The 45868-nt window shown below is 70.9% G+C and carries 44 protein-coding genes, 1 rRNA gene and 1 pseudogene; 15 read left to right on the forward strand and 31 right to left on the reverse strand.

Annotated elements, in window-relative coordinates; genetic code table 11:
- The first annotated feature begins 159 nt into the window (after window positions 1-159).
- Window positions 160-276, forward strand: a 5S ribosomal RNA gene (rrf, locus tag ABT288_RS31710).
- A gap of 47 nt (window positions 277-323) precedes the next feature.
- On the opposite strand, the gene ABT288_RS31715 is transcribed toward rrf, so the two are convergent.
- The gene (locus tag ABT288_RS31715; protein ID WP_351615014.1) at window positions 324-875 is read right to left on the reverse strand and encodes a cysteine hydrolase family protein; all 552 of its coding nucleotides are present in this window, start codon (window positions 873-875) and stop codon (window positions 324-326) included.
- Between the two features lie 54 nt (window positions 876-929).
- Between ABT288_RS31715 and ABT288_RS31720 the strand changes: the two genes are divergently transcribed.
- Entirely contained in the window at window positions 930-1496 is a 567-nt protein-coding gene (locus tag ABT288_RS31720; protein ID WP_351615017.1) for a GNAT family N-acetyltransferase, read from the forward strand.
- A gap of 33 nt (window positions 1497-1529) precedes the next feature.
- On the opposite strand, the gene ABT288_RS31725 is transcribed toward ABT288_RS31720, so the two are convergent.
- From ABT288_RS31725 to ABT288_RS31760, 8 genes are all read right to left on the reverse strand, one after another.
- Complete coding sequence (locus ABT288_RS31725) at window positions 1530-3038, reverse strand: type IV secretory system conjugative DNA transfer family protein (protein ID WP_351615020.1); 1509 nt, start codon at window positions 3036-3038, stop codon at window positions 1530-1532.
- Window positions 3039-3079: 41 nt separating this feature from the next.
- Complete coding sequence (locus tag ABT288_RS31730; protein WP_228626652.1) at window positions 3080-4492, reverse strand: ATP-binding protein; 1413 nt, start codon at window positions 4490-4492, stop codon at window positions 3080-3082.
- A 14-nt stretch (window positions 4493-4506) separates the two neighbouring features.
- Entirely contained in the window at window positions 4507-6066 is a 1560-nt protein-coding gene (locus ABT288_RS31735) for an SCO6880 family protein (protein WP_351615022.1), read from the reverse strand.
- Window positions 6063-7397: a hypothetical protein gene (locus ABT288_RS31740; protein WP_351615025.1), complete on the reverse strand. Its 1335-nt coding sequence runs from the start codon at window positions 7395-7397 to the stop codon at window positions 6063-6065. Before ABT288_RS31740 ends, ABT288_RS31735 begins: the two co-directional genes overlap by 4 nt.
- Window positions 7387-8214 carry a DUF8175 domain-containg protein gene (locus ABT288_RS31745; RefSeq protein WP_351615028.1) on the reverse strand — a complete coding sequence of 276 codons (828 nt, stop codon included), beginning with the start codon at window positions 8212-8214 and terminating at the stop codon, window positions 7387-7389. Before ABT288_RS31745 ends, ABT288_RS31740 begins: the two co-directional genes overlap by 11 nt.
- Before the next feature lie 108 nt (window positions 8215-8322).
- Complete coding sequence (locus ABT288_RS31750) at window positions 8323-8631, reverse strand: DUF8827 family protein (protein WP_351213614.1); 309 nt, start codon at window positions 8629-8631, stop codon at window positions 8323-8325.
- Window positions 8632-9367: 736 nt separating this feature from the next.
- Window positions 9368-10729, reverse strand: coding sequence for a S53 family peptidase (locus ABT288_RS31755; RefSeq protein ID WP_351615031.1), 1362 nt, complete (start codon window positions 10727-10729; stop codon window positions 9368-9370).
- 261 nt (window positions 10730-10990) lie between these two features.
- Complete coding sequence (locus ABT288_RS31760; RefSeq protein WP_351615034.1) at window positions 10991-11605, reverse strand: TetR/AcrR family transcriptional regulator; 615 nt, start codon at window positions 11603-11605, stop codon at window positions 10991-10993.
- A gap of 62 nt (window positions 11606-11667) precedes the next feature.
- On the opposite strand from ABT288_RS31760, the gene ABT288_RS31765 reads away from it, so the two are divergent.
- The 4 genes from ABT288_RS31765 to ABT288_RS31780 all read left to right on the forward strand — a co-directional run bounded on the left by ABT288_RS31765 (window position 11668) and on the right by ABT288_RS31780 (window position 16207).
- Window positions 11668-12570, forward strand: a complete 903-nt coding sequence (locus ABT288_RS31765) for an oxidoreductase (protein WP_351615037.1) — start codon at window positions 11668-11670, stop codon at window positions 12568-12570.
- Between the two features lie 247 nt (window positions 12571-12817).
- A complete protein-coding gene (locus ABT288_RS31770) occupies window positions 12818-13588 on the forward strand; it encodes a trypsin-like serine peptidase (protein WP_351615040.1) in 771 nt (256 codons plus the stop codon).
- Window positions 13589-14299: 711 nt separating this feature from the next.
- Window positions 14300-15256 (forward strand): bifunctional lytic transglycosylase/C40 family peptidase, encoded by a 957-nt coding sequence (locus tag ABT288_RS31775; RefSeq protein WP_351615114.1) that lies wholly within the window; start codon window positions 14300-14302, stop codon window positions 15254-15256.
- A 246-nt stretch (window positions 15257-15502) separates the two neighbouring features.
- Window positions 15503-16207 (forward strand): phosphatase PAP2 family protein, encoded by a 705-nt coding sequence (locus ABT288_RS31780; RefSeq protein ID WP_351615042.1) that lies wholly within the window; start codon window positions 15503-15505, stop codon window positions 16205-16207.
- 30 nt (window positions 16208-16237) lie between these two features.
- Here ABT288_RS31780 and ABT288_RS31785 read toward each other — a convergent pair whose 3' ends face one another.
- The gene (locus ABT288_RS31785; RefSeq protein WP_351615045.1) at window positions 16238-17794 is read right to left on the reverse strand and encodes an FAD-binding oxidoreductase; all 1557 of its coding nucleotides are present in this window, start codon (window positions 17792-17794) and stop codon (window positions 16238-16240) included.
- Between the two features lie 352 nt (window positions 17795-18146).
- Between ABT288_RS31785 and pstS the strand changes: the two genes are divergently transcribed.
- The 4 genes from pstS (at window position 18147) to pstB (ending at window position 22319) form a co-directional block, all read left to right on the forward strand.
- On the forward strand, window positions 18147-19280 hold the full coding sequence (gene pstS, locus ABT288_RS31790) for a phosphate ABC transporter substrate-binding protein PstS (RefSeq protein ID WP_351615117.1): 1134 nt from the start codon (window positions 18147-18149) through the stop codon (window positions 19278-19280).
- Between the two features lie 116 nt (window positions 19281-19396).
- A complete protein-coding gene (pstC, locus tag ABT288_RS31795) occupies window positions 19397-20407 on the forward strand; it encodes a phosphate ABC transporter permease subunit PstC (protein ID WP_351615047.1) in 1011 nt (336 codons plus the stop codon).
- Window positions 20404-21465 carry a phosphate ABC transporter permease PstA gene (pstA, locus tag ABT288_RS31800; RefSeq protein ID WP_351615050.1) on the forward strand — a complete coding sequence of 354 codons (1062 nt, stop codon included), beginning with the start codon at window positions 20404-20406 and terminating at the stop codon, window positions 21463-21465. The genes pstC and pstA overlap by 4 nt, the downstream gene beginning before the upstream one ends.
- A gap of 77 nt (window positions 21466-21542) precedes the next feature.
- A complete protein-coding gene (pstB, locus tag ABT288_RS31805; RefSeq protein ID WP_351615054.1) occupies window positions 21543-22319 on the forward strand; it encodes a phosphate ABC transporter ATP-binding protein PstB in 777 nt (258 codons plus the stop codon).
- A gap of 133 nt (window positions 22320-22452) precedes the next feature.
- Here pstB and ABT288_RS31810 read toward each other — a convergent pair.
- The 4 genes and pseudogenes from ABT288_RS31810 to ABT288_RS31825 all read right to left on the reverse strand — a co-directional run.
- A pseudogene (locus ABT288_RS31810) lies at window positions 22453-22755 on the reverse strand (PIN domain-containing protein); the annotation flags it as partial.
- On the reverse strand, window positions 22752-23015 hold the full coding sequence (locus ABT288_RS31815) for a hypothetical protein (RefSeq protein ID WP_351615057.1): 264 nt from the start codon (window positions 23013-23015) through the stop codon (window positions 22752-22754). The gene ABT288_RS31815 and the pseudogene ABT288_RS31810, both read right to left, overlap by 4 nt.
- Before the next feature lie 55 nt (window positions 23016-23070).
- A complete protein-coding gene (locus tag ABT288_RS31820) occupies window positions 23071-24069 on the reverse strand; it encodes an inorganic phosphate transporter (RefSeq protein ID WP_351615059.1) in 999 nt (332 codons plus the stop codon).
- A 7-nt stretch (window positions 24070-24076) separates the two neighbouring features.
- The gene (locus tag ABT288_RS31825; protein ID WP_351615062.1) at window positions 24077-24697 is read right to left on the reverse strand and encodes a DUF47 domain-containing protein; all 621 of its coding nucleotides are present in this window, start codon (window positions 24695-24697) and stop codon (window positions 24077-24079) included.
- A 229-nt stretch (window positions 24698-24926) separates the two neighbouring features.
- Here ABT288_RS31825 and ABT288_RS31830 point away from each other — a divergent pair, with 229 nt between their 5' ends.
- Window positions 24927-25232, forward strand: a complete 306-nt coding sequence (locus ABT288_RS31830; protein WP_020940900.1) for a metal-sensitive transcriptional regulator — start codon at window positions 24927-24929, stop codon at window positions 25230-25232.
- 77 nt (window positions 25233-25309) lie between these two features.
- Here ABT288_RS31830 and ABT288_RS31835 read toward each other — a convergent pair whose 3' ends face one another.
- The 11 genes from ABT288_RS31835 to ABT288_RS31890 all read right to left on the reverse strand — a co-directional run bounded on the left by ABT288_RS31835 (window position 25310) and on the right by ABT288_RS31890 (window position 36563).
- Window positions 25310-25471 carry a hypothetical protein gene (locus tag ABT288_RS31835; RefSeq protein ID WP_351615119.1) on the reverse strand — a complete coding sequence of 54 codons (162 nt, stop codon included), beginning with the start codon at window positions 25469-25471 and terminating at the stop codon, window positions 25310-25312.
- Between the two features lie 101 nt (window positions 25472-25572).
- Window positions 25573-26421, reverse strand: coding sequence for an SCO4651 family lipoprotein (locus ABT288_RS31840; RefSeq protein ID WP_351615064.1), 849 nt, complete (start codon window positions 26419-26421; stop codon window positions 25573-25575).
- Window positions 26422-26721: 300 nt separating this feature from the next.
- The gene (locus ABT288_RS31845) at window positions 26722-27129 is read right to left on the reverse strand and encodes an NUDIX hydrolase (RefSeq protein ID WP_351615067.1); all 408 of its coding nucleotides are present in this window, start codon (window positions 27127-27129) and stop codon (window positions 26722-26724) included.
- 19 nt (window positions 27130-27148) lie between these two features.
- A complete protein-coding gene (locus ABT288_RS31850) occupies window positions 27149-28375 on the reverse strand; it encodes a CHAD domain-containing protein (RefSeq protein ID WP_351615070.1) in 1227 nt (408 codons plus the stop codon).
- Window positions 28356-30710, reverse strand: coding sequence for an RNA degradosome polyphosphate kinase (locus ABT288_RS31855; protein ID WP_450856722.1), 2355 nt, complete (start codon window positions 30708-30710; stop codon window positions 28356-28358). The genes ABT288_RS31850 and ABT288_RS31855 overlap by 20 nt, the downstream gene beginning before the upstream one ends.
- Before the next feature lie 128 nt (window positions 30711-30838).
- Complete coding sequence (locus ABT288_RS31860) at window positions 30839-31855, reverse strand: ABC-2 membrane transporter-related protein (RefSeq protein WP_351615076.1); 1017 nt, start codon at window positions 31853-31855, stop codon at window positions 30839-30841.
- Window positions 31852-32748: an ABC transporter ATP-binding protein gene (locus tag ABT288_RS31865; RefSeq protein ID WP_351615078.1), complete on the reverse strand. Its 897-nt coding sequence runs from the start codon at window positions 32746-32748 to the stop codon at window positions 31852-31854. Before ABT288_RS31865 ends, ABT288_RS31860 begins: the two co-directional genes overlap by 4 nt.
- Window positions 32745-33131 carry a GntR family transcriptional regulator gene (locus tag ABT288_RS31870; RefSeq protein WP_351615081.1) on the reverse strand — a complete coding sequence of 129 codons (387 nt, stop codon included), beginning with the start codon at window positions 33129-33131 and terminating at the stop codon, window positions 32745-32747. The genes ABT288_RS31865 and ABT288_RS31870 overlap by 4 nt, the downstream gene beginning before the upstream one ends.
- A 92-nt stretch (window positions 33132-33223) precedes the next feature.
- On the reverse strand, window positions 33224-34150 hold the full coding sequence (gene mshD / locus ABT288_RS31875; RefSeq protein ID WP_351615084.1) for a mycothiol synthase: 927 nt from the start codon (window positions 34148-34150) through the stop codon (window positions 33224-33226).
- A 651-nt stretch (window positions 34151-34801) separates the two neighbouring features.
- Entirely contained in the window at window positions 34802-35515 is a 714-nt protein-coding gene (locus tag ABT288_RS31885) for a PH domain-containing protein (RefSeq protein ID WP_351615087.1), read from the reverse strand.
- A gap of 151 nt (window positions 35516-35666) precedes the next feature.
- The gene (locus ABT288_RS31890; RefSeq protein WP_351615089.1) at window positions 35667-36563 is read right to left on the reverse strand and encodes an NmrA/HSCARG family protein; all 897 of its coding nucleotides are present in this window, start codon (window positions 36561-36563) and stop codon (window positions 35667-35669) included.
- Window positions 36564-36693: 130 nt separating this feature from the next.
- On the opposite strand from ABT288_RS31890, the gene ABT288_RS31895 reads away from it, so the two are divergent.
- On the forward strand, window positions 36694-37182 hold the full coding sequence (locus tag ABT288_RS31895) for a MarR family winged helix-turn-helix transcriptional regulator (RefSeq protein WP_351615092.1): 489 nt from the start codon (window positions 36694-36696) through the stop codon (window positions 37180-37182).
- Between the two features lie 37 nt (window positions 37183-37219).
- On the opposite strand, the gene ABT288_RS31900 is transcribed toward ABT288_RS31895, so the two are convergent.
- The 6 genes from ABT288_RS31900 to ABT288_RS31925 form a co-directional block, all read right to left on the reverse strand.
- Window positions 37220-38716, reverse strand: coding sequence for a sensor histidine kinase (locus ABT288_RS31900; RefSeq protein ID WP_351615095.1), 1497 nt, complete (start codon window positions 38714-38716; stop codon window positions 37220-37222).
- Entirely contained in the window at window positions 38713-39447 is a 735-nt protein-coding gene (locus ABT288_RS31905) for a response regulator transcription factor (RefSeq protein WP_351615098.1), read from the reverse strand. Before ABT288_RS31905 ends, ABT288_RS31900 begins: the two co-directional genes overlap by 4 nt.
- Window positions 39448-39841: 394 nt before the next feature.
- A complete protein-coding gene (locus ABT288_RS31910; RefSeq protein WP_351615101.1) occupies window positions 39842-40081 on the reverse strand; it encodes a hypothetical protein in 240 nt (79 codons plus the stop codon).
- 48 nt (window positions 40082-40129) lie between these two features.
- The gene (locus ABT288_RS31915) at window positions 40130-41128 is read right to left on the reverse strand and encodes a S1C family serine protease (protein ID WP_351615104.1); all 999 of its coding nucleotides are present in this window, start codon (window positions 41126-41128) and stop codon (window positions 40130-40132) included.
- Between the two features lie 108 nt (window positions 41129-41236).
- The gene (locus tag ABT288_RS31920; RefSeq protein ID WP_351615106.1) at window positions 41237-42262 is read right to left on the reverse strand and encodes a LacI family DNA-binding transcriptional regulator; all 1026 of its coding nucleotides are present in this window, start codon (window positions 42260-42262) and stop codon (window positions 41237-41239) included.
- A gap of 128 nt (window positions 42263-42390) precedes the next feature.
- Window positions 42391-43179: a response regulator transcription factor gene (locus ABT288_RS31925; RefSeq protein ID WP_351615109.1), complete on the reverse strand. Its 789-nt coding sequence runs from the start codon at window positions 43177-43179 to the stop codon at window positions 42391-42393.
- A gap of 195 nt (window positions 43180-43374) precedes the next feature.
- Here ABT288_RS31925 and ABT288_RS31930 point away from each other — a divergent pair, with 195 nt between their 5' ends.
- Genes ABT288_RS31930 through ABT288_RS31940 form a run of 3 tightly spaced genes read left to right on the forward strand, consistent with a single transcriptional unit; the run spans window position 43375 to window position 45702 of the window.
- Window positions 43375-44235, forward strand: a complete 861-nt coding sequence (locus ABT288_RS31930) for an alpha/beta hydrolase family protein (protein ID WP_351615110.1) — start codon at window positions 43375-43377, stop codon at window positions 44233-44235.
- 47 nt (window positions 44236-44282) lie between these two features.
- The gene (locus ABT288_RS31935) at window positions 44283-44537 is read left to right on the forward strand and encodes a MoaD/ThiS family protein (protein WP_351615112.1); all 255 of its coding nucleotides are present in this window, start codon (window positions 44283-44285) and stop codon (window positions 44535-44537) included.
- A gap of 1 nt (window position 44538) precedes the next feature.
- Entirely contained in the window at window positions 44539-45702 is a 1164-nt protein-coding gene (locus ABT288_RS31940) for a hypothetical protein (protein ID WP_351615113.1), read from the forward strand.
- The last annotated feature ends 166 nt before the right edge of the window (window positions 45703-45868 follow it).

A 45868-nucleotide genomic window follows, 5' to 3' on the forward strand; every position in this document is an offset into this window, starting at 1 on the left:
GTTGATAGGCCGGATCTGGAAGCCAGGTAACTGGTGGAGGTGACCGGTACTAATAGGCCGAGGGCTTGTCCTCAGTTGCTCGCGTCCACTGTGTTGGTTCTGAAACCACGAACAGCCCCGCCCGGTGAGGGTGGTGCGGCGTTCACAGTTTCATAGTGTTTCGGTGGTCATAGCGTGAGGGAAACGCCCGGTTACATTCCGAACCCGGAAGCTAAGCCTCACAGCGCCGATGGTACTGCAGGGGGGACCCTGTGGGAGAGTAGGACACCGCCGAACAATTCTTGGGAAAGGCCCACGCCGGAAGGCGTGGGCCTTTCTGCGTTTCAGAAGGTGACTTCGGCTGTTTTGACGATTCCGCCCCGGCGGCCGGGTGCATTCTGGCCGCTCCAGTAGAGGTTGGTGTGGGCGATGACCTGTTCCGGGGCCGGCGCCCCGTACTCGGTGAGGTCCTCCGTGGTGTGCGCGTCGGCGACCAGCGTGGCGTCGTAGCCCCGCACGAGGGCGCCGTGCAGGGTGGAGCGGATACAGAAGTCGCTCTGGGCCCCCGTGACGACAAGGCGGCCCACTCCGCGCTGTGCGAGGACGGACTCCAAGTCGGTGTCCTCGAAGGAGTCCCTGTAGCTCTTGGCGACGAGGGGCTCGGAATCGAGGCGCTTCAGTTGCGGGACGTACTCCCAGCTCTCGGTACCCGGCGCCAGGTCCTCGTCCTGGTGCTGCACCCAGATCACCGGGACGCCCGCCGCGCGGGCCCTGTCGACGAGGGTGCTGATGTTGGCGATGACGCCGTCGCGGTGCGGCGAGCTCGGCACCATCACGCCGTTCTGGACGTCGATGACGAGCAGGGCGGTGTGCGGGCGTTGGGACAGTGTTGTCATGACTGGCACAATATGGGATGCCGCTGACAACGGGCTGGCACTACGGTGGCCCCCATGAGCACCTCGACCATCGGTGACTACGTCATCCGAGCCATACGACCCGACGACTGGCCCCGGGTGAAGCAGCTGCGGCTGGAAGCCCTGCGGGACCCGGTCGCGCACCTCGCCTTCCTGGAGACCTACGAGGAGGGCGCCGCCAAGGCGGACTCCTTCTGGCAGGACCGGGCCGTCGGTTCCGGTGAGGGGTCCACGGCGGCGCGGCAGTTCATCGCCGAGGCCTCCGACGGGACCTGGGCCGGCTCGGTCACCGTACTCATCGAGGAGGCCGGGACGAAGGACTGGGCCGGGCTTGCCGTCGAGCGCCGGCAGGGGCATGTGGTCGGGGTGTACGTCCGGCCCGAGCACCGGGGGAACGGGCTGATCAAGGCCCTGCTCGACGCCGGTGTGGAGTGGGCGCGGGAGCGGGGCTCGGAGCGCGTACGGCTGCTGGTGCACGAGGACAACGACCGGGCCCAGAGCGCCTACCGCAAGGCGGGGTTCGTGCCGAGCGGGGTGATCGTGCCGTTCGTGCGGGACCAGGTGCAGCACGAGGTGGAGTTCGTGCTGGAGTGGCGGTCCTAAGACCTGTCCTGGGAAACCCGTCCTGGACCTGTCCTAGACCGGTAGTTCCTGGTGCGGCCAGCGGGAGCGGGCCTGTTCGCGGGAGCGGAGCAGGGCGAGGGCGGGCAGGCCCTGGTCGGTGCCGGTGGCCAGCAGCTCGGGGAGCTGCGGGATGGGGGCCACGGCCGCGATGTCGTCCAGCACGAGGGTGAGTGGTGGGTCGAGCCGACCGGAGGATGACCGTTCGGCCATGCGCCGGCCGCGCTCGACCACGCTGGAGACGAGGGCCGTCAGGAGCGGCATCGCGCCGGGGTTGCTCCGGGGGTCCTCGATGGATTCACCGACCACATAAAGCGTGCCCCCTTCGTGGACGAAGGAATCCAAGGCGAGCGCATCAGTTCGGCTGGGGGTGCAGGCCTCGCGGATGTTGACGGTGAACAGGGCCGAGAGGGCTCGGCTGGTCAGCTCCTGGGCGATGTCGCGGCGTTCGGGGTGTGCGGTGAGCGCGGCCTCGAGTTCGCCGGCGGCGCCGGGGGCGGCCTTGGGGTGGGTACGGAGGGTCCGTACGGCGTCCTGGACCTGGTTGCCCTGGGACCAGCGGTGGACGTGGCGGATGGTGCGGTTCTCCAGGGCGGCGGCGTGGAGGTAGCTCCGCAGGAGCGTCACTGCGGTGTCGGCCACGGCCTGGTCGATCCTGGCCGTCGGCTGTACGGGTCCGAGGAGGGCGGTGGCTCTGCTCAGCGCGGTCTGTTTGTCCTCGCAGCCGGTGGTGGGGGACCAGTGGAGGCGGGCCGGGGTGTCGCAGAGGTGGGTGGGGTCGTAGAGGAGGGTGGGGCCGAGTTTGGCTCTGGCGTCCTTTGTCTCGGACCAGAGGGCGGGGTTGGAGGTGACGACCAGGGCGGGGCCTTCCGCGTCGCGTACGGCTTGCGCGGCGGCCGTGCGGCGGGCCGCGGGTGGGGCGTAGAGCACCGGGCCTTCGGGGCGAGTGGTTTCCCAGCCGTCCACCCTTTCACCGTCGGCTTCACCGTCGGCCGAGAGGGGGGCCAGGGGCTTCTGCGGTGCCGGGTCCGGCGGGGTCGCCCTGGGCTGCGGGGCCGGGAGGGCCTGCGTCGGCTCCGGCTCCGAACGCGGTACCGGCACCTCGTACCGCCGTTCCGGAGCCGTCGGCATCGCCTTCTGGGCCCGCGCCCGCGCTCTGCCCGCCCGCCATCTCGCCACCGCTCCCATCACGAACACGGTGAGGACGAACAGGACCATCAGCTGGCCGATGAACAGGCCCCAGAACAGGCCCCAGCCGGAGAGCCGGGCGGCGGGGGTGTCGGGCCAGGCGCCGGTGATGTCGTGAGGTGCGCCGATGAGGTGGCGCATGGCGAGGGGGGTGCGGGTGAAGGTGACGCCGTGCGGCCAGGCGCCCTTGGCGAAGAGGGCGGCGAGGCCCGTGGCCGTCCACACCAGCACGGTCATGCCGAGGAGGAAGGCGAGTACGCCGACCAGCAGGCCGTCGGGGATGCCGCCCTGGCCCTCCCGGCGATCCTCGCGGCGGTCGCGAGCGTCCGGTCTCACCCGTTCCTCCCCTGCCTCTGCCCCGGCTCCGGCCCCTGCGCCTACGCCACCGTCGACTCGGAGTCGCCCAGGTGCTGTTCCACGAAGGCCGCCGCCCGCTGCTCGGCCTCCAGTTCGGCGGCGCGCAGCGCGTCGTCGGCCGTGAGGTCGCTGGAGGACTCGGTCATCGCGCGGTCGGTGAAGACCAGCGGGCGTTCCGTCTCCGTGACCAGGTGTTTGACCACCTGGACATTGCCGTTGACGTCCCATACGGCGATGCCGGGCGTCAGTGTCGGGATGATTTCCACGGCCCACCTCGGCAAACCCAGCACCCGGCCGGTGGCCCGGGCCTCGTCGGCCTTCTGGGCGTAGATGGTCCTGGTGGAGGCCATCTTCAGGATCGCCGCCGCCTCCTTGGCCGCGGCGCCGTCCACGACGTCGGACAGGTGGTGCACCACCGCCACGAAGGAGAGACCCAGCCGGCGGCCGAACTTCAGCAGGCGCTGGAACAGCTGGGCCACGAACGGGCTGTTGATGATGTGCCAGGCCTCCTCGACCAGGAAGATGCGCTTCTTGCGGTCGGGGCGGATCCAGGTGTGCTCCAGCCACACGCCGACGATCGCCATGAGGATGGGCATGGCGATGGAGTTGCGGTCGATGTGGGAGAGGTCGAAGACGATCAGCGGGGCGTCCAGGTCGATCCCCACGGTCGTCGGGCCGTCGAACATGCCGCGCAGGTCACCGTCGACCAGGCGGTCCAGGACCAGGGCGACGTCCAGGCCCCAGGCCCGTACGTCGTCTATGGCGACGTTCATCGCCTCGGCCGACTCCGGCTCGGGGTGCCGTAGCTGCTCGACGATGTCGGAGAGGACCGGCTGGCGGTCGAGGATCGACTCGTTGACGTAGGAGTGGGCGACCTTGAGGGCGAAGCCGGCACGTTCGTCCAGGCCGTGGCCCATCGCGACCTCGATGATGGTCCGCAGCAGCGCGAGCTGGCCGGTGGTCGTGATCGCCGGGTCCAGGGGGTTGAGCCGGATTCCGTGGTTCAGGGCGGCCGTGGGGTCGAGCCGGATGGGAGTTATCCCCAGCTCCTCCGCGATCAGGTTCCATTCGCCGACCCCGTCCTCGCCCTGGGCGTCCAGGACGACGACCTGGCGGTCCCTGAAGCGCAGCTGGCGCAGGACGTAGGTCTTCTCCAGGGCCGACTTGCCGTTGCCGGACTCGCCGAGGACCAGCCAGTGCGGGGCGGGGAGCTGCTGGCCGTAGAGCTGGAAGGGGTCGTAGATGTAGCCCTTGCCGGAGTACACCTCGCGGCCGATGATGACGCCGGAGTCGCCGAGGCCGGGCGCGGCCGTGGGCAGATAGACGGCCTGGGCCTGGCCCGTGGAGGTGCGCACCGGCGGCCGGGTCGTCTCGACCTTCCCGAAGAGGAAGGAGGTGAAGGCGTCGGTGAGGACGGACAGCGGATCCCGCATCGGTGAATCAGCCCCTACCTTCGGATGCCGGTGGCGAAGGGAAGTGTGTTCACGAAGGCGCGGTGGTGCTCTCGGTCGCACCACTCCAGCTTGAGGTACGACTTGCCGGCGGAAGCTCTTATCGTGCGCTTGTCGCGGTTGAGGGCCTCCGGGGTACGGGCGGAGACGGTGATGTAGCCGACGAGGTTGACGCCGGCGGCGCCGCTGGCGAGGTCCTCGCCGCGCTGGTCGATGCGGTTGTGCGCGGCGACGTCGCGCGGGTCGACGGTGCGGTTCATCTTGGCGGCGCGGGAGGCTTCGGCCTCGTCGTTGGTCTTCTCGGTCAGCATGCGTTCGATGGCTACCTCGGTGGGTTCGAGATCCATCGTCACCGCGACCGTCCGGATGACGTCCGGGGTGTGGACGAGGAGGGGTGCGAGGAAGTTGACGCCCACCGGGGTCATCGGCCACTCCTTCACCCAGGCCGTGGCGTGGCACCAGGGCGCGCGGGTGGCGGACTCCCTCGTCTTCGCCTGGAGATAGGTGGGCTCCATGGCGTCGAGCTCGGCCGGCCAGGCGTTGCGCTTGGTCATCGCCTGGATGTGGTCGATGGGGTGGTCCGGGTCGTACATGGAGTGGATGAGGGAGGCGAGCCGGCCCTGGCCCAGCGGCTGGCGGACCCGGATGTCGGCCTCCTGGAGGCGGGAGCAGATGTCGGTCAGCTCACGGGCCATGACCACCGCGAGCCCCGCGTCGCGGTCGACCTTGCCGCCGCGGGCGCGGACGGCACGGGCCATGGCGTGTGCCTCGGCGGCCAGTTCCCGGTTGTAGGTCATACAGGCGACGAGGTAGGCGCGGTGCTGCTCGCTGCTGGTGGACACCATGGACTGCAGCTGGTCGTACGACTGCTGGAGCCAGCCGGGGGAGCGGGTGTCACCGCGCTGGGCGACGTCCTTGGCGTGGGCGTCGGGGTCGGCGGGCAGGGTGCGGGCGAGCATCTGCAGCCGGGTCACGAACCCGTCGCCGTTGGCGACGTGCTTGAGGAGCGTGCCGAAGCGGTCGACCAGGGCCTCCTGGTCCTCGGAGTCGCGCAGGCCGACGCCGGGACCTTCGATCTCGATGGCGGCGGTGACGGTCTTGCGGTCGGCGTGCAGCAGTACGGCGATCTCGTCGGGCCCGAAGGGGGCGGCGAGCCAGGTGATGCGGCCGATGCCCGGGGGCGGGCCGACCTCCACCTCCCGCCCGTCGAGCCGCGTGCCCGCCTCCATGACGCCGGAGCGGTAGACGGCTTGGCCGCCCTTGACGGCGCGCTTGTAGCTGCGGTTGATCTCGAACCACTTGTAGAAGGTGCGGCGCTTGTACGGCACGTAGACCGCGGCGAGCGCGAGCAGCGGGAAGCCCGTCAGCAGCACGATGCGCAGGGACAGGACCGGGACGAGCAGGCCGCACATCATGCCGAGGAACGCGCCCGCGACGATCAGCGCGATCTCGCCGGACTCGCGGTTCCGGCCGATGATCGCGTTCGGCCGGGCGCGGCCGATGAGATACGTACGGCGGGGCGTGACCGGATGGGACAGGTGGGACTCGGTCGTCAACGCCCTTCACCTCCCGTGCGGTTGATATTGCGGGTGTTGCCGGCGTGCGGGGTGTTGGCGGGGCTGGGCGCGCGGGGCGCGGGCGCGGCGGAGGGGACGGCTCCGCCGCCGGTGGGGGTACGGCTGCTGTGGGCGGCGACGCCGCCGGTGGCGGGGTTGGCGGGGCGCGGGGTGCTGCCGCCGGTCTGTCCTCCGCCGGCTGCGTTGTTGTCGGCGCGGGAGCTGTGGGTCTTGATGCCCTGGGCGACGAGGGTGGCGGGGGAGCTGATGACGGCGGCGGCCTTGCTCTCGGCGCCCTGCATGATGCGGTTGTTGCGGCCGTTGGCGATCTCGTCGCCGAAGCCGGGGACGAAGCGGTAGATCATCGCGCTGGCGAAGATGGCGAGCAGGATGATGGCGAGGCCGGAGACGACGGCGGAGAAGGAGTCGGGGCCGTTGCCGCTGGACAGGGCCCCGGCGAGGCCGAGCACGATCACGATGACGGGCTTGACGAGGATCACGGCGATCATGATCCCGGCCCAGCGGCGGACGTGCCCCCACAGGTTCTTGTCGACGAGGCCGGCGTAGACGACGGTGCCGAGGAGGGCGCCGACGTAGAGGAGCGCGGCCCTGATGACGAGCTCCAGCCAGAGGACGCCGGCGGCGAGGATGCTGACCAGGGAGACCACGATCAGCATGATCGGTCCGCCGCCGATGTCGGTGCCCTTGCCGAGGGCGCCGGAGAAGGTGCCGAAGAACGTGTCGGCCTGGTCGCCGGTGGCCTTGGCGAGGACGTCCGTGACGCCGTCAGTGGCCGACACGACCGTGTACAGGATCAGCGGGGTGAAGGCGGAGGCGAGCACCGTCAGCCACAGGAACCCGACGGCTTCCGAGATGGCGGTGGTCAGCGGCACGCCGCGCACGGCCCGCTTGGCCACGGCCAGGAGCCACAGCAGGAGCGTGAGGATCGTGGACGCGGCGAAGACGATCGCGTACTGCTGCAGGAACTTGGGGTTGGTGAAGTCGACGTTGGCGGTCTCCTTCACGGCCTTGCTGAGCTTGTCGATGGTCCAGGTGGCGGCGTCCGCGCAGCCCTTCGCCAGGGAGGAGAGGGGGTCGAGGGTGTCGGTGAGGGGGTTGTTGGTGGGCCCGGTCACGCCGGACTTGGAGCCGCCGCCGTCGTTTTGGCAGTACTTCTTGGCAGGCCCGGCGATTAGCGAACAGGGGTCGTTGCTCTTGGAGGGTGTCGGGTTGGGGGCTGCGGCGGCGCGTGAGGCCAGGAGTACGACCGTGGTCTGTACGGCGGCCACTAGGCCGGTGAGCTTGAGCGTGCGGTGCTGGCTACCGGGCATAGGTGAAGCCTCCGAACTCCTGGACCGCCTTGCTGATCTCGTCGGCCCCGGACACAGGGTTGTCACCGGCGACGGGGGTGGGACCGGTTTTCTGGGTGGATTCCAGGACCTTCCAGTCACTGTTGATCCAGCGCAACTTCATGGCCACGGTGAACCAACTGCTGGTCACCGGGTTGGTTGAACCTTCGCCGGCGATGCCGAAGAGGCCGTTGCACCAGACCTCGACCGTGACGGCGCCGCTGTTGTACGACGTCACCTTTGTGCCGACCGGCATCGTGCGATCCACGAACGTGCTGCCCACGGGTGCACTGCCGTCGTTGTTGAGCCCGATCTTCCTCAGGAACGCAGCCGAGTAGTCGGCATCGAATCCCGACTGGAGACTGTTCACGGTGCTGGGATCGGCGATGGTCTGCACGATCTGGTGCCGCCGGACGTTGTTGAACATACCGTCAGAGCCGAGGAGCGTCGCATAGTTCGCCGCCGCACTCTCCGCCCCTTGCTCCGTATGCGCGAAGCCCGACGGGATACCGCCGGTCTTGGCGTCCACCGGTCGCGTGCCCGTGGCGGCGGTGGACGACGTGTGTGGCTGGGAGCCCTTGGCCGTCGACCCGCCCCCGGACGATTGGTCCCCCCGGTTGGCGAAAGCGATCGCTGCGATGAGGAGGACGACTACGCCGACGACCGTGATCAGGGAGCGGGAGGAGGAGCGGGTGGGGCGGCGGGGGGCGCCGCCGTAGGGGTCGGTTTCGGGGAGGCGGGTGCGGGTGTGGCCCGTGTCGCCGTAGTCGGTGTAGGCCTGGTCGTCTCCGGAGGTCATGGCGTGCGCGCTCCCTCACCCTCGTAGGCGTACGACGGTAGCCGTGCTGGTTGCCGCGCGGGCGCGGTGTGGTGACTCGACATCAGGGAGACGCAACCTTCAGGGGACTCAGACCGCCATGCCGTACACGATCGTGAACAGGGTGCCGAGGGAGCCGATGATGAAGACCCCGGTCAGACCGGCGATGATGAGGCCCTTGCCCTGCTCGGCGCTGAAGGTGTCCCGGAGGGCCGTGGCGCCGATGCGCTGCTTGGCGGCGCCCCATACCGCGATGCCGAGGCAGAGGAGGATGGCGACCGCCATCACCACCTCGATCATGACCTTCGCCTCGTTGCCCAGGCTGCCGAAGGGGCCCCAGTCCGGAGCGATTCCGCCGATGATGGTGTTGATGTTTCCCTTGTCGGCCGCAAAGAGCATGTAAGTCACCGCCCCTGGTGGGTAGTTCCGTTGGTCCCCTGCGGTGTGCAGAGGTCAGGCCTCATTGTCGCCGACAACCTCGCCAACGCATGTCGACTTGACGTCATTGACTGGCGGGTTTCGTACGAATGGCACGTACGGTCACTCTGTGTATCACGGCAGGTCACGCCGGGCAACGAGGTCCGACCGGAACCTGTCGTGTGGTTCGGTCGTTGTCGTCCTTTACGACCTGGCACGATTTCTGACGGCTGGTCGGGTGAGGCGTCGAGATGATGTTCTCATGGGCGGGGGCGGGAAACCGGACACAGCCCCGGCCGCCGGGTCGGCCACCGCCGAGGCGTCGGCGATCGTGCGCTTGCCGCGGCCCGTGTCCGTCGGCAGGCCGGCTCGGCGTCGTACGCCGAGCGGCCGGAGTCTTCGGTGCTGCTCGTCCTTCACGCGTCGTACGACGTGTCCGACGACGCCTCGGAGCCGCCGTAGCCGCCGTAGCCGCCGCAGCCGGTGGAGGCGTTTGGAGACGTTGGAGACGTACTTCGCGCCCAGGCCGACTGGAGGCCGGTGGGGTTCGACTCGCAGGTCACGCTCAACTCTCGGGTCACGCGCCGGGAGTTGGACAGGGAAGACGGGCCGCGGCCGGCTGCCGTGGCCCGTCTTCCTCTCCGTGCCGCCGAGGGGACCCCACGTCCCCCTCATTCGGCGGCTCCCCGTGACCCGACGGGGTGGTCGTGCGGGTGGATCAGCTCGCGGAGAAGGCGCTGGTGCCCTCCGGGGTGCCCCAGCCGGTCGGGCCGTCGTAGCCGGACCCGGCGGTGCAGAAGTAGTCCGTGTCGCAGGTGCCGTTGCTGCCGCTGGTCACGTCGTTCAGGGCGGAGGTGCCGGCCGCGTTGTACGGGTACTGGGCCGGGTAGTCAGTGCTGCCGGGCGTGCCGGCGAGGGCGTAGACCGAGGCGATGATCGGCGCGCTGGCGCTGGTGCCGCCGTAGGTGTTCCAGCCGGTGCCGTCGGAGCCGTAGGTGTCGTAGACGGAGACGCCGGTGGCGGGGTCGGCCACGGCGGACACGTCGGCGATCATGCGCTTGGCGCAGCCGCTGTCGGTCTGCCAGCTGGGCTTGGCGTCGTAGGCGGAGCAGCCGGAGCCGGTGCCCTCGGTGCTGGAGGTGTTCCAGACGGACTCGGTCCAGCCGCGGCTGTCGGAGGAGGTGGACAGGCTGGTGCCGCCGACGGCGGTCACGTACCGGGAGGCGGCCGGGTACTCGGCGCCGTAGCCCCCGTCGCCCGCGCTGGCGGTGATGGCGACGCCCGGGTGCTTGTAGTACGAGGTGTCGTACGACGTGTCCGACGACGACTCCGAGCCGCCGTAGCTGTTGGAGACGAACTTGGCGCCCAGCTTGACGGCCTCGTTCACGGCCGTGCCCAGGTTGGCGTCGGACGCCGACTTCGCCTCGACCAGCAGGATGTTGCAGTTCGGGCAGGTCGCGCTGACCATGTCGAGGTCGAGCGACTCCTCACCGGCCCAGCCGCTGTCGGCGGAGGGGAGCGAGGTGGTGGAGCCGGTCTGGCCGACCTTCTTGAAGCAGCCGTTGCCGGTGGTGCAGTCCGGCAGGCCGTAGTACGACCGGTAGGCCGCGAGGTCGGACTCGGCGTTCGGGTCGTCGTAGGCGTCGACGATGGCGACGGTCTCGCCGGAGCCGTTCGAGGACGCGGCGGAGGTGAGGCCGTACGCCGACTGGATGTCGCTCGGGCCGTAGCCGGTGGGGGAGTCGGAGGCGGCCTTCGGGGAGACGGTCTTCGGCGTCATGCCCTTCAGGGCCGCCTGCTTCTCCATGAAGGCGGTGGTGCCGCCGGTGACGCGCAGGGCGTCGCAGGCGGCGAAGCCCTTCTTCGGAGTGGCGCCGCACGCCTTCTCGTAGCGCACATGGGCCTTGGCGACCTGGGCGGCGACGGCCTTGGCGCTCACCTTGTGGGGTGCGGTGGCGGCTTCGGCGTGGGCCGCGGTGGTCACACCGGCGGCGAGGAGCGCGGCGGTGGCCGCGGCGGCCGACCCGACGCGGCGCCATCTGCCGCGTATGTGGGGGGAGGTGGGGGTGGTCGTACGCAAGGTACAGCCTCCTGGAAGTGGTGGACAGAGGCCTGCGGGTGTGGGGGTCCACCGGTGGGTGACCGGTGGGGGCGGCGGCCCGCGACGACCATCGCCTTGTTGAGTACGCGACAACAAGTGGCTTTCGGAATTCTGACTCCCGCGTTACTCAAGGCGGTTGGGGGATTGCTGATCAATGGCTGTGTGCTGGCGCTGTGCTGGGGGCCGCTTGACCCGGGGCACAGGTCCCGTACAGAGGGGGAACGGCCGGCCCGGGCGGGCTCACCGGGGCTTGAGGCCGTGGAGCAGCAGGTGGACGTGTTCGTCCAGGCCGCTCATGGCCTCCTCGGCGTCGAGCGCGCAGGCGGCGATGAGGGCGGCCAGGCCGTGCAGGCTCGCGGCGGCGATCATGGTGATCCGCTCGGGGTCGCCGGCGACGATCTCACCCTGCTCCTGTGCCTCCGCGATCATCCGGGCGAAGGAGCCGAGGGACTCGTCGACGGCGGCGGCGAGCTGGGCGGAGCTGTCGGGCGCGTGCTTGCGCGCGAACATCAGCTCCAGCAGCTCCGGGTTCTCGACGGAGAAGCCGAGGTAGGCCCGCGCGAGCGCCGCCATGCGTCCCTCGAAGGTGAGGCCGGGCCGTGCCGCGGCGGTGCCCAGGGCCTGGTTCAGGCGCTCGTACCCGTCGAGTGCGAGGGCGTCTATGAGCGCCTGCTTGTCCTTGAAGTGCCGGCCGGGGGCCGCGTGGCTCACCCCGACGTCCCGGGCCAGCTCGCGCAGCGAGAGCGCGCCGACGCCCTTCTCGCGCAGGGTGCGCTCGGCGCTCTTGAGCAGGGCGGCGCGCAGGTCTCCGTGGTGATAGGGGCGGTTCGTCGGTGACGGGGACAGGCGCGGCATGCGGACCATCGTACCCCGATGTTGTCATTGACATCATTGTTGTCGATGCCTACTTTGGAGCCATGAGCGATAAATGGAACGCGACCCAGCTCCCCGACCTGACCGGCCGTACGGCCGTCGTCACCGGCGCCAACAGCGGCATCGGCTTCGTCGCCGCCGAGGCGCTGGCCCGCGCCGGAGCGCATGTGGTCTTCGCCGTACGGGACCTCACGCGGGGCGGCGCCGCCGCGGCGAAGGTGAGCGGCAGCACCGAGGTGCGCCGCCTGGACCTGGCCGATCTGGACTCGGTGCGGGAGTTCGCGGCCGGCTGGGACCGCCCGCTGGACCTGCTGATCAACAACGCGGGCGTGATGATGCTGCCGGAGCAGCGCACCAAGCAGGGCTTCGAGATGCAGTTCGGCACGAACCACCTGGGCCACTTCGCGCTGACGAACCTGTTGCTGCCGCATGTGACGGACCGCGTGGTGACGGTCTCCTCCAGCCTCCACCGGGGCGGCGACGGAGTGATCCACTTCGAGGACGTGAACCTGCGGGGCCGCTACACCCCCACCCGCGCCTACGCCCAGTCCAAGCTGGCGAACCTCCTGTTCACCCTGGAACTCCAGCGCCGCCTCACCGAGGCCGCCTCCCCGGTGCGGGCCCTGGCCGCCCACCCCGGCTGGGCCGCCACGAACCTCCAGAGCCACCACGCGAACCCCCTGATGAGGGGTGTCATGGAGATCGGCAACAGGCTGTTCGCCCAGAGCGACAAGGCCGGCGCCCTGCCGACCCTGTACGCCGCGAGCCAGGACCTGCCCGGGGCGGCGTACGTCGGCCCCGGCGGCCTCGGCGAGATGCGCGGCGCCCCCACGCTCGTCGGCCGCAGCCGGGCGGCCGGTGACGCACAGACGGCCCGGCGGCTGTGGACCCTGTCGGAGGAGCTGACCGGAGTGGAATGGAGCCTGAAGCCGGCCGGCCGACCGTGACGTGCTTGTCCATGCCGAGCTGCCGCCATGACGGCTTTCTGATCGGCAGTCACGGGTGTCCCACCCTCCTTGTCACCCACATGGCGCAGTAACCCCCCGCACCATCCCTGTTGGAGGCGACGGAACGTAATCGCGGCTGGTCGGAGCACGATTGCCGGCACGCCGGGCGCCCAACGGGAGGTTTCACAGGAAAATCTCAGTTAAGTCGCAGCGGGATTCTCACGTTCGTGGGGGACAGTGAGCACTGATGAAGCGCATCTCACGCATCACGGTCACCTCGCGTCCCGCGCTGCTCGGGGCCGTGGTGATGCTCGCCCTGACCTCGGCGTCCGTAGCGGCCGCCGATGACGGGCCGGGGCCCCTCGGGGTCACCGCCGATGCCGCCGCGACCCGGCACACGGCGCGGATCGGCGCGCTGTTCGGCGCCGACCGGGCCGACGACCTGTCCGGCGGTCACTTCTGCACGGCCTCGGTCGTGCACAGCCCGCGGGGCAACCTCCTCGTCACCGCCGCGCACTGCGTGGGCGAGGCCGACAGCGATCTGGTGTTCGTGCCGGGCTACCGGGACGGACAGGCGCCGTACGGGGTGTGGAAGGTCGAAAAGCGCTACCTGCCCGACGGCTGGTCCAAGGACCAGGACGAGGACAGCGATCTGGCCCTCGTCACCGTCGACGACCTGGACGGCAGGCGGATCGAGGACGTCGTGGGAGGGAATCGGTTCACCCCCGGTACGGCCACCGGGGCCACCGCCGTGACCGTCACCGGCTACCCCGACTCCCGCGAGGTACCCGTCAGCTGCACCAACAAGCCGACCGCGCACAGCAGCACCCAGCAGCGCATTGATTGCCCCTCCCTCACCAGCGGCACCAGCGGCAGCCCCTGGATCAACGGTGACCAGCAGGTCGTCGGCATCCTCGGCGGCCACGAGGAGGGCGGCTCGACCGACGACGTGTCGTACAGCGTGGTGCTCGGCAGCCGGGCGGCCGAGTTGTACAAGGACGCGATCGGCGATCCTTGAAGTGCGGGCGGTGGGAAAGCGGCTGCTGCCGGGGGTGCACCTGGGGTCAGCCGCAGTCCGGCCGGCCTGCCGTTCGGCCAGCGGATCGCCGCCAATGGAGTCGTCTTCCCGTCCGTCTCTTCCGTCGCCCTCACCGCCGGCCTCTCGGCCGCCGCCTTCGTCGCCGCTGCCGCCGCCGCGCGCTGGGCGACCCGGCGCCGGCACAGGCTGCTGAAGCATGCCGACCGGGACGACACCGGTCGGCGCGGAGAGGGAGAACGCGGTGGGCGGGACGACGTCCCTGAAGGGGACACCGCTGAGCGGGCCGAACGGGCGTCGATGACCGAGGGGGCGCTGTAGGCCCACCGCACCAACAGGGAAGACGGGGCAGCGGCCCTTCCGGGGCCCTGGCCCGGCCCCGGCGCGAGGCGGAGACGGCACGGGCGGTCCGGAGTGCCTGTGGGCCCAGCCTGATCGACCCTCGTCGGACAGACAGGAGCGGCAGAGTCCTCACGCGGGAACACCGGGTGAGGACCGGCTTCCGGGACAGGTACCGGACCCGCAGTGGCACCGCATCCGCACACCCGGCGACAGCGGCAGCGTCATGTGCGCCGGGTTCGCTGTGAAATGACGCCACATCACGCCGAATCCGCCTTGAACCGTCGTCGCATGGGGGAAAGTTGAACCGTGCGGAAGGTATGGGTGATCGGTGGGGCGGCCGTCGGGCTCGGCATGGGCTTCGTCATGCTGCTCGTCATCGGGGTGTACGTCGTCGCCGGGAACCTCGTCAACGGAGTCACCTCGGGAGGCCGGGGGCTCGCCAAAGGTGCCGTACCGGCCGCCTACAAGTCGCTCGTGCAGAAGTGGGGCAACCTGTGCCCGGCGCTCACCCCCGCGCTGCTCGCCGCCCAGCTGTACCAGGAGAGCGGCTGGAACCCGACGGTCGTCAGCCCGGCCGACGCGCGCGGCATCGCCCAGTTCATCCCCAGCACATGGGCCACGCACGGCATCGACGGCAACGGCGACGGCAAGCGGGACATCTGGGACCCCAACGACGCGATTCCGTCGGCCGCTTCGTACGACTGCGAGCTGGCGAAGTATGTGAAGGACGTGCCGGGCAACGTCTCCGACAACATGCTCGCCGCCTACAACGCCGGTGCCTATCGCGTGATAAAGGCCGGCGGGGTTCCCCCCATCACCGAGACGCAGGACTACGTCAAGCGGATCCGGAGCCTGTCGCAGAGCTTCGCCGCGCCCGTGAGCCGGATCGATCCCACCCAACAGGCCGCCGGTGCCATCGCGTTCGCGCAGAGCAAGCTGGGGACGCTCTATCTGTGGGGTGGTGAGGGGTCGGCCGAGCAGGGCGGGCGGTTCGACTGTTCGGGGCTGACGCAGGCCGCGTACGCGAAGGTGGGCATCGATCTGCCGCGCGTGGCCAACGACCAGTACAACGCCGGTCCGCATCCCTCGCGGGACCAGCTCCTCCCGGGTGACCTGGTGTTCTTCTCCACCGACCGCAGCGATTCGCGGGCCATCCACCACGTGGGGATCTATGTGGGCGGTGGGTACATGATCGACGCGCCGCGGACCGGGGCCGTGATCCGGTTCGATCCGATCGACCTGCCGGACTACTTCGGCGCCACGCGCGTCACCGAAGATGGCGCAAAAGCGCTCCCCACGACGGTTTGACAGGATGTGACCCAGCGTGAAACACCCACCTGAGCTGCGATGATGAGTCTCTCTTCGATAACGTCTGCGTGATCATTCAGTGGAGAGTGGAACGTATTGATGGGGACCGTGCGTTCCTGTTGACGTAGCCGAGCAGACGTCAGTACGGGCAGTGCGGCAGTGCAGCGGAAGCGGATCTACGAACCACGGGGGTAGGAGCGGCGCACACGAGGTGCGTCCGGTAGCCGACGAAGGGGCCGCAGCACCATGGCTGTACTCGCCGAATCCGGATCGAACCCCGACGTCGAGCTGCTCTACGACATCAATGGCCTGGCCAAGGACGCGCCCCACTGGTTCGACCGGGTCATGGAGTTCGTCGGCGAGTACGGACTGCTGGTCGCCATGGTGCTGCTCGTGCTGTGGTGCTGGTGGTCCGTGCGGCGCCGGGGCGCCGAGGATGCCGCGTCCTGCGTCGCCGCGCTGCTGTGGGCGCCGCTCGCGGCCGGCATCGCGGTGCTGGTCAACATCCCGATCCGCGGCTTCGTGGAACGTCCCCGCCCCTTCGTCGAACACCAGGGGCTGGACGTCCTCGTCCCCGGCAAGACCGACTTCTCCTTCGTCAGCGACCACGCGACCATCACCATGGCGCTGGGCGTCGGCCTCTTCGTCGCCAACCGCCGCTTCGGCGTCGCCGGGATCGGGCTCGCCCTGCTGGAGGGCTTCTGCCGGGTCTACATGGGCGTGCACTACCCGACGGACGTCGTCGGCGGCTTCGCGCTCGGTACGGCCGTCGCGCTGCTGCTGTCCCCGCCGGCCATGGCGCTGCTCACCCCGCTGATGCGGGCGGTGGAGCGGTCGCCCCGGGCCGGGTGGATCGTACGGCGGCGGGCGGCGACGCCGGCCGGCCGGGACGCGGTGCTGCCGAGCACCCGTTCCTCGCTGGAGTCGGAGGAACGGGACCTGGCGGCGTAGGGCTGCCGAGGAGGCACCCCTTCCCAGCGGCTACAGCCCCTGCGCGTAGGAGAAGAACCGCTGCGGGTCGTACTGCTTCTTCACCTGGGCGAGCCGGGTCGCCGCGTCCCCGTAGTAGGCCTTCTTCCAGTCCCGCAGCGTCGGGTCGGCGTAGTTCTGGTACGCCGCACCGGAGGCGTACGGGGCCATCGCCTGGTGGGCCGAGGTCAGCCAGGACTGGGCCGTGCCGCCGGAGGCTCCCGCGCCCCAGGACGCGATGTACTGGGCCAGCATCCGGGAGCGGCGGTGGACGAAGGCCGTCGCCGTGGGGGAGACACGGTTGACCGCGCCGCCGAGGGCGGTGAAGGCGATGCTGCCCGCGCCGCCCCGCACCGAGCCGATCTGCCGCAGCACGGTCTGGATGCCCGCCGCCGACAGCGAGCGGTCGAAGAAGTCCGAGCGGGCCGCGTACGTCTCCCGGCCCAGGCGGCCCTGGGGGGAACGGCCGGGGGTGGAGCCCGGCAGGTGGCACTGGGCGTCCGCGGAGAAGGAGGAGCAGCCGGCGTAGATCTCCATCGCCTCCTCGTAGCCCCGGCGGCGCAGGGTGACGGAGGAGGCGTTCGCGCCGGCCGCGTGGGCCAGGCGGTCCACGGCGTTCTGCAGTTCGCCGTAGGTGCCGAGGGAGAAGCAGGCCACGGAGATGCTGGGGGTGCGGCCCGGTGAGCACTCCAGGTGGAGGGAGGACCAGATCTCGTCCGGCTGGCCGGGGCCCCACTCCTGCCAGGCCTTCAGCACGCCCGCGGCCTTGGACCAGGGCCATGTCATGTACGCCGTCACCGCCTGCGGCGCCGGGTGGGTCTTGAACTGCAGCTCGGTGACGACGCCGAAGTTGCCGTTGCCCGCGCCGCGCAGCGCCCAGAAGAGGTCGGAGTGGGTCGAGGCGTTCGCCGTCACCTGGGTGCCGTCGGCCGTGATGACCGTCGCCTGGGTGAGGCTGTCGCAGGTCAGGCCGTAGGCGCGGGAGGCGACGCCGTGGCCGCCGCCGAGCACCAGGCCGGAGACGCCGACGGTGGGGCAGGAGCCCGCGGGGATGGTCGCGCCCTTCGCGGCCAGCGCCCGGTAGACGTCGATCAGCTTGGAGCCGGCGCCGACGACGGCCTGGCCGCCGGAGACGCGTATGCGGTTCAGCCGGGACACGTCGAGGATCAGGCGGTTGTCGCCGGAGGAGTAGCCCGCGTAGGAGTGGCCGCCGTTGCGTATGGAGACCCGCACGCCGTGGGCCTGGGCGTAGGCGAGGGCCGTACGGATGTCGTCGGCGTGGGCGGCGTAGGCCACCGCGGCGGGCTTCAGGGTGTCGAAGCGGGTGTTGTACAGCTGGTGGGCCGTCGTCCAGGTCGCCTCGCCGGGCCGGACCAGGGTGCCGTCCAGGTCATGGGCGAGAGCCGTCCAGTTCGCGGCGGCGTTCTCGCTGGTGGTCTTGAGAGACGTGAGCGAGGATGAGCCCGTGCTCGCCGAGGCGGTGGACCTGCCCGCGCCCGAGCTGCAGCCGGTCAGTGCGGTCGCGGCCAGTACGGCCGTGCCGCCCGCGATGAACGTACGCCGTTCCATGCCCATCGTCCCGTGTCGCCTTTCCGTGGACCCCCTTGGTCCTACGTGGGGTGAGACGGCCGTGCGGGTACGTTGGTTCGTAACAGTTCGCACACAGGGAATCGAACGTCGAAGACGTGTGCGCGTAACCCGGGCGTCGGAACCTCTGCGTGCCCTCCCCGTGAGCATTCCGTGACCTAACCGGGCCGACGGCAGGGGTTCACCCGCCGTTCACTTCCGGCCATCGGCGGCTTCACCTGTTCTGCCTAATTTCGGCCGTGCACGGTGCGGAGCGCGGCCCTATATGCGCTCGCGCTCCTCCATACCTCGCACGCCGCCGGACAGCGGCGGCTTCTGGAAGGAACTCCTGAAAGTGATGCTTCAGCGCAAGAACCGGCTGCGCGCCCTTTCGCTCGGTGCGATCGCCGTGACCGGCACCCTGGCCCTGACGGCGTGCGGCTCCAACGACAACGGTGGCGGTTCGAAGGCGTCGGGCAACCCGTCCGGCTCCACCAACGCCTCCTCCATCAAGTGTGACAACGCCAAGGGCCAGCTGCTCGCAGACGGCTCCTCCGCGCAGAAGAACGCGATCGACGCCTGGGTCAAGGAGTTCTCCCAGGCCTGTGGCGTGCAGATCAACTACAAGGGCGGCGGCTCCGGCGCCGGTGTCACCTCCTTCACCCAGGGCCAGCTGGCCTTCGCCGGTTCCGACTCCGCGCTGAAGCCGGCCGAGGTCACCGCCTCCAAGCAGGTCTGCTCCGGCGGCCAGGGCATCGACCTGCCGATGGTCGGCGGCCCGATCGCCCTCGGCTACAACGTCCCGGGTGTCGACAACCTGGTCCTGGACGCCCCGACCATCGCCAAGATCTTCGACAGCAAGATCACCAACTGGAACGACCCGGCGATCAAGAAGCTGAACCCGTCGGCGAAGCTTCCCGACCTGAAGATCCAGGCGTTCCACCGCTCGGACGAGTCCGGCACCACGGACAACTTCACCAAGTACCTGATCGCCACCACCCCGGACAACTGGAAGTACTCCGGCGGCAAGGCCTGGCAGGCCAAGGGCGGCCAGTCCGCTCCGCAGTCCGCGGGTGTGGCCCAGCAGGTCAAGCAGACCTCCGGCGCCATCGGCTACTTCGAGCTGTCCTACGTCAAGGACGGCCTGAAGGCGGTCTCCATCAACACCGGTGCCAGCAAGCCGGTCGCGCCCAGCACCGACTCCGCCACCGCCGACATCGCGGCCGCCAAGGTCGTCGGCACCGGCAAGGACCTGTCGCTGAAGCTGGACTACGCCACCAAGGCCGAGGGTGCCTACCCGATTACCCTGGTGACGTACGAGATTGTCTGTGACAAGGGCAACAAGGCGGACACCCTGCCCGCCACCAAGGCCTTCCTGCGCTACATCGCCAGCGAGGACGGCCAGAAGATCCTCTCCACGATCAACTACGCGCCCGTTCCCGACGCGATCATCAGCAAGGTCCGCACCACCGTCGAGGGCCTGAGCTGACCTGATCCGAAAGTGCGGCCCGTGCCCGACAGGGCCCGGGCCGCCCCGTCCGGTGCACCGCCGCCAGGAGCCGCCGCCCCGCCAGGGGCGGCCGGCTCAGCAGACCGGAGAACCCGATGGACATATCGACCAAGAAGACGGACACACCTCCTCCCCCCACGCCTCAGCCCACCCTGGCCGAGCAGAAGCGCAACGCCCGCGGCGCGACCCGCGCGGGTGACCGCCTCTTCCTCGGCCTGTCCCGTGGGTCCGGCATCCTGCTGCTGGTGATCATGGCCGCGATCGCGGTCTTCCTCACCTACCGTGCCTCCCTCGCGATCGGCAAGGACCACGGTAACTTCCTGACCACCTCCGAGTGGAACACCAACCTCATCCCGCCGACCTTCGGCATCGCGGTACTGGCCTTCGGCACGATCGTCTCCTCGGTCATCGCCATGCTGCTCGCCGTCCCGGTCGCGGTCTCCATCGCGCTGTTCATCACGCACTACGCACCGCGCCGGCTCGCCGGTCCCGTCGCGTACGTGATCGACCTGCTCGCCGCCGTGCCGTCCATCGTGTACGGCCTGTGGGGCGCGCTGATCCTCGTCCCGCACATGAACGGCCTCTACGGCTGGCTCAACGACTTCTTCGGCTGGACCGGCGTCTTCTCCTGGGACCAGGGCGCCCCGCGCTCGATGCTCACCGTCGGCATCCTGCTCGCGATCATGATCCTGCCGATCATCACCAACGTGAGCCGAGAGGTCTTCCGCCAGGTCCCGCGCATGCACGAGGAGGCCGCCCTGGCCCTCGGCGCCACGCGCTGGGAGGTCATCCGCATGTCCGTGCTGCCCTTCGGCCGCTCCGGCGTGATCTCCGCGTCGATGCTCGGCCTCGGCCGCGCGCTCGGCGAGACGATGGCCGTGGCCACCGTGCTCTCCCCCGACTTCATCATCCACGCCAGCCTGCTCAACCCGGGCGGCGGCACCTTCGCCCAGAACATCGCCAGCAAGTTCAGCGAGGCGACGGAGTTCGGCCGGGACGCGCTCATCGCCTCCGGTCTGGTCCTGTTCGTCATCACCCTGCTGGTCAACGGCGCGGCCCGGCTCATCATCGCCCGCCGTGCGGAGTACTCGGGGGCCAACGCATGAGCACCGCAGCCGTCACCGACAAGCGCCCCAGCACCCTGCGCGGCGCCAGCCTGCCCAAGTGGTCGCCCTGGGCGATCGCCGCGGGCTCCCTCGCCCTGGGCGTCGGCATCTCCCTGGCCGCCGGCCTGGACAGCAAGATCCAGTGGGGTCTGATCGCCGCGGTCCTGTTCGTCCTCGGTACGTACGTGATCGCCGCGCGCGTCGAGGGCCGCCGGCAGGCCAAGGACCGCATCGCGACCAGCCTCGTCTGGGTCGCCTTCGTGCTCGCCGTGGTGCCGCTGGTCTCCCTGATCTGGGTGACCGTCGCACGCGGTGTGAAGGTCCTGAACGTCTACTTCCTCACCCACTCCATGGGTGTCGTCGCCGACACCGAGCCCGGCGGCGGCATCTACCACGCCATCATCGGCAGCCTGGAGCAGGTCGGCCTCGCCACCCTGATCGGCGCCCCGATCGGCGTGCTGACCGCGATCTACCTGGTGGAGTACGGCCGCGGCCGGCTCGCCAAGGCCGTCACCTTCTTCGTCGACGTGATGACCGGTATCCCGTCGATCGTCGCGGGTCTGTTCATCCTGTCGCTGATGCTCATCTTCAAGATGCAGCCGTTCGGCTTCGCCGGTTCGCTGGCCCTGGCCATCCTGATGATGCCGGTCGTCGTCCGGTCCACCGAGGAGATGCTCAAGCTCGTCCCGAACGAGCTGCGTGAGGCGTCCCTGGCGCTCGGCGTGCCGAAGTGGCGCACCATCCTGAAGGTGGTCCTGCCGACCTCCCTCGGTGGCATCACCACCGGCATCATGCTGGCGATCGCCCGCATCGCCGGTGAGACCGCGCCGGTTCTGCTGCTGGTCTTCGGCAACCCGTTCATCAACAACAACCCCTTCGAGGGTGCGCAGGCGTCGCTGCCGCTGTACATCTACCAGCAGTTCGCCAACAGCGCGGGTTCCGGAGCGGCGTACGACCGTGCGTGGGCGGCCTCCCTGACGCTGATCGCCTTCGTGATGATCCTCAACCTGGTGGCCCGCAGCATCGCTCGCTGGAAGGCTCCGAAGACCGGTCGCTGACCGTATCGATTTGCGGCTACCGCCGCGTGGCGGCCAACCCCGGCGGCTGACAAGACTTATCTGGAAGTGAAGTAGACATGGCCAAGCGAATCGACGTAAGCGGACTGACCGCCTACTACGGCTCCCACAAGGCGATCGAGGACATCTCGATGACCGTCGAGCCGCGTTCGGTGACGGCGTTCATCGGCCCCTCCGGCTGCGGCAAGTCGACGTTCCTGCGCACGCTGAACCGTATGCACGAGGTCACCCCCGGTGGCCGCGTCGAGGGCAAGGTGCTGCTGGACGACGAGGACCTGTACGGCGCCGGGATCGACCCGGTGTCCGTCCGCCGCGAGGTGGGCATGGTCTTCCAGCGCCCGAACCCGTTTCCGACGATGTCGATCTTCGACAACGTGGCGGCGGGCCTGCGCCTGAACGGCAAGTACAAGAAGAGCGAGCTGAACGACGTCGTCGAGAAGTCGCTCAAGGGCGCGAACCTCTGGAACGAGGTCAAGGACCGCCTGAACAAGCCGGGCTCCGGGCTCTCGGGCGGCCAGCAGCAGCGTCTGTGCATCGCGCGCGCGATCGCGGTCGAGCCGAAGGTCCTCCTGATGGACGAGCCCTGCTCCGCCCTGGACCCGATCTCCACCCTCGCCATCGAGGACCTGATCGGCGAGCTGAAGGAGCGCTTCACGATCGTCATCGTGACGCACAACATGCAGCAGGCGGCGCGTGTCTCGGACCGTACGGCGTTCTTCAACCTCGCTGCGGTGGGCCAGCCCGGCCGCCTGATCGAGATCGACGACACCGAGCGCATCTTCTCCAACCCGTCCGTCCAGGCGACCGAGGACTACATCTCGGGCCGCTTCGGCTGACCGGCGCGCCGGCTTCGGCTGAGCCGAGGCCGGTGTCCCAGGACCCCTCGCGGTGCTGCATGGCGGTGCCACCGCGAGGACGCAGGAAGGGCCCGCCCCTGGCTTCCGGGGGCGGGCCCACTGCGTTCGGCCGCTACGGAGTGAGGTCCAGCACACGCACCGGCTCGCCGATCCACCGGTCCGGGGTGGTGGTGGCGACGATCGCCCCGTCGGGACGGTCCGGGGTGGGCTGAGCAGCGTACTGACAGTGCGCCGCGGCCCACGTGTTCTGCCGGGCGACCGCCAGGGCGGCGGGCAGGTCCAGGTCCAGGACGATGATGCCGGGAAGGGCGGCGAGATGTTCTGCCGTGCCGGGGCGGGACCGGTCGGCTTCGACCAGTGCGCACGCCGGGGCGTACAGGTACCAGCCGGTCTCCACGTGGGCGCGGTGGATCAACCCGCCGCCCGGGCCAATCGGCGGTCCAGCTCGCTGTCGAGGTCCCGTTCCTCCGCGGGACTGGGCGCGTAGCCGGTCCACTCCGTCAGGGCGGCGCGGGTCTGCTCGGCCCGCTCGGCCCGCTCGGCCCGCTCGGCGGGCGTGAGCAGGGTTTCGGCCAGCCGCACCAGGTAGGCGCGCAGCGACATCCCTTCGGCTGCCGCTATGGCGGCGAGCCGGTCCCGGGCCTCCTCAGGGATACGGATGTTGGCGTCGGACATCTCGGACTCCTCTGCACACCACGGGTACGGGTACGTACCCGTGCCCCACCAAGGGCTACAGCACCGTCAGTTTCAGCACGCCGAAAGCCAGCGCAGCGACCAGCCCTGCTGCCGGCATCGTGATGAACCAGCCCAGGACGATGTTCTTGGCCACGCCCCAGCGGACGGCGTTGACGCGCCTGGTCGCGCCGACGCCCATGATCGCGGAGGTGATGACGTGGGTCGTGGAGATCGGCGCCTTGAAGAGGAACGCGGTGCCGAACATGATCGAGGCGCCGGTGGCCTCGGCCGCGAAGCCCTGCGGCGGGTCCAGCTCGATGATCTTGCGGCCCAGGGTGCGCATGATGCGCCAGCCGCCCGCGTAGGTGCCGAGGGACAGCATCACCGCCGAGACGATCTTCACCCAGACCGGGATCGGCTCGCCGAACGTCTCGTGGCCGGAAATCACCAGTGCCATCACGACCACACCCATGGTCTTCTGGGCGTCCTGGAGGCCGTGCCCGAGGGCCATGCCCGCCGCCGAGACCGTCTGCGCCATACGGAAGCCGCGCTTGGCCTTGTGCGGGTTGGCCCGGCGGAACAGCCACATGATCGCCAGCATGACGAGGTAACCGACGATCAGACCGACCACCGGGGACAGGAACATCGGGATGATGACCTTGTCCAGCACGCCGTTCCAGTACACCGCCGTACCGCCCGCCAGGGCCGCGCCGACGAGGCCGCCGAACAGGGCGTGGGAGGACGAGGACGGCAGGCCGAAGTACCAGGTGATCAGGTTCCAGGTGATCGCGCCCAGCAGGGCCGCGAAGAGGATGCCCATCCCCGTCGAGCCCGAGGGGGTCTCGATCAGGCCCTCGCTGACGGTCTTGGCGACCCCGGTGCCGAAGAAGGCACCGGCCATGTTCATGACCGCGGCCATGGCGAGCGCCGCCCGCGGGGTCAGCGCCCGCGTCGACACCGACGTCGCGATCGCGTTCGCCGAGTCGTGGAAGCCGTTGGTGTACGTGAAGAAGAGCGCGACCGCGATGGTCACGACCAGGGCGAAGGTGTCCATCGACGCCTCAGGACTCCTTGACGGCGATGGTCTCCACCGTGTTCGCCACGTGCTCGAACGCGTCCGCGGCCTCTTCCAGGACGTCCACGATCTGCTTGAGCTTGAGCACCTCGATCGCGTCGTACTTGCCGTTGAAGAGGTGGGCCAGCAGCTTGCGGTGGATCTGGTCGGCCTGGTTCTCCAGCCGGTTGACCTCGATCCAGTACTCGGTGAGGTTGTCCATCGTGCGGAGGTTGGGCATGGCCTCGGCGGTGAGCTCCGCCGCCCGGGCCAGAACCTCGATCTGCTGCTCGACGCCCTTCGGCAGTTCCTCGACGTTGTAGAGGACGACCAGGTCGACGGCCTCCTCCATGAAGTCCATGATGTCGTCGAGGGACCCGGCGAGGGAGTAGATGTCCTCGCGGTCGAACGGCGTGATGAACGAGGAGTTCAGCTGGTGGAAGATCGCGTGTGTGGCGTCGTCACCCGCGTGTTCCGCGGCCCGCATACGCTCTGCGATCTCGGCCCGGGCAGGTCCGTCCGCCCCGAGCAGTTCCATCAGGAGTTTCGAGCCGGTGACGATGTTGTCCGCGGAGGCGGCGAACATGTCGTAGAAGCTCGTCTCCCTGGGGGTCAGACGAAAGCGCACGTGGGGTCCTCGGGGTGCTTCGGTTTCGGTCAGGCTGATGCTAGGCGCATCATCCGGCCACGGCTAATGGGCCGCATCCCAGTGTCGCCCATCGGGCAGAGTGATCAGCACGGGGGCGTACCAACGGCTCCTTACCCCGGAAAGTTGGTTACCATATACCCAGTAGGGGTATGTATCCCCGGTTGTGTCCGTAGCTAGTCCGCAGCTCGTCCCGAGATGGAGGCCCGCGATGACGACGACCGAGGCCGGCGCCACGCACGGCTACCACAAGCAGAAGGACGAGCACCTCAAGCGGCTGCGCCGGATCGAGGGGCAGATCCGCGGCCTGCAGCGGATGGTGGACGAGGACACGTACTGCATCGACATACTCACGCAGGTCTCCGCCTCCACCAAGGCCCTGCAGTCCTTCGCGCTGCAGCTGCTGGAGGAGCATCTGCGGCACTGTGTCGCCGACGCGGCCTTGAAGGGCGGCGACGAGATCGACGCGAAGGTCGACGAGGCGACGAAGGCGATCGGCCGGCTCCTGCGCACCTGAGCCCGGCTCTCTGCGCACCTGAGCCCGGCTCTCCCGCGCACCTGAACCCGGGGCGCTGAGACCCGTCGCCGGGTGGCTCAATCCGACTGCCGCTCCTCGGCCACCCGCAGCACCGCGTCGATGCTCTCCAGGCTGAGCCGGTCCTCGGCAGCGGAGGCCGCGATGATCAGCTCTCCGCACAGCTCGATCTCGGCGAGGGCCACGTGGTCCTGCACCGCCGTACCGCCGACCGGAGCCACCCGCCTCACCTCTTCCCTGCCGTCACCGACTTCCTAGAGTAGGCAGCGCTCTACACACCGCGCATGGCACGGACGGGCTACTTACGGGGTGGTGCCGCGGACTAGTTGCCGTCCTCGGCGATACGGCCCGCGTAGATGTCCGCCGAGCGCGGCAGCCCTACGTCGGCGGGGGCGCCGAAGTCGTAGAGGAGGGTGGTCGAGGCGACCGCCACGGGGGTCTTCTGCCGGCCGTTGACGAAGCTGAAGCGCTGCCTGAGCTTGCGGATGCGGCCCTGGTCGTCGAGGTAGGCGTCGAACGGCACTTCGGCCGTGGCGAACCCTTTCGCCGCCGCGGCCAGGGGTGCCCTGTTCTCGGCGGAGGCCCGGTGGGCCGCGCTGCTCAGATCCGCCGTGCCCCGGTAGTGCCGCACCGCGGTCCCGCCGACCTCGGTCCTGCCGACGTAGCTCGCCGTCCGCGTCCCGCGCAGCACCTCGGCCGCCGCGTACGGGTCGGTCGCGCCGCCGGTGACCAGGTTGCCGTCGGACAGTGTGGCGGTGTCCACCCGGACCCATTTGTCGGGGGGCACGCCCGCGCCCCGGTTCTTCATGAACAGGGCGCCGGGGGCGAGGAGTTCGGTGATCGGCTGGTGCTCGGAGGTGCCCGCCGGGTCCTCGGGCAGGACGACGGTGAGCCGGCCGAGCCGGTGCCGGTAGTCGTAGACGCCCTGGCCGCGGATGGTGACCCGGGTGCCGCCCGTGGCCATCTCCATGGAGGTGGTCGCCTTCGAACTGCCCGCGCCGCCCAGGGTGTCGGCGGCCCGTTGCAGCACGGCGACCGGATCGCCCCCGCCCTTGACGTCCTCGGCGGCGGCCCCGCTGCCGGAACAGCCCGTGGCACCCGCCCCGAGACCGAGCATGATGCCCACCGCGACGACCGTCCTGCCCGCGTTCCTGTGCTGCCGCCGATCCATCGCCTGCCTACCCCCAGCCGGTACGTCCGTCACGGGCCCCCTACACGTCCGGTTAACGACGGGTAGGGGGCGTCGTCACGCGCCGCCGGGGGTGGGGGAAGACAGACGAGCCCTTTTCGACCGCGGTGTCGGTAACGTTGTCGGTGTGGCGCAGCAGGAGGGGCCGGAGCGAGTCCGGCAGGGGCAGGAGCACCTCACCTCTACGACGGAACAGGGCCGCTTCTGTGTGGCCCGCTGTACCTGCGGCTGGCGCGGTCCGGCCCGCCGGGCCCGCAGTCAGGCCCGTACGGACGCGGAGGCTCACGCGGCGGATCTGTGAAGCGCGTCGACCAGCTCGCGGTCGCGGGGCTGGGTGAGGCGGCTGCGGGCCGCGGCGGGGGAGAGCCACAGGATCCGGTCCACCTCGGCGCTCGGCACGAAGTGCCCGCGGACCGCCTCGGCCGCCCAGTAACGCACCTGCTTGGGGCGGCCGTTCGCCATATACCGCAGGGTCGGCAGCTCCTCGCCGGGCGCGGCCGTGTACCCGGTCTCCTCCGCGACCTCCCGAAGGGCGCCCGCGAGCGCGTCCTCGCCGCGCTTGAGCTTGCCCTTCGGGTGCGACCAGTCGTCGTACTTCGGCCGGTGGACCAGACAGATCTCCAGGTCACCGGAGACCGGCGAGCGGCGCCACAGCACGCAGCCGGCCGCCCGCACCAACGTCTCGCTCACACCGCCTCCTCGGCAGAACTCAGGGTGTGCTGACGGTCTGCTTCTGCCAGGCCTGCTGGAAGGCGAACCTGGCGGCCTCCACCTCGTGCCGCTGGTCGGCGTGGAGCACGCCGAGCGCGTACGCCGTCGCCGGGGCGATCCGGGGCGTACGGGCGGCCTGGGCCGCCGCCGCTGCCGCCTCCGAGGCGTCCCGGTGCCGGTTCAGGGCCTGGCCGGCCGCCGACAGCCGTGCGTCCACGGCTGCTCCTCCAGGCTCTCGGCTCGGCTCGAGCTGGGAGCTGCCCCCGTCGGCGTGCAGCGCCTCCTGGGCGTACCGGTGCAGGCGCAGCAGCAGCCGGACCTGGTGCCAGGGGCCGTCCTGGGGGTGCGGGGACGGGTCCGGGGACAGTCCGTGCACCAGGGCCTCCGCGTTGTACGGGTGGCCCGCGACGACCAGGGGGAGCGCCGCGATCGCGTCTGTCAGCCGTTCCTCCGCAGCGGCTGCCAGGGGGCGCAGATCGGTGGTGGGCGCGGTGGGCGTGAGGGGGACCTCGCTGGCGAGTACGGCGACCTTGTCCGCGACGGCGTGGAAGCGGGACGAGCCGAGGGCTTGCAGCGCCGTGGAGTGGGCCCGGGTCCGGGCCAGGGTCAGCTGGCGTTCGAGCAGGGCGCCCGCTTTGGCCGCGCCCACCGTGAGGTTGCCGCGTTCCTGAGTCGCCGTCGGGTCGGCCGGGCCGCTGGAGTGGGAAGGTGCCGCTTTCAGCGGGACGGGCGCCGCCCCGGCGGCACGGCTGCCCGCGCCCACGGCGCCGACCGCCTGGGCGGGCAGGACCGTCGCCCCCGACAGCCGGTGCAACGCCAGCAACAGCCGTTCCAGCCGGGCCTCGTACGCGTGCTCCAGGCCCAACGTGCCGGACAGCCACGCCAGTTCGGGGCGCATCTCCTCGGACCAGCCGGGGTCGAGCAGCGGGCGGAAGGTGTGCAGGCTGCCGCTGATGCGGCGGGCCGAGCGGCGCAGCAGGCGTGCCGCGTCGACGGACTCCTCCGCGCCGCCCTCCCGCACGCTCGCGTACTCCCCCGCTCTCGGCTTCGCTCGGGCGGGGGCACCCCCATGCGCGGGGGCACCGCCGCCGTTGCCGCCGGTCCCGCGGTGCAGGCGCAGGGCGCGGAGGAACTCCGTGGCCTGGGCGCGCAGATACGCCGCGAGGGCGTCCCCCGTCACCACCTCGGCCGTGGGATCCGTCGGGTCAAGGTGTTGCTGTGCCACGCCGGCGCCTCCGGGCGTCTATGAGCATCTCCTGGACGTTGCGCAGGGGTTGGCCGTCCGCGTCGGTCGCGTGTCGCGTCCACTCGCCGTCCGGACCGAGGTGCCAGGAGGAGGTCGAATCGGACATGCCGGTGTCGAGCAGCCGGTTGAGGGCAGCCCGGTGTGCGGGGTCGACGACCCGCACCAGGGCCTCTATCCGGCGGTCGAGGTTGCGGTGCATCATGTCGGCGCTGCCGATCCACACCTCGGGCTCGCCGCCGTTGCCGAAGGCGAACACCCGGGAGTGCTCCAGGAAGCGGCCGAGGACCGAGCGGACCCGGATGTTCTCGGACAGGCCGGTGACGCCGGGGCGGACGGCGCAGATGCCGCGCACCCAGATGTCCACCGGCACGCCCGCCTGGGACGCGCGGTAGAGGGCGTCGATGACCGCCTCGTCGACCATCGAGTTGACCTTGAACCGGATGAACGCCGGCCGGCCCGCGCGGTGGTGCTGGACCTCCTTGTCTATCCGCGCTATCAGGCCGTCGCGCAGGGACTTGGGGGCCACCAGCAGGCGGCGGTAGGTCTCCCGGCGGGAGTAGCCCGACAGACGGTTGAAGAGGTCGGAGAGGTCCGCGCCGACCTGCTGGTCGGCGGTGAGCAGGCCCAGGTCCTCGTACAGGCGTGCCGTCTTCGGGTGGTAGTTGCCCGTGCCGACGTGGCTGTAGCGGCGCAGGGTCTCGCCCTCCTGGCGGACCACCAGGGACAGCTTGCAGTGCGTCTTCAGGCCGACCAGGCCGTAGACGACATGGCAGCCGGCCTCCTCCAGCTTGCGCGCCCACTTGATGTTGGCGTGCTCGTCGAAGCGGGCCTTGATCTCGACGAGGACGAGAACCTGCTTGCCGGACTCGGCGGCGTCGATGAGCGCGTCGACTATCGGGGAGTCGCCGGAGGTGCGGTACAGGGTCTGCTTGATCGCGAGGACGTCCGGGTCGGCCGCCGCCTGCTCCAGGAAGGCCTGCACCGAGGTGGAGAAGCTGTCGTACGGGTGGTGCAGCAGCACGTCCCGGGTGCGCAGGGCGGCGAAGATGTCCGGCGCGGACGCCGACTCGACCTCGGCGAGGTCACGGTGGGTGCCGGCGATGAACTTCGGGTATTTCAGCTCGGGCCGGTCGAGGCTGTGGATGCGGAAGAGGCCGGTGAGGTCGAGCGGGCCCGGCAGCGGGTACACCTCGGCCTCGGAGATCTTCAGCTCGCGGACCAGCAGGTCCAGCACCTCGCGGTCGATGGACTCCTCGACCTCCAGGCGCACCGGCGGGCCGAAGCGGCGCCGCATGAGCTCCTTCTCCAGGGCCTGGAGCAGGTTCTCGGCGTCGTCCTCCTCGACCTCCAGGTCCTCGTTGCGGGTGAGGCGGAAGGTGTGGTGCTCCAGCACCTCCATGCCCGGGAACAGCTCCTCCAGGTGCGCGGCGATGACGTCCTCGATGGGGACGTACCGGCCGGGGCTGCTCTCCAGGAAGCGGGACAGCAGCGGCGGCACCTTCACGCGGGCGAAGTGCTTGTGGCCGCTGACCGGGTTGCGTACGACGACGGCCAGGTTCAGGGAGAGGCCGGAGATGTACGGGAAGGGGTGCGCGGGGTCGACGGCCAGCGGGGTGAGGACCGGGAAGATCTGGTGCCGGAAGAGCGTGAACAGGCGCGCCTGCTCCTTGTCGGTCAGCTCGCTCCAGCGGACCAGGTGGATGCCCTCCTCCGCGAGCGCGGGGGCGACGTCCTCGTGGTAGCAGGCGGCGTGCCGGGCCATGAGCTCGCGCGAGCGGGCCCAGATCATCTCCAGCACCTCGCGCGGCTGCAGCCCCGAGGCGGAGCGCGTCGCGACCCCGGTGGCGATACGGCGCTTCAGACCGGCCACCCGGACCATGAAGAACTCGTCCAGGTTGCTGGCGAAGATCGCGAGGAAGTTCGCGCGCTCCAGCAGCGGCGTGTTCGGGTCCTCGGCCAGCTCCAGAACGCGTTCGTTGAAGGCCAGCCAGCTGCGCTCACGGTCGAGGAATCGGCCCTGCGGCAGGGGGGTGCCCTCGGCCTTCGACTCTTCGTACGCGTCCAGGTCCGCGTCGAGGTCGGGTTCGAGGTCGGACACCGCGCCCTGCGCGACATGCGTGCGGTGCGCGGCTATGGAGCCCACGTCGGGCTGGATGCGCTGGACCTCTGCCTGGGTGTCTGGCTGACTCATGACCCCATTCTTCCGCGCCACGGGCATGACGGGCGCGTCGGAACGTGCGGGCGGGAGCGTCACGGCCCCGTTCCCCGCGGGCCCCTCGGGGGGCGGCGAAGGCTCTGGCACGACGGGCTTCATTGGCCGAGCGTCGCAAGTCTGGCTGAATCAATGGTTACGGAGACATGACGTGCGGGATAGCGCGGGGCGGCTCCCGGGGGACGTGCCCCGCGCCCGAACGGGCGCGGGGGCCGGAAATCCAGCGGTGATCAGGGGGTGACGAGGGAGCCCTTCGCCTCCCCGGCCGTCCCGGCCGTCCGCAGCGCTCCGGTCTGCCGGCGCAGCACCAGGCAGGAGGCGAGCGCGAGCAGCGCGGCGACCGCCAGCAGCAGCGCGCTGGTGGTGAGCTGGAGCGGCCAGTAGTGGGAGTAGGGGTGGTAGACGCTGTAGTAGCCGGAGGCCTTCGCGAAGGCCGCGTCGCACGCCGCCTCGCTGGTGCAGTTCGGCATGGGCAGGTGGGCGCCGGACCTGGACACCAGCCCCTGGTCGAGCACGATGGCCGCGCCGATGCCGCCCTGCTTCAGCGTGGTGACCTGGGTGACCGTGGGCCACAGGTGGGGCATCAGTTGCTGGGCCAGGACCGCCACGCCGGTGGTGACCAGCGCGCCGAGGACCAGCGCGGGCAGTGTACGGCGCAGCAGCAGGCCCGCCAGGGTGCCGGCCGCGAGCCCGGCGAGGGCCAGGGCGGCGATGGTGGGGCCGTTGGCGTGGAAGGTGACGAGGTCGTACCAGCGCGGGGCGGTGTCGATGCGGCCCTGGGCCGCCGCCCAGGCGCGGTGGTGCAGCCAGATCAGCAGACAGGTGGCGGCGGTGACGAGGGCCGCGGGGAGGACCAGGCGGACCGTGAGCCAGCGGGCCGGGGATATGCCCTGGGTCCAGGACAGGCGGGCGGTGCCGGTCTCCAGCTCCCGGCCGGTCAGGGCGGCGCCGGCCCAGGCGGCCAGCAGGAAGGGCAGGGCGTCCAGGGCGAAGGTGGCGTAGTTGTAGTAGTCCTTGTAGCGCAGGATCGCGGCCTGGTCGTAGGAGCAGACGCTCGTGTGGCAGGCGTTGAACTGTCGCCAGCCCTCGGCCGCCGCATCGGCCAGCGGGCCGGCCAGGGCCAGCTCCAGGCCGGCCAGGACGATCACCAGGGCGGCGAATCCGTACACCGCCGGGCGGTGCAGGCGCAGCAGCCAGCGGACCGTGCGCGGCCGGACGGCGGTCGGGGCGGTGATGGCGAGGGTCACGCGGCACTCTCCTGGGTGACGGCCGGAGTGGTGGTGAGGGCGGGGGCTCCGGGATTGCGCAGGTGGGCGAGGACCAGTTCCTCCAGCGTGGGCGCCGTGGCGCGCCAGTCGGCGGGGAGCGGTCCGGCCGGGCGGATCAGCGCGGTCAGCTGGCGGCCGGTGACCCGGGACTCGACCACGGCGTGCGCGTCGAGCCCGGCGGAGTCGGCGGCGCCGGTGACCCGGACGTGGGCGGCGAGCAGGTCGTCGATCTCGCCGGCCAGCCGGATCCGGCCGCCGCCGACGAGCAGCAGATGGTCGCAGGAGTCCTCCAGTTCGGCGACGACGTGGGAGGACATCACGATGGTGGTGCCGTACTGGGCGGCCTGGGCCATCAGCGTGCCCATCAGTTCGTGCCGGGCGAGGGGATCGAGGTCGGCCATCGGCTCGTCCAGGAGCAGCAGGTCGGGCCGCTTGCCGAGGGCGAGGGCGAGCGCGACCCGGGTGCGCTGACCGCCGGAGAGGGAGCGGATGCGCGCCCTGGGGTCCAGGTCGCCGCTCGCGACGACGTGCTCGGCGGCGGCCGGGTCCCAGTGCCCGGGGTTGAGGTCGGCGCCCATGCGCAGCATCTCGGCGATCGTGAGCTGTGTGTAGAGGGGCTTGTCCTGGGCGACGTAGCCGACCCGTGGGCGGGCCGTGGCCGGGCCGGTGCCGAGCACCCGCACCTGGCCCTCGGTGGGCGGGAGCAGTCCGGCGGCGAGGGTGAGCAGCGTCGACTTGCCGGCGCCGTTGGGTCCGACGAGGGCGCACACCCGCCCGGCGGGCAGCCGGAAGGCACAGTCGCGCAGCGCCCAGCCTCCCCGGCGCCCGAAGCGCTTGCCGAGGCCGGTCGCCTCGATCGCCGTGTCGCTCATGAACGTTCTCCCTGGAAGTGCGTGTCGAGTACGGCGGTGAAGAGTGCGGCCACGTCGTCCCGTGCCAGCCCGGCTTCGCGTGCCCTTGCGGCCCATGCCTCCAGTTCGGTACGGAGGGAGGGGTCGGCCGGGGTGGTGCCGAGCGAGCGCCGCACGAAGGTGCCGAGCCCGCGGCGGGCCTCCACCAGCCCCTCCCGCTCCAGCTCCCGGTACGCCTTCAGGACGGTGTTGGGGTTGATCGCGGTGGCCTCCACGACCTCACGTGCGGTGGGCAGCCGGTCTCCCGGCTCGAGCAGGCCCATGCGCAGGGCCTGCTTGGTCTGCTGGACGATCTGGACGTAGGTGGCGACCCCGCTGTGCCGGTCGATGCGGTATTCGACCACGCGTTGAACCACCCTTTCACTAATTGAGTAGTGAAAGGGTGGTGCAAGGAAGGGGCGGTCGTCAAGCCGACCGCCCCTCGTCCCGGCGTGGGTCAGGTTTCCGTGCGGTACATCAGGTCCGTCTCGTACGTCGTGAAGCCCAGCCGCTCGTACACCGACACCGCCGCCTGGTTGTCGGCGTCGACGTAGAGCATCGCGGTCGGCAGCTGCTGGCCGGCCAGGTGGCGCAGGCCGATCGTGGTGAGGGCCTTGCCGAGGCCGCCGCCCTGTTCGCCGGGGCGGACCCCGAGGACGTACACCTCGCCCAGGCCCTCCTCGGCGTGCACCTTCGTCCAGTGGAAGCCGACCAACTCCCCGCGCCGCTCGGCGAGGAAGAACCCGGCCGGGTCGAACCACGGCTCGGCCTTGCGGTCGTCGAGGTCCCGCTGCGTCAGCGAGCCCTGCTCGGGATGGTGGGCGAAGGCGGCCGAGTTGACCGCGAGCCAGGCGGCGTCGTCCTTGCCGGGCACGAAGGTGCGCACGCTCACGCCCTCCGGCAGCATCGGGTCGGGCAGCTGCAGACCGGTCAACGGCCGCCGCATCTGCCGCAGTTCGCGGAACAGGGTCAGGCCGAGCACCTGGGCGAGATGCCGGGCGGCGGCATGCCCGCCGTGCGCCCACACCCGAAGCCGCTTGCCGGAGGCGGCGAGCAGCGCCGCTCCGAGCGCCCGGCCGTGGCCGTGCCCGCGGTGTGCGGGGTGGACGGCGAGTTCGGCGGCCGGTGCCTCCACCGGGTCGGTGTCCTCCAGCTGGGCGTAGCCGACGAGTTCGCCGTCGACGGTCAGCAGCAGATGCGAGACGCCCTCGCGGGCACCGCCGCGCAGTTGCAGCCGGCCCTGCTCGGACACCGGCTGCTGTCCGTCGACCGCGGCGGCCTCGGCGAGCAGGGCCCGCACGGCATCGGCCTGGTCCGGGGTGAGCGCGGAGTGGGTCTCGATGGAGCGGGAGGGGAAGGCCCGTACGGTGTCGTCGCTGCTCATGCGTAGAGGGTACGGCAGCCGTCCCGTAAAACCCATGTGAATGGCGCCGCGGTTTCCGAAATCACCTGTGAATTACCCACGGCGCTCTTCAATTCAGGCGGCGCTGGAATTGACTTTTTCCTGGCTCCGGAATGCCGTCATGCATTCGGTGTCGGGATTCACCGGAGAAAACCGAAGGGGACGGAATGCCGCCGTGCCCACGGCTGTGGTAAGTCCGCCGGTTCTGGCCGCTGACCCGCGCGGGACCGCAGGTGGCTCGACGTGATCACCGTCTGCGTGGTCGTGGCCGCGCTCGCCGCGCCGGTCGGTTTTCTCGGGTATTTCCTGGCCACCTGGACCGCCGAGAGATTCGTGCCGCGAGTGCGCGCGGCCGTATTCCGGCATGTGCGGGACCTGCCCCGCGCCTGGCGCCGGCCGGCTTCGTGCTCGCGCCCCTCTTCCCGCTCGCCGCGCGCCGCTTCTCCGGAGCCGCTCGGCAATGCCGTCCTCACCCAGGCGTACTACAGAGATCTGACGTCCGCCAGCCCGACGCCCCCGGGCGCATCCCTCCTCCGGAACCACCGAATTCACCGCGCTCCCCGACGGCTACGACACCCTGATCGCCCCCGGTGCCGACGGGCGACGACACGCTGATGCTGCGCCGGTGAGGCCTTAGCGCGGCAGTCGCAGGGCGCGGGTGGCGCAGTACCGGGCGAGCAGGAGCCCGAGCAGGGCGAAAGTGGTCAGCGGTATCACCAGGAGCAGCAGGCAGAGGTTGGCCGGCGTCCCGGCGACGTCCTCCGCCAGCGCGACCACGAGCATGGCGGCGAACACCACCACGGCCGCGACGCTTGCCCACTGCCAGCCCTGTCGCCGCCCGGCCTGCCGCAGGATCCGTTCCTCGGTCTCGGCCCGCAGGCCGTAGGGCATCCCGTACCGCCAGGCGGCCTCGCGCAGGGCCGCGACCTCGGCGTAGGGATCGTCCAGCTGCCACTCGTTGATCTGCGGGAGCAGGAAGCGGCGGCCTTCGGAGTCGTACAGGTGGGCGGGCCACCGGGGATGGACGTTGAGGCGCTGGTTGCCGGTGTTCTCGATCCGGATGTCGTACACGGTGGACCAGGCCCAGGTGCGCGCCCGCAGGGGGCCCTGGCGGGTGATTCCCCGGGCCGTCACCACGGTGTGCGCCCGCCACTCCGACAGGGCGCCCCAGACGCCGACCGCCACGAGAGCGGCGAGGGCGACGGGGGCCCACCAGATCGGCAGGTCGTGTCGGGTGCGGATGGTCTGCAGCACGGCGTTGCCCAGGAAGAGGAACGGCAGCAGCGCGGCCTGCCGGGGCCGTCTTCGCTGCCTGCGGTACACCCGTGCCGACCCGCCCTCGTCCATGGAGATCCCCTCCCCGGCGCACCGGAAGGGCGCGCGACCGAGGAGAGGCTAGACCTCGTGTGCGGGGCGGTGCGGAGGGGGTGGTCCTGATCGCGGCGTTCAGCGAGGTGCCGCGGTACTCGTCCGCCGGTGTCCCGGTCGTGGACGGCTTTCATGCGGGGGCTCCGTCGATGCGGGCTGCGCTCAGCAGGGCGGGCCAGTCCTGCCCGGCCGCCCAGTCCGCGAAGGTGTGCCAGCCGACCTCGGGATACGTGCGGCGCACGGCCTGGGCGTCGACGTCGAGGCCGGTGGTGGTGAAGTAGGCGAACATGGCCGCGAGGTCCGCGGAGTGGGTGCGGACGACGTCGAGGCCGACCTCGTGGTGGCTGATCGGACGGCCGGTGGCGGTGGTGAGCGCGGCCGCGATCTGCTCGGGGGTGCGGGTGTCGGAGGCGATGTCGATACGGCGGCCCAGGAATGTGCTCCGGCGGGTGAGGGCGAGTGCCGCGAACGCGCCGATGTCGGCGGCGGGGATCAGGGCGAAGGGGCGGTCGGCGGGCATGGGCCAGCCGAAGACACCCTCGCGCAGGCCGGAGAGGGTCCAGCCGTCGGCGTGGTTGTCCATGAACGCGGCCGGTGCGATCACCGTCCAGGGCAGGCCGGACGCGTACAGGTACCGCTCGACCCGGTGCTTGCTGTCGTAGTGCGGGACGCCGGTGCCGCGGTCGGCGTGGGCGGCGGAGGTGAGGACGACGTGTCCGAGGCGGGCGGCCGCGGCGGCGTCGACGAGGGTCCTGCCCTGGCGTACCTCGGTGTCGGTGTCGGTCTCGGTGCCGAAGGGGGTGGTGACCGCGAAGAGCGCGTCCGCGCCGGTGAGGGCCGCGTCGAGGGAGGCGGGGTCGTCGAAGTCGGCGTGGCGGATCTCGGCGCCGAGGGTGTGCAGGGCCCTGGCGGCCGGTGAGTCCGGGTGGCGGGTCAGGGCGCGTACGCGGTGGCCGGCGGTCAGGAGGGCGCGGGCGGTGGCTCCGCCCTGGGCGCCGGTGGCGCCGGTGACGGCGACGGTGAGCATGGGTGTCCCCCGGTGGATAGGATGGCCGGCAGATGATTACTGTGTGACGCAATGGTTGCGCCACGCAGGAGACTAGCGAGACTAGTCGAGTTTTGCTGCGCCGTGCAGTGTTTTTTGGGAGGCGAGCCACGTGACGGACGCGACCGACCCGCGCCGGGCCCGGCTGTACGAGGAGTTGTCGACGGAGTCGCGGCGCTACCACGCGGCGTACGTGCTGTTCAACCAGGCCGTCGCCGACCACCTCGGCCTGCACCCCACCGATGTGCAGGCCCTGAGCCTGCTGACGATCGAGCCCGAGCCGCTCACGGTCCGCCAGATCGCCGACCTGACCGGCCTCACCACGGGCTCGGCCACCCGGCTGGTGGACCGGCTCGAACGCGGCGGCTATGTGGCCCGTACGCCGGATGCGCGGGATCGCCGGCGGGTGCTGGTCACCCCGGTGCCGGAGCGCATCGCCCGCGTCACCGCGGTGTGGGACGAGCTCGGCCGTACCTGGCAGACCCTGCTCGACGACCACAGCGAGGACGAGCTGCGGGCGATCACCCGCCACATGCGCCGCGCGAACGAGCTGAGCCGCACCCAGATCCAGCGTCTGCGCGCCCTGCCGAAGCGGGACTGAGCCGGGGTCCAGACCGGCCGCTTCCGGGAACCCCCGCTCAGCCGGCCGGCGTCTCGGCCGTCTCCGGTGTCTCCGGTGTCTCCGGTGGTGGTGTCGGTGCGCCCGGCAGGCGTACGGTCGCCACCGTGCCGCCGCCCTCCGCGCGGGACAGGGTGACCTCGCCGCCCGCCTGCCGGACCGTGCGGGCCACGATGGACAGACCGAGGCCGGAGCCGGGGAGGGCGCGGGCACTGGGGGAGCGCCAGAAGCGGTCGAAGACGTGCGGGAGTTCGTGCTCCGGGACGCCGGGGCCGTGGTCGCGGACGGTCAGGACGCCGTTGCTCAGCTGTACCTCGACCGTGCCGCCCTCGGGGCTGAACTTCACCGCGTTGTCGAGGACGTTGACGACCGCCCGCTCCAGCGCGGAGGGCTCCGCCCGGACGTACCAGGGTTTCAGGTCCGACGTGATCGTCAGCTCCGGACCGCGCAGGCGGGCGCGGCGCAGCGCCGCCTCGACCGTGTCCTCGAACGACACCACCTGGACCCGCTCACCGTGCTGCCCCTCCGAGCGGGACAGCTCCTGCAGGTCGCCGATCAGCGTGGCCAGTTCGGTCATCTGCGCCTTCACCGAGGCGAGCAGCGCCTTGCGGTCCTCCGGCGGGAGTGGACGGCCCGTCTCCTCGCTGCGGGTGAGGAGTTCGATGTTCGTGCGCAACGACGTCAGGGGCGTACGGAGTTCATGGCCGGCGTCGGCGATCAGCTGCTGCTGGAGATCGCGGGAGCTGGCCAGGGAGGCGGTCATGGAGTTGAAGGACCGGGAGAGCCGGGCGATCTCGTCCTCGCTGTCGTCCTCCACGGGGATGCGGATGGTCAGGTCTTCTGTCCGGGCCACGTGCTCCACGGCCTCCGTGAGCTTGTCGACCGGACGCAGGCCGGCCCGGGCGACGGCCAGGCCGGCGGCGCCGGCGCCGACGACTCCTATGCCGGAGACGAGGAGGAGGATGAGGGCGAGGTCGTTGAGGGTGTCCTGGGTGGTCTTGAGAGGTGAGGCCACCAGCAGGGCGGTGTTCGGATACAGCTGGGGCGGGGTGGCCACGCCCTCGTTGACCACCAAGGGCATGGTCAGCACGCGAACGGCGTCTCCGTTGCTGTCCGTCCCGTTGCGGAGGAGGCCCTTGCGGCTGTCCACCGTTCTCGCCACCTCCTGGTCGCTGGAGACGGTCTTCACGGCGCCCGCGGAGTTCGAGAAGACGCAGGCGGTGCCGTCCGCCTTGACCAGCTCGAAGTAGTAGTTGCCGCGCGCCCGGAACCCGAAGGCCGACTCCGACGGGGCGTGGGGGCAGGTGGACAGCAGCGTGGTGACGTCGTCCGCCATCTGGGGCCCATGGGTCGCCTTCTGCAGGTCGGTGTCGACCTGGTCGTACAGCTTCCCCTGCACGATGAACCAGCACGTCACCGACACCGCCGCCACCGCGAACGCCACCGCCGCCGCGACCAGCATCGCCAGCCGGGCCCTGATCGGGAGGGCGTGGTAACGCCGTACGAGCCTGCTCACTCCGCGCCGCCCTGCCGCAGGACGTACCCCACGCCCCGCACCGTGTGCACGAGGCGTGGCTCGCCGCCGGCCTCGGTCTTGCGGCGCAGGTACATGACGTAGACGTCGAGGGAGTTGGAGGAGGGCTCGAAGTCGAAGCCCCAGACCGCCTTCAGGATCTGCTCGCGGGTGAGGACCTGGCGCGGGTGCGCCATGAACATCTCCAGGAGGGTGAACTCCGTGCGGGTCAGTTCCACCTGCCGGCCGCCGCGGGTCACCTCACGGGTCGCGAGGTCCATGCGCAGATCGCCGAAGGTCAGCGCCTCGTCCTCCTGGGCCTCGGCCGACACCGCGACCGCGTACGAGCTGCGGCGCAGGAGGGCGCGGATACGGGCGAAGAGTTCGTCCAGCTCGAAGGGTTTGACCAGGTAGTCGTCGGCGCCGGCGTCGAGGCCGGTCACCCGGTCGCCGACGGTGTCGCGGGCCGTGAGCATGAGGATCGGGGTGGTGTCGCCCGCCCCGCGGATGCGGCGGGCCGCGGTCAGGCCGTCCATGCGCGGCATCTGGATGTCCAGGACGACCAGGTCGGGCTTGTAGGCGGTCGCCTTCTCGAGCGCGTCCGCGCCGTCGACCGCCACCTCCGTGTCGTACCCGTCGAAGGCGAGGCTGCGCTGGAGCGCTTCGCGTACGGCCGGCTCGTCGTCGACGATCAGGATGCGCTGGGGGTCACGGTCGCCTTCGGCGGGGCTCATGGCTCGCGGTTCCTCGGGGTGCGGTGGTTGGGCTGGCGGGGGTGTCTGTCTCTCGGCTGCGTCTCGGCTGCGTCGCGGCTGCTTCTCAGCCTGCCACGACGGGCGGGCCGGAAGGCAGATCCGCCGACGGTCGGCCCGGCCGCCCGGAGCGCCTTGGGAGGCGCTCCGGGCTCGGCCCCGGAGGGGTCAGCCCCGCCCCGGGAGGTCAGTCCCACCCGGCGGGGTCAGGCCCGACCCGGAGGGGTCAGTCCCACCCGGGGTCAGGCCCGACCCGGAGGGGTCAGTCCCACCCGGGGTCAGGCCCGACCCGGAGGGGTCAGCCCCAACCCGGGAGGTCAGGCCCAACCCACAGGGGTCAGGCCCAACCCACAGGGGTCAAGCCCAACCCCGGCCGTCAGGCCCGTACCGCGGTGAGCCGGTTCAGTGGGACCTTGCGGCGGTGGGTGCGGACGGGGGCGGTGCGCAGGCCCATCAGTTCGGGGACCGGTGTGACGACCACCTCGGGTGCGCGGGGCGCCGGCTCGGGCTTGCGGGGTGCCGGGATGGGCACGTGCAGGTCCTGGGACACCGTGAGGGCCAGGGCCAGGTCGGCGGGACCGTGGTCGGCGATCTGGTGCGAGACCTTGGTGATCATGACGTACTCCCTGCTGACTGGTGCTGTGCGGTGCGGACGGCCGGCTGCCTAGCTGTGGTTGCCCGCCCGCAGCTTGGCCAGGTCGGACTTGACGGTGTTGACGGGGATCGCGAAACCGAGGCCGATGCTGCCCGCGTCCGAGGACGACGAGGACTGCTGACTCGACGAGTACATCGCGGAGTTGATCCCGATGACGTTGCCGCTCGCGTCGATCAGCGCGCCGCCGGAGTTGCCGGGGTTGAGCGAGGCGTCCGTCTGGATCGCCTTGTACGTCGTCGTGGACGACCCCGTGTCGCCGTTGAACTGACGGCCGCCGAACTGGAACGGCCACTGTCCGTCGCCGCCCTGCCCCTGGCCCTGGTTCTCGTCGGTCGAGACGGTCACGTCACGGTTGAGCGCGGAGACGATGCCGCTGGTGACGGTGCCGGTCAGGCCCTCGGGGGAGCCGATCGCGACGACCGTGTCACCGACCTGGACGCCGGAGGAGTTGCCGAGGGAGGCGCGCTTCAGACCCGACGCGCCGCGCAGCTTGATCAGCGCGAGGTCCTTGGAGCTGTCGGTGCCGACGACATCGGCGGTGTAGCTCCTGCCGTCGCTCGTGCGCACCTTGATCGACTGCGCGCCGGCGATGACGTGGTTGTTGGTGACGATCTCGCCGTTCGACGTGATGACCACGCCGGAGCCGGTGGAGGAGCCGTTGCCGAGGCTCGCGTTTATCTCGACCACGCTCGGGCTGACCGCGGCGGCGATCGCGGCGACGTCACCCCTCTTGCCGGTCGGCACCACGTTCGTGGTCGTACCGGCGGAGGAGACCGTGTCCTTGCCGGTCAGCTCCTGGAAGCCGTACGCCGTGGCGCCGCCGACCGCCGCCGCCACGATCGCGACGGCCGCGAGGAGGGCGACCGGACCCCGGTTGCGCCTCTTCTCCCGCTCGGGTGCCACTGCCGTCACCGGCTCGTACGGCGGCGGGGGCGGCCACTCGGGGTTCACGGGAGCGGAGTAGCTGCTGCTGGGCTGCTGGGGGTGGGACCCCTGGCTCTCGGTCATGACTAGAAGCCTCCCCTGTCACCATGAGAGCTTCCTGAGTGCTCGCTGAGAAGCCCGGCAGAACCTCGTTTGCCGGATATAAAGACCCCTTCGGTGAGGCTCAGGCCCTCAGGTCCCACAACCGCAGCTCGTCCGTACCACCAGCCGGGACGGGAACGTCTTCAGCCGCTCGCGCCGCGACCCCGCCACCCGCAGCCCGTCGTCCAGCACCAGGTCGACCGCCGACCGGGCCATCGCCGAGCGGTCGGAGGCGACCGTGGTCAGCGGCGGGTCGGCCAGCGCGGCCTCCTTGATGTCGTCGAAGCCGGCCACCGCCAGCTTGCCGGGCACGTCGATGCGCAGCTCGCGTGCGGCCCGCAGCAGGCCGATCGCCTGGTCGTCGGTGGAGCAGAAGATCGCCGGCGGCCGGTCGGGGCCGGAGAGGATGTCCAGGGCGACCTGGTAGGCGTCGTAGCGGTTGTACGGCGCCTCGAACAGCCGGCCCTCGGTGGACAGGCCCGCCTCGTCCATGGCCCGCTTCCAGCCCTCGACGTGGTCGGAGACCGGGTCGCCGACGGCCGGGGTCTGGGCCGTGCCGCCCATACAGGCGACGTACTCGTAGCCGTGCTCCAACAGGTGGCGTACGGCGAGCTGGGCGCCGCCGAGGTCGTCCGTGACCACGGCGACGTCGTCGATGGCCTCGGGGCGCTCGTGCAGCAGCACCACCCGGGCGTCCCAGGCGTCGATCTCGGCGGCGGCGAGGTCGTTCAGCGCGTGGGAGACGAGGATCAGGCCCGAGACGCGCATGCCGAGGAAGGCGCGCAGATAGTGGACCTCGCGTTCACCGATGTAGTCGGTGTTGCCGACCAGGACCATCTTTCCGCGCTCGGAGGCGGCCTGCTCGACCGCGTGCGCCATCTCGCCGAAGAAGGGCTGGCGGGCGTCCGGGATGATCAGGCCTATGAGATCCGTGCGCCGGGACGCCATCGCCTGGGCGACCCGGTCGGGGCGGTACCCCAGTTCCTTGATCGCAGCGAGGACACGCTCGCGCGTGGCCGGGGCGACCGGCCGGGGTCCGTTGTTGATGACATAACTGACGACGGCGGTGGAGGTTCCAGCCAGCCGTGCCACGTCATCCCGAGTCACCTTGGCCACGCGCGGAGTCTACGCGGATTGACCCGTTCTGGGCAGGGCGTATCGGTGCTTGGATGTGCGGAAGCAATGCCCCGGCCGGGCGGCCGTCACACCTGCCCGGCTGGAACCCGTCGGTAACTTCCCGGGAACTAGGCGTCCGCGTGGACCTCGGAGCCGTCACGGACGGCGGACGCATCCGCATCCTCCGCCTTTGCCCGCTCCGCCCCGGCCTTGGCCTCCTGGCCGGCCCGGTCGGTCTTGTCGGCCTTCTCGGGCGTAACGAATCGATAACCGACGTTCCGGACGGTGCCGATCAGCGACTCGTGCTCCGGGCCGAGCTTGGCGCGCAGCCGCCGTACGTGGACGTCGACCGTCCGGGTGCCGCCGAAGTAGTCGTAGCCCCACACCTCCTGCAGCAGCTGGGCGCGGGTGAAGACCCGGCCCGGGTGCTGGGCGAGGTACTTCAGCAGCTCGAACTCCTTGAAGGTCAGGTCCAGGACCCGGCCCTTGAGCTTGGCGGAGTAGGTGGCCTCGTCCACGGACAGGTCGCCGTTGCGGATCTCCATGGGGGAGTCGTCGTTGACGATCTGCTGGCGGCCCATGGCCAGCCGCAGCCGGGCCTCGACCTCGGCCGGGCCCGCGGTGTCCAGCAGCACGTCGTCGATGCCCCAGTCGGCGGTGACGGCGGCGAGGCCGCCCTCGGTGACGACGAGGATCAGCGGACAACCCGGACCGGTGGAGCGCAGCAGCTGGCACAGGCTGCGCACCTGGGGCAGGTCGCGGCGGCCGTCGACGAGGATGACGTCGGCGCCCGGGGTGTCGACCAGGGCGGGGCCTTCCGCCGGGGCCACCCGCACGTTGTGCAGGAGCAGGCCGAGGGCGGGCAGCACCTCCGTCGAGGGCTGGAGGGCGTTGGTCAGGAGCAGCAGAGAACTCATATGTCTGGTTCCTCCTCGGTCCCTGCGCGGCTGTGCGGACGGGCACTGCTCTGCGATCCCGAAGGCCCCGTACACCGTGGTCCCTCCCCGGCGCCTTCACCTGGGGTTTCCCACTTCGTATACAACGCTTCCGAAAGCACAAAAGGACCCGGGGGCTGCGCTGCCCGAGTCCTCATGCCCAGCAGAATAGCCCACATGAGGAACCGTTCGGCAGGTCAAGTGGCGCATTCCACCGTTCGTCCGAATCGCGAGACGCGCAGACGGGCGCCTATCCGGACGTTTCTGTGCACCGCCGACGGAATTCCGATCGATTCCGTATACGATCCCGGCGCCGTTGTATACGAAACCTCCGGATCCGATCCGGATGCCCGCCGTTCGCCTGCCCGTGACCTGGTGTTCGTCGTCGCCCACGGGTTCACGGGGGACGCGGACCGGCCGCATGTGCGACGGGTGGCGGGCGTGCTGCGCGGTTACGGGGCGGTCGTCACCTTCTCCTTCCGTGGCCACGGGCGCTCCGGCGGCCGGTCCACGGTCGGCGACAGGGAGGTCCTGGACCTCGCCGCGGCCGTCGAGTGGGCCCGCGGCCTCGGGCACGCGCGCGTGGCGACCGTCGGCTTCTCCATGGGCGGCTCGGTGGTCCTGCGGCACGCCGCCCTGAACCCCGGCACGCTCGGCGCGGTGGTCTCGGTCAGCGCCCCGGCCCGCTGGTACTACCGGGGCACGGCCCCCATGCGCCGCCTGCACTGGCTGGTCACCCGCCCCGAGGGCCGCCTGGTCGGCCGCTACGGCCTGCGCACCCGCATCCACCACCGCGACTGGGACCCGGTCCCGCTCTCCCCGACGGAAGCCGTCCCGGCGATCGCCCCCACGCCCCTGCTGATCGTGCACGGCGACCGCGACGGCTACTTCCCCCTCGACCACCCCCGGATGCTCGCCGAGGCGGCCGGTGACCACGGCGAACTCTGGGTGGAGGCGGGCATGGGCCACGCCGAGCACGCGGCGGGCGACGCACTGCTGCACCGGATCGGGGAATGGGCGGCCGCCAGGGCGGGCTAGCCTGACAGCACTCTTGATTTCTTTCTTGCCGTCGATAGAGGAAACAGATGCCCAAGGTCACGGTGCGCTATTGGGCCGCCGCCAAGGCCGCGGCCGGTGTCGCCGAGGAGCCGTACGACGCGGAGACGCTCACCGACGCGCTGGCCGCCGTGCGTGCGCGACACCCCGGTGAACTCACGCGCGTGCTGCGGCGATGTTCCTTCATCGTCGACGGTGACCCCGTCGGGACCCGCGCGCATGAGACGGTACGGCTGGCCGAGGGCGGCACGGTCGAGGTGCTCCCGCCGTTCGCAGGAGGGTGAGATGAGCGACCAGCCGTATCAGGGCCACGGGCCCCACGAGGGCTATGAGGGCTACGAGGGCTACGACCCCTATCAGCAGCAGTGGCCCCAGCAGGACCCGTACGCCGGGTACGGGCAGCAGCCCGGCCACGACCCCCAGCACACCCAGCAGTGGCAGGGGCAGACCTGGGACTCGCAGACGCACGCGTCGCTGCAGATGCCCGCGCAGGCGGCGCAGGCGGCCCAGGCCGCGTATCCGCCGCAGCAGACGTACGAGGGGCAGTACCAGCAGCAGTACGCGGCCGCTCCGCAACCGGAGCCGCACGCCGCACCCGCGCCCGCGCCCGCCCACGCCCCGGAAGCCGGAGCCGGGTCCGCGTCGGAGTCCGAGCCGGACTACGGCCCCGCCACCGTCGCCGGGAACGCCCGGATCACGGATGCCCAGCGAGCGCGTCTGGAGGGCCGTTCGCCGATCATCGAGCCCGGTATGCAGCCGGCGCTGCTGACCGCGCTGCTCGGCCTGCTGCTGGCCGCGACGGCGCCGGTCGCCTCGTACGCGCTCCTCGTGCCGCTCGTGGTGCTCCAGGGTGTGACGGCGGCGGGCTGGTTCCGGCTGAACGGCATGTGGCCGGCCCGGCAGGGCATCGCGCTGGCCTTCCTGGGCGGGTTGACGGCCGACGTGGCGGTCCTGGCCGCCGGCCGCGACCACGCCCCCGCGGCCATCCTCGGCCCGCTCGGCGTCTGGGTCCTGCTGGCCCTGGTCCTGCAGCTGCGCTCGCACGCCTCGCCGGACGAGCGGATGTACGGCCTGATGGCGACGGTCGTCTCGTCGGCCCTGTCGGTGCTGGCCACCGGGTACCTGGGCGCCGACGCGCACGCGGTGTCCGTGGGCGCCGCGGCGGTGGCCGTGGCGGTCCTGGCCCGTGCCCTGCCGCTGCCGACCGCGGCCTCGGCCGTGGTGTCGCTGCTGGCGGCGGCGGGTGCGGGGATCGCCGTGGGCGGGATGACCGGGCTGGGCGCGAAGGGCGCGCTGCTCGGCGCGGCCGCGGGCGCGTGCGCGCTGATCGGTCACCGCGTGGCCAGTTACGACTACCCGTCCCGGTTCGTGCACTTCACGGCCGGCGTGGCGTTGCCGCTGTCGGCGGCGGCGCCGGTGGTGTGGGTGCTGGGGCGGGCGCTCGGTTAGAGCTGTTCTCACGACGGACAAGCCGGAGCCCCGGCCCGATTCCGGCGGGCCGGGGCTCCATTCCTGCAAGGGGTTGTGGGTTACCGGCCGCCGCCGTCGCCGCCCCAGCCGCCGTCGCCGCCGCCCCAGCCGCCGTCGCCGCCGCCCCAGCCGCCGTCGCCGCCGC

Origin of the sequence: Streptomyces sp. NPDC001093, assembly GCF_040298985.1 — a bacterium.
GTDB lineage: Bacteria > Actinomycetota > Actinomycetes > Streptomycetales > Streptomycetaceae > Streptomyces.

What these genes read in the sequence shown, in the direction of transcription:
- ABT288_RS31840 (WP_351615064.1), bottom strand. Translation starts at nt 26,421, where the DNA reads ATGGATCGGCGGCAGCACAGGAACGCGGGCAGGACGGTCGTCGCGGTG.
- ABT288_RS31865 (WP_351615078.1), bottom strand. Translation starts at nt 32,748, where the DNA reads ATGAGCGACACGGCGATCGAGGCGACCGGCCTCGGCAAGCGCTTCGGG.
- ABT288_RS31935 (WP_351615112.1), top strand. Translation starts at nt 44,283, where the DNA reads ATGCCCAAGGTCACGGTGCGCTATTGGGCCGCCGCCAAGGCCGCGGCC.
- ABT288_RS31820 (WP_351615059.1), bottom strand. Translation starts at nt 24,069, where the DNA reads ATGGACACCTTCGCCCTGGTCGTGACCATCGCGGTCGCGCTCTTCTTC.
- ABT288_RS31915 (WP_351615104.1), bottom strand. Translation starts at nt 41,128, where the DNA reads ATGACCGAGAGCCAGGGGTCCCACCCCCAGCAGCCCAGCAGCAGCTAC.
- ABT288_RS31815 (WP_351615057.1), bottom strand. Translation starts at nt 23,015, where the DNA reads ATGTCCGACGCCAACATCCGTATCCCTGAGGAGGCCCGGGACCGGCTC.
- mshD (WP_351615084.1), bottom strand. Translation starts at nt 34,150, where the DNA reads ATGAGCAGCGACGACACCGTACGGGCCTTCCCCTCCCGCTCCATCGAG.
- ABT288_RS31715 (WP_351615014.1), bottom strand. Translation starts at nt 875, where the DNA reads ATGACAACACTGTCCCAACGCCCGCACACCGCCCTGCTCGTCATCGAC.
- ABT288_RS31775 (WP_351615114.1), top strand. Translation starts at nt 14,300, where the DNA reads ATGGGCTTCGTCATGCTGCTCGTCATCGGGGTGTACGTCGTCGCCGGG.
- ABT288_RS31750 (WP_351213614.1), bottom strand. Translation starts at nt 8,631, where the DNA reads ATGCTCTTTGCGGCCGACAAGGGAAACATCAACACCATCATCGGCGGA.
- ABT288_RS31740 (WP_351615025.1), bottom strand. Translation starts at nt 7,397, where the DNA reads ATGCCCGGTAGCCAGCACCGCACGCTCAAGCTCACCGGCCTAGTGGCC.
- ABT288_RS31745 (WP_351615028.1), bottom strand. Translation starts at nt 8,214, where the DNA reads ATGACCTCCGGAGACGACCAGGCCTACACCGACTACGGCGACACGGGC.
- pstC (WP_351615047.1), top strand. Translation starts at nt 19,397, where the DNA reads ATGGACATATCGACCAAGAAGACGGACACACCTCCTCCCCCCACGCCT.
- ABT288_RS31940 (WP_351615113.1), top strand. Translation starts at nt 44,539, where the DNA reads ATGAGCGACCAGCCGTATCAGGGCCACGGGCCCCACGAGGGCTATGAG.
- ABT288_RS31885 (WP_351615087.1), bottom strand. Translation starts at nt 35,515, where the DNA reads ATGGACGAGGGCGGGTCGGCACGGGTGTACCGCAGGCAGCGAAGACGG.
- pstA (WP_351615050.1), top strand. Translation starts at nt 20,404, where the DNA reads ATGAGCACCGCAGCCGTCACCGACAAGCGCCCCAGCACCCTGCGCGGC.
- ABT288_RS31730 (WP_228626652.1), bottom strand. Translation starts at nt 4,492, where the DNA reads ATGCGGGATCCGCTGTCCGTCCTCACCGACGCCTTCACCTCCTTCCTC.
- ABT288_RS31925 (WP_351615109.1), bottom strand. Translation starts at nt 43,179, where the DNA reads ATGAGTTCTCTGCTGCTCCTGACCAACGCCCTCCAGCCCTCGACGGAG.
- ABT288_RS31905 (WP_351615098.1), bottom strand. Translation starts at nt 39,447, where the DNA reads ATGAGCCCCGCCGAAGGCGACCGTGACCCCCAGCGCATCCTGATCGTC.
- ABT288_RS31780 (WP_351615042.1), top strand. Translation starts at nt 15,503, where the DNA reads ATGGCTGTACTCGCCGAATCCGGATCGAACCCCGACGTCGAGCTGCTC.
- ABT288_RS31830 (WP_020940900.1), top strand. Translation starts at nt 24,927, where the DNA reads ATGACGACGACCGAGGCCGGCGCCACGCACGGCTACCACAAGCAGAAG.
- ABT288_RS31855 (WP_450856722.1), bottom strand. Translation starts at nt 30,710, where the DNA reads ATGAAGCCCGTCGTGCCAGAGCCTTCGCCGCCCCCCGAGGGGCCCGCG.
- ABT288_RS31785 (WP_351615045.1), bottom strand. Translation starts at nt 17,794, where the DNA reads ATGGAACGGCGTACGTTCATCGCGGGCGGCACGGCCGTACTGGCCGCG.
- ABT288_RS31930 (WP_351615110.1), top strand. Translation starts at nt 43,375, where the DNA reads ATGAGGAACCGTTCGGCAGGTCAAGTGGCGCATTCCACCGTTCGTCCG.
- pstB (WP_351615054.1), top strand. Translation starts at nt 21,543, where the DNA reads ATGGCCAAGCGAATCGACGTAAGCGGACTGACCGCCTACTACGGCTCC.
- ABT288_RS31910 (WP_351615101.1), bottom strand. Translation starts at nt 40,081, where the DNA reads ATGATCACCAAGGTCTCGCACCAGATCGCCGACCACGGTCCCGCCGAC.
- ABT288_RS31765 (WP_351615037.1), top strand. Translation starts at nt 11,668, where the DNA reads ATGAGCGATAAATGGAACGCGACCCAGCTCCCCGACCTGACCGGCCGT.
- ABT288_RS31890 (WP_351615089.1), bottom strand. Translation starts at nt 36,563, where the DNA reads ATGCTCACCGTCGCCGTCACCGGCGCCACCGGCGCCCAGGGCGGAGCC.
- ABT288_RS31770 (WP_351615040.1), top strand. Translation starts at nt 12,818, where the DNA reads ATGAAGCGCATCTCACGCATCACGGTCACCTCGCGTCCCGCGCTGCTC.
- ABT288_RS31720 (WP_351615017.1), top strand. Translation starts at nt 930, where the DNA reads ATGAGCACCTCGACCATCGGTGACTACGTCATCCGAGCCATACGACCC.
- ABT288_RS31760 (WP_351615034.1), bottom strand. Translation starts at nt 11,605, where the DNA reads ATGCCGCGCCTGTCCCCGTCACCGACGAACCGCCCCTATCACCACGGA.